Consider the following 56391-nt stretch of genomic DNA (forward strand, 5'->3'; position numbering starts at 1 on the left):
GACATCCCCTGGGAGAGGGTGCGACCCCAGGTGTAGCAGCCGTCGGCGTGTGCCGCGCTGGCGGTGAGGGTGACCCCGGTCACCGTGGTGGCGGCGGCCAGCGCGAGCGCCGCGATGACCCTGCCGAGCCGTCGGATCATGAAGCTCTCCATTCATTGATTCAAGTGCCTGAATGCATGGAAGTTTCATGTCTGGGTGTTAATCCGTCAACAACTTGCAGCAAGGAGTTTCCCGGTGACGGGTGTCGCGGCCCGCCCGCACGGCTCCGTAGGATCGGCTCGTGACAGGGGCGGAGCGGCACACGGACAGCGACGGCATGGCGGACGGCCTGGAACGGCTCTGGACGCCGCACCGGATGACCTACATCTCCGGCGAGGACCGCCCGGCCGAGGGCTACGAGAAACCGACCGGCTGCCCGTTCTGTCTGGCCCCCGGGCTCCCGCCGGAGGAGAGCCTGGTGGTGGCCCGCGGCGAGCACGTCTTCGTGGTGCTCAACCTCTACCCGTACAACCCGGGGCACCTGCTGGTCTGTCCGTACCGGCACGTCGCCGACTACACCGACCTCGACGAGCCGGAGACCGCCGAGCTCGCCTCGTACACCCAGGCGGCGATGCGGGTGGTCCGCACGGTGAGCAACGCGCACGGCTTCAACCTGGGCATGAACCAGGGCGGGGTGGCCGGCGCCGGCATCGCCGCCCACCTGCACCAGCACGTGGTGCCGCGCTGGGGTGGCGACGCGAACTTCATGCCGGTGATCGGCCGCACCAAGGTGCTGCCGCAACTGCTCGGCGACACCCGCGACCTGCTCGCCCGCGCCTGGCCGTCCTGACCCGCCGGGCCTGACCCCGCCGGCGCGAGGACCGCGCCGGTCCGGCTAGTCGGCGCGCAGCAGGTCGGCCAGCTCCGACCAGCTCTCCACGCGGTGTACGAGCGGCAGCAGCGCGGCGTGCGCGGCGACCTCCGCCGGGCGGGGCCGGAACAGGTAGCGGTGCGGCACCGAGTCGAGGTAGCCGAGCACCTCCAGCCTGTCGTCCACGAAGTGGGTCAGGCCGAGCCGCTGGGCGATCGGCGCCTTGGCCGGCCGCGTCCGGCAGAAGTGCACCCGGTCGACGGGGATCCCGGTGCGGACGGTGAAATCGTGGTGGGCCAGCCACTCCCGGGTCCGCCGCTCGGTGGACTCGCCGCACTTGGAGACGAGGTGGACCTCGTCGAACGCCGGCCCGAGCGCCGCGAGCGCGTCGAACGCCCCGTCGACCATGGGGGTGCGCAGGTAGTGCGCGCCGAAGAACGACGTGTCGGCGTCGTCGTCGGCCGGTTCGATGAGCACACCGCCGATGTCCACGCCCAGCCGTCGCATGGCGTCGATCATGCCGTACGGCGTCGGGGCGCGCGTACCGCGAATCCGCGTCCGGAGTTGCTACGCCCCGGCCCGGGGAAGGTGGCACGATCGGCCGATGGCAGTGACGACACGGGTGTTGGGGCGCAGCGGCATCGAGGTCAGCGCCCTCGGCATGGGGTGCTGGGCGATCGCCGGCCCCTGGGCGGAGGGCAGTCAGCCGCTGGGCTGGGGCGCGGTCGACGACGACGAGTCGGTTCGCGCGGTACGCCGGGCGCTGGAGGAGGGCATCACCCTCTTCGACACCGCCGACACGTACGGCGCGGGGCACGGCGAGCGGGTGCTGGGGCGGGCGCTCGTCGGCCGCCGGGACGAGGCCGTGATCGCCACCAAGTGGGGTTACACGTTCGACGAGGCGACCCGGCAGGCGACCGGGGAGGACGCGTCACCGGCGTACCTGCGGCGGGCCGTGACGGCGTCGCTGCGCCGGCTGGGCACCGACCGGATCGACCTCTATCAGCTGCACCTGGCCGACCTGCCGGTGCCCCGCGCGGAGGCGCTTGTCGGCGTCTGCGAGGACCTGGTCGCCGAGGGCCTGATCCGGGCGTACGGGTGGAGCACCGACCGCCCGGACCGGGCCGCCGTCTTCGGGCACGCCGCCTCCGGCGCCACCGCCGTGCAGCACGCCCTGTCGGTGCTGCGCGACGCCCCCGAGGTGCTCGCCGTCTGCGACAAGTACGACCTGGCCAGCGTCAACCAGGGGCCGCTCGGGATGGGCCTGCTCACCGGCAAGTACACGGCCGCCTCGACGTTGCCCCGCGACGACGTACGCGGGTTGGCGCCGGGCTGGCTGGAGTGGTTCCGCGGAGGCCGTCCCGCGCCGGAGTGGCTGCGCCGGGTCGCTGCGGTCCGCGCCGCGCTGACCGCCGACGGCCGTACCCTCGCCCAGGGCGCGCTGGGCTGGATCTGGGCGCGCAGCGGGCGCACCATCCCGATCCCCGGCTGCCGTACGGTCGCCCAGGTCGAGGAGAACGCCGCCGCGCTGCGTTGGGGCCCGCTGGCGCCGGACCAGTTCGTCGAGGTGGAACGCCAGCTCGCCGCCCTGCGCACCGCCGCGCTACGCGACGCCGACCGCCCACACTGGCCGCGTCCCACCCACCCCACCACCCACCCCTGACGACCGCCCTCCATGATCGGCCCGTCTGGGCCGATCATGGAGGTGTGGTGCCCTCAGTCGGGCTCAGGTGACAGAGAGCGCGAGATCGCCGGGGCGGGGGTCGTCGATCAGGCACGCTGGGGACTCGGGACCGGCCGGGGCAGTTGTGCGTCCTTTGCTCTCCTTCAACGGGCGCACCAAGTCCGTGCCGTTTTCGTTGCGTCGGTTGAAGCAGAGCAAAGGGCGTGCACCAGGTGCCGGCCGGGAACTGCGCGCAGGCACGGCGCGCGGGGACGGCGCGCCGGCCCGGCGTGGAGTCAGGGGGTGTGTTCCTTGCGAGCCTGGTCGGCCAGGTGGGCGGGCATGGGGTCGTGGCGGACGAAGTGGCGGCGGAAGGTGCCGATGCCAGCCGTCATCGAGCGCAGCTCGACGGCGTAGCGCAGCAACTCGGTCGCCGGCACCTCGGCGCGCACCAGGGTGCGGCCCTCGGTGTCCTCGTCGGGTTCGGTGCCGAGCACCCGGCCGCGCCGGCTGGACAGGTCGCCCATCACCGCGCCCACCGAGCCGTCCGGCACCCGGACGGTCACCTCGTCGATCGGTTCCAGCAGCGCCGGCTGGCCGCGCTCGGCGGCGTCGCGCAGCGCCAGCGCGCCGGCGGTCTGGAAGGCCGCGTCGGAGGAGTCGACGCTGTGCGCCTTGCCGTCGACGAGGGTGACCCGCAGGTCCACCACCGGGTGACCGGCGACGAGGCCGCGTTCCAGCTGGGCGCGGACGCCCTTCTCCACGGACGGGATGTAGTTGTGCGGCACCGCGCCGCCGACGATCCGGTCGACGAACTCGAAACCGGCGCCGCGGGGCAGCGGCTCCACCTCGATGTCGCAGACCGCGTACTGACCGTGGCCGCCGGACTGCTTGACGTGCCGGCCGTGCCCGGATGCCGGCACGGTGAGCGTCTCGCGCAGCGACACCTTGACCGGTTCGGTGTCCAGCTCGACGCCTCCGGCGCGCAGCCGGTCCAGCACGACGTCGGCGTGCGCCTCGCCCATGCACCAGAGCACCAGCTGGTGGGTCTCCGGGTTGCGCTCCAACCGCAGGGTGGGGTCGCCGGCGACGAGTCGGGCGAGGTTGCGGGCCAGCGCGTCCTCGTCGGCGCGGCTGCGGGCGACGATCGCCACCGGCAGCAGCGGCTCCGGCATCTCCCACGGCGCGATCAGCAGCGGGTCGTCCTTGGCCGAGACGGTGTCGCCGGTCTCCGCGCTGCCCGACTTGGTGATCGCGCAGATGTCGCCGGCCACGCACTGCGACACCTCGCGCAGGGTGGCGCCCAGCGGGGTGTAGATGTGCCCGACCCGCTCGTCGGCGTCATGGTCGGGATGCCCGCGCTCGGCCATGCCGTGTCCGCAGATGTGCACGGTCTGGTCCGGGCGCAGCGTGCCGGAGAAGACCCGGACCAGCGAGACCCGACCGACGTGGCGGTCGACGGTGGTCTTGACGACCTCGGCCACCAGCGGGCCGTCCGGGTCGCAGGTAAGCGGCGGGCGGGGCGAGCCGTCCACGCCGGTGACGGCCGGGAGATCGTGCTCCAGCGGAGACGGGAACGCGGCGGTCAGCACCTCCAGCAGCACGTCCAGCCCGACGCCGGTCTCGGCGCAGACCGGCACGACGGGGTAGAAGTGGCCCCGGGCGACGGCCTTCTCCAGGTCGTCGATGAGCACCTCGTCGCTGATCTCCTCGCCGTCGAGGTAGCGGTCCATGAGGGTCTCGTCCTCGCTCTCGGCGATGATCCCCTCGATCAGCTCGTCGCGGGACTCGTCGATGGCCCGCTGGTGCTCCGGGTCCGGGTCGCGGACGTCGGCGGGGAGCCCGGCGGAGTAGTCGAAGACCCGTCGGGTGATCAGCCCGAGCAGGCCCTCGGTGGAGACACCGTCGTCGCCGAGCATCGGTAGGTACAGGGGCATCACGTTGTCGCCGAAGAGGCGCTGGCAGAGCGCCACCGTCTCGTCGACGTCGGCGCGGGGCTGGTCCAGTCGGGCCACCGCGACGGCACGGGGCAGGTCGACCGCCGCGCACTCCTCCCACAGCGCCACCGTGGCGGCGTCCATCCCGCCGGCCGCCGAGACGACGAACAGCGCGGCGTCGGCGGCCCGCAGACCGGCCCGCAGCTCGCCGACGAAGTCGGCGTACCCGGGGGTGTCCAGCAGATTGACCTTGATGCCGTTGTGCAGCAGCGGCGCGCAGGACAGGCTGACCGAGCGCTGCTGGCGTACGGCCGCGGGGTCGTGGTCGCCGACTGTGGTGCCGTCGGTGACGTTGCCGGCCCGGCCGATCGTGCCGGTGGCCGCGAGCAGGGCCTCGACAAGTGTCGTCTTGCCCGCTCCGGAGTGCCCGACGAGCACCACGTTGCGAATCCGCGCGGGTTCGGTCACCACAGGGGTGCCGCCGGTGGAACCCTTCTCCTGACTTTTCTGCGCCATGGGGCGCACCTCCCTCAGCCGGTGGTGGGTGGCGACTGCCGCGCGACGGGAAGCGGCCCGGGGCGAGTGCGCGGCAGTATCCTCCGGTGGTCTGCTGCACAACGGGAACGGGACGGGCGGGCGGGTGAGCTGGCTCACCCTCCGGCTCGATCTCACACCCGTTGTCGGGTAGGCACAAGCCTCTCCCGGGCGGGTCGGAGGGGCGGCCGTATCGGCGGACCTGGGCGGACCGTTATCGTGGGGACCGCCATGGCGAAGATCTTCCAAGTGTCGGCCCGCGCGGGGATGACCCGCGTCGTCGAGCCGATTGCCCGTGCCCTCCTGCGCGCGGGCGTCACTCCCAATGCCGTCACCGTCGCGGGCACCGTTGGTGTGCTCGTCGGCGCGCTCGGCTTCGGTGCGCGCGGCCACCTGGTCGCGGGCGCGTTGATCGTGACCTTTTTCGCGCTCACCGACCTGCTCGACGGGACGATGGCCCGGATGAGCGGCGGCTCCACCAGGTTCGGCGCGTTCCTCGACTCGAGCATGGATCGGGTCGCCGACAGCGCCGTCTTCGGCGCGGTCGCGTACTGGCTGGCCACCCGGGGTGATCACTCCGGGGTGGCGGCCGCGCTCGTCTGCCTGGCCGCCGGCAGCCTGGTCTCCTACGTGAAGGCGCGCGCCGAGGGGCTCGGCATGACCTGCAACGTGGGCATCGCCGAGCGCACCGAGCGGCTGCTGATCGTCGGGGTCGGCGGGATCCTCACGGGCGTCGGCGTGCGGCCGGCGCTGGAGATTGCGCTCTGGCTGCTCGCCGCCATCTCGATCTTCACGGTGGGGCAGCGGATGGCGCACGTCTACCGCCAGGCCCAGCAGCTCCAGCCGGACGGTCAGGCGTGACTGGCGCGTCGCCGGCCGGGTGCCGGACGACCGGCGGCCGGGCCGCGTGAACCTCACCGAGCTTGGCTACGTCGCCGGCTGGCGGGTGGTCCGTGCGCTACCCCGGCCGCTGGTGGCCGCGGCTTTCCAGGCGGGCGCGGACCGCGCCCACCGACGCCCCGGCGGGAGTACGGCCCGACTGCGCGCGAACCTGCGCCGGGTGGTCGGCCCGGAGCTGCCCGAGGCCGAGCTGGACGATCTCGTCAAGCGCGGCCTGCGCTCGTACGCCCGGTACTGGATGGAGGCGTTCCGGCTGCCCGCGTTGAGCCGGACGCAGGTCCTGGCCGGCTTCCGACTCGACGGCGCCGAGCTGCTCGCCGCCGACGTCGCCGCCGGTAGGGGCGCCGTGGTGGCGCTGCCGCACGCCGGCAACTGGGACGCTGCGGGCGCCTGGGTGGCGGCCAACGGCTGGCCGATCACCACTGTCGCCGAGCGGCTCGCCTCAGAGGGCCTGTACAAGCGTTTCATGGCCTTCCGGGAGGCCCTGGGGATGGAGATCCTGCCGACCCGTGGCGGGCCGCGTCCGGCGTTCGACGTGCTGCTGGACCGGCTGCGTGCCGGTGCGGTGGTGCCGTTGCTTGCCGACCGGGACCTCTCCGCCCGGGGGGTGGAGGTCGACTTCTTCGGCGGGAAGACCCGCATGCCCGCCGGGCCGGCGCTGCTCGCGCTGCACACCGGAGCGCCGCTGTACGTGGCCTCGATGTGGTACGAGAAGGACACGGCGTGCGCCTCGCTCACCGGCCCGCTTCCGGTGCCGGGGCCCGAGACGGGACCTCTGGACCAGCGGGCCCGGTCGCTGACCCAGCTGATCGCCGACGGTCTGGCGGCGGGTATCGCCCGACATCCGGAAGACTGGCACATGTTGCAGCGGATGTGGCTGGACCAGCGTGGCGCGGGGGGCGCGGAGTTGTCGGCACCGGCCCCGGGCCGGTCCTGAAGGGGGTGGCTGACGCGTGCGGATCGGCATCGTCTGCCCGTACTCCTTCGACGTCCCCGGCGGGGTGCAGAACCACGTCATGGACCTCGCGGAGGCGCTGATCACCCTCGGGCACGAGGTGAGCGTGCTCGCGCCGGCCGACGAGGACTCTCCGCTGCCGGCGTACGTGGTGTCCGCCGGCCGGGCGGTGCCGCTGCCGTACAACGGGTCGGTGGCCCGGATCGCGTTCGGTCCGGTCTCCACGGCCCGGGTCCGGCGCTGGCTCACCAACGGTGACTTCGACGTGCTGCACGTGCACGAGCCGCTGACGTTGAGCCTGTCGCTGCTGGCGGTGCTCTCCGCGCGCGGGCCGGTGGTGGCCACGTTCCACACGGCGATGACCCGTTCGCGGGTGCTGGCCGCCGCGCAGGGCGTGCTGCAGATCGTGCTGGAGCGGATCACCGCCCGCATCGCGGTGAGCGCGCTGGCCCGCAAGGTGCAGGTCGAGCACATGGACGGCGGCGCGGTGGAGATCCCCAACGGGGTGGCCGTGGCGAAGTTCGCCGACGCCGAGCCGTTGCCGGACTGGCCGGGGGAGTGCGGGCCGGGCACCGGCGGCACGCTGGGCTTCCTGGGGCGCTTCACGGAGGCGCGCAAGGGCTTCCCGGTGCTGCGGGACGCCTTCGTGGCGCTGGCGGCGACCCGCCCGGGGTTGCGGCTGCTGGTCGCCGGCCCGGGCGACCCGGACGACCTGTACGACCAGTTCCCGGCCGCGCTGCGGGAGCGGGTGACGTTCCTCGGGCTGGTCACCGAGGCGGACAAGGCCCGGATGCTGCGCAGCGTGCACCTGTACGTGGCGCCGAACACCGGCGGCGAGTCGTTCGGGATGATCCTCACCGAGGCGCTGGCCGCCGGAACCACTGTCGTGGCGAGTGACCTGGACGCGTTCCGCCGGGTGCTCGACGGGGGGCGGGCGGGGCGGCTGTTCCCGACCGGGGACCCGGTGGGTCTGCGCGACGCCCTGTCCGAGCTGCTCGACGATCCGGCCGGGCGGGCCACGCTGAGCGCCTGCGGCGATCAGGTGGTGGCGAATTTCGACTGGCCGGTGGTTGCGCGGCGTGTACTGGAGGTATACGCAGCGGCGATCGAGGCGACCGACGGGCGGGTCATCGACCAGGAGTGGGTGGGGCTGGGCTGAGCCGGGGGACTGATGGTGCGGCTGGTGACGCCGGTGACCGGCGCGGGCGCGCGCAACGGAGGAGAAACGGAGCAGCACTACGATGCCGCACATGTGGTGGGTGGTGGCCGCGAGTGTGCTCGTGGGGGTGCTTGCGGCGTACCTCATCTGGACCGCCGGCCGGGTCGAGCGGCTGCAGGGCCGCGCGGAGCTGGCGGCGCGGGCCCTCGACGCCCACCTGCTGCGCCGGGCGGCGGCCGCCGCGGTCCTGGCGGAGCGGTGTTTCGGGGTCGAGCTGTACGCGGCGGCGAGGATCGCGCTGGACGCTCCGCCGCAGGAGCGGGAGGCGGCCGAGAACGACCTGACCCGGCAGTTGCGCTCGGTACGGCTGGACCCGGCCGATCCGGACTGCACGGCGGTCATCGCGGCGAGCCGCCGTCTCGCGTTGTCCCGGCAGGTGCACACCGACCTGGTTCGCGACGCCCGCTCGGCGCGTAGTCGTCCGCTGGTGCGGTTGTTGCGGATGGGGCGGGGCCGGGAGTGGCCGCGCTACTTCGACATCGACGACCCGACGCTCGTCGTGCCGGCGGACGTTCCGGCCGGCTGACGTGACCGGCGCGGGCTGACCGGCGTGGGCTGAGCGGCGTGGGCTGACCCCGGGCGTAGCCGGAGTGGGCCTGGCGGGCCGGCGCGGCGGTGAGCAGGGCCACAGTGCAGGCCACCGGGGGTCTGATTGGCTGTCGGCGCGGCGTTGAGAGGTGCGTAGCATTTTCGCTGCCACCCCCACCGCACGTCCAAGGAGCGATGACCCGTGTCCGAAAACACCGCCTCGACCACCGGCACCGCCCCCGTCGTCGGCACGGCCCGCGTGAAGCGGGGCATGGCCGAGATGCTCAAGGGCGGCGTGATCATGGACGTCGTCAACGCCGAACAGGCCAAGATCGCCGAGGACGCCGGCGCGGTCGCGGTGATGGCCCTGGAGCGGGTGCCCGCCGACATCCGCGCGCAGGGCGGGGTGTCCCGGATGAGCGATCCCGACATGATCGACGGGATCATCGAGGCGGTGTCCATCCCGGTGATGGCCAAGGCCCGTATCGGGCACTTCGTGGAGGCGCGGATCCTCCAGTCGCTGGGCGTGGACTACGTCGACGAGTCCGAGGTGCTGACCCCGGCCGACTACGCGAACCACATCGACAAGTGGGCCTTCACGGTGCCGTTCGTCTGTGGCGCGACGAACCTGGGTGAGGCGCTGCGCCGGATCACCGAGGGCGCGGCCATGATCCGCTCCAAGGGTGAAGCGGGCACCGGCGACGTCTCCAACGCCACCACCCACATGCGCAAGATCCGTCAGGAGATCGCCCGGCTGTCCTCGTTGCCTGCCGACGAGCTGTACGTCGCGGCCAAGGAGTTGCAGGCCCCGTACGACCTGGTCAAGGAGGTCGCCGAGAGTGGCAAGCTGCCGGTGGTGCTGTTCACCGCCGGCGGGATCGCCACTCCGGCCGACGCGGCGATGATGATGCAGCTCGGCGCGGAGGGCGTCTTCGTCGGCTCCGGCATCTTCAAGGCCGGCAACCCGGCTCAGCGGGCCGCCGCGATCGTCAAGGCCACCACCTTCCACGACGACCCGGACGTGCTGGCGAAGGTCTCCCGGGGTCTGGGTGAGGCGATGGTCGGCATCAACGTCGACGAGATCCCGCAGCCGCACCGCCTGGCCGAGCGCGGTTGGTGAGCCTTGATCGACTCAGGCGTGGTGGTGACGCGGTGACGGCACCTGTGATCGGTGTGCTCGCGCTCCAGGGCGACGTCCGGGAGCATGTGGCGGCGCTGGCCGCGGCGGGCGCGGACGCCCGCCCGGTCCGCCGCCCGAGCGAGCTGGACGCGGTCGACGGGCTGGTGATCCCGGGGGGCGAGTCCACCACCATCAGCAAGCTCGCCGACATCTTCGAGATGCGCGAGCCGATCGACAAGCGGATCGCCGACGGCATGCCGGTCTACGGCTCCTGCGCCGGCATGATCATGCTGGCCACCGAGGTGCTGGACGGCCGGCCCGACCAGCGCGGCTTCGCGGGCATCGAGATGACGGTACGGCGTAACGCCTTCGGCCGGCAGGTCGACTCGTTCGAGGCGCCGGTGGAGATCGCCGGTGTGCCGGGGGAGCCGTTCCACGCGGTGTTCATCCGCGCGCCGTGGGTCGAGCGCGTCGGCGCGGCCGTCCAGGTGATCGGAAAGGTGACCGGCGGTCCGGCCGCCGAACGGATCGTGGCGGTGCGGCAGGGCAACCTGCTGGCCACCTCGTTCCACCCCGAGCTGACGGGTGACCTGCGCGTACACGCGTACTTCGTGGAGCTGGTGCGGGCCGCCTGATCGGCGGACGCGGGCGGACGGGCATGGATCCCGGCCTCCGATCGTTGGTCCGGGGCGGGCTCTGCGCCGATTCGGCACCCCGGGCAGGTCCCGGGTGTGACATGGCGCGGTGTGACCTCGGTAAGATTGCCGCGGTTCGGCAGGGCCGTCGCCCGGCGCGGCACTTCCCGCGGGGCTGACCGGCCGCCGGATCGCCGGATGCGGCGCGGTATCGGTGCGGCAGTCGACGCAGGCGTGCAATGACAGACGGAGGTAGAAGATGTCCGGCCACTCAAAGTGGGCGACGACCAAGCACAAGAAGGCCGTCATCGACGCCAAGCGCGGCAAGATGTTCGCCAAGCTGATCAAGAACGTCGAGGTGGCCGCGCGCACCGGCGGCGGCGATCCGTCCGGTAACCCGACGCTTTTCGACGCCATCCAGAAGGCGAAGAAGAGCTCGGTTCCCAACGACAACATCGACCGCGCGGTCAAGCGGGGCTCCGGCCTGGAGGCCGGCGGCGCCGACTGGCAGACCATCATGTACGAGGGTTACGGCCCCAACGGCGTGGCGATGCTTATCGAGTGCCTCACCGACAACCGCAACCGGGCCGCGACCGAGGTGCGCACCGCGCTCACCCGCAACGGCGGCTCGCTGGCCGACGCCGGCTCGGTGTCGTACATGTTCTCCCGCAAGGGCGTGGTGATCGTGCCCAAGGAGGGCACCAGCGAGGACGACGTCATGATGGCGGTCCTCGACGCCGGCGCCGAGGAGGTCAACGACCTCGGTGAGGCGTACGAGGTGGTCTCCGAGCCGACCGACCTGATTCCGGTGCGGACCGCGCTGCAGGACGCCGGCATCGAGTACGAGTCGGCCGAGTCCTCCCTCGTGCCCAGCATGAACGTGCCGCTGGACGAAGAGGGCGCCCGCAAGATCTTCAAGCTGATCGACGTCCTGGAGGACTGCGACGACGTGCAGAACGTCTACGCGAACTTCGACGTCAGCGACGACGTGATGGCAGCCGTCGACGCCTGAGAGCCCGTGACCCGTCCGGCCCGCCAGGCGCGTGCCCTTGATCGACTCGATTTCGTGGAAGTCGGGGTGTCCGACGCGTGCGGACACCCCGCTTTCCGTGAAACGGAGTCGATCACGCGCGCCGTCGCCGAGGCGGTCGTGACCGGGCCGTACGCTTCCTCGGGGCGAACGAGGAGGTTCCGGAAAAATGGTGGAGCGCCGATTCGCGTCGGGTGACGTGGTCGTCCGGCGGGAGATCCTGCGGGGCGAGGTCTGGTTCGGCTGCCCGACGATCTGCGTCGAGGACTCGCCCGACCTGCTCGCCCTCTACCTCCCGCCGGGGGCGGAGTTCGGCTTCCCGACCGACGGCGAGTTCCCCTGTGGGCGGCACCCGTGGGAGACGGCCGGGCACCGGGCCTGGTCGGGGCACGGCAAGCTGATGCTGCACCGGCCGGGCGAGGCCCACTCGGTGGACGTGTTCTGGACGGGCCCGCAGCGTGACTTCGCCGGCTGGTACTTCAACCTGCAGGACCCGCTGCGGCGTACCCCTGTCGGGGTGGACACGCTCGACCACGAGCTGGACCTGTGGTGGGGCGCGGACGACGACCGGTACGTCTGGAAGGACGTCGAGATGTTCGCGCAGCGCCTCGTCGAGGGGCGCTACCCGGGCATGGCGGACGCGATCCGCGGCGAGGGTGACCGGATCGCCGCCCTGCTCGACGCGGGGCAGCGCTGGTGGGACCCGGCGTGGGCGCGGTGGCAACCCGATCCGGCCTGGCCGACGCCTCGACTGCCGGCCGGCTGGGCCGCGGTGCCCACCCGCTGACGACGAGCGGCGACCGTGCAGGCCGCGCCGGGCGGCCAGCGGGCGGTGGCATGCCGTGCCGGGCGGTGCGGGCCGTGCCGCGCGGGCAGCGGCGCGCGGGCCGTGGCGGTGCGGGCCGTGGCGGTGCGGGCCGTGGCGTGCGGGCCGTGGCGTGCGGCGGCGTCAGCCTTCCGGCACCGGATCGACGAGGAACTCCTGATCCGGTTGACCGGTGCACGGCTCGGCCGCCGCCTCGGCGGGCACCTCGCCGGCGTCGTCCCGGATGCCCACGCACAGGTCGCTGTCCGCCGGGCGGAGGCGGTACGCGTTCGGAACCGCACCAGTCGGTTCGAAGCGGAACAGTTGGGCCCCGGAGTCGGTGCTGCACTTGTCCCACGGCTCGATCAGGTAGCGACCGGGATCCTCCCGCCGGACGGTGAGGCAGCCCACCCCGTTGACCGGATGGTCCCACTTGACGAAGTAGAGGTCGTCGGTGACCGGCACCAGGTAGGTCTCCGGTGGGGTGGCGCCGGCGCAGGGCCGCTGCACCGCCACGGGATCGTCGTAGCCGCCGCTGCGGTCGCGCCCCTCGCTGATGCAGAGCTGCGGTGCGCGGGCGGGACGGATCCGGCTTCGGCCACTGGCCGGCGGCGTGCCGTTGCCGCCGGCCGAGGCGCTGGCACCCGGCGTGGCCGTCGAGGTGGCGGCCGGCTTCTCCGCCGTCCGTTGCTCATCGTCGTCGGGCCACAGGAACCAGGCGCCGAACGCGGCCAACACGGCGACGGCGAGTAGCGTCGCCAGCGGCGCGGGTCGTGCGAACCACCGGGACCGCGCCTCGTCGGGCCCGCCGGTCAACACGTCGCCCGCGCTCGCGCCCGACGGCGTCGGTGCGGTCGCCGGCGCAGCGGGCGCGGCGTACGCGCCGGCGGCGAGCCGGTCCCGTGCCCGCAGCCACTCGTCGACCTGGTCACCCGCCCCGCAGGCGCGCACGAACGCCGCCAGCACCTCGGGTCGTGGCAGGGTGGACCGGCGCAGGACGTCGGCGGCGGTGCTGCGGGCCAGCACGTCGCCGGCCGCGACGGCGTGCTGTTCCAGTTGCCGGAACGTCAGCCGGGACCGGTCCTTGAGGTGGCGCAGTAGGTCGACGAACTCGGCCGGGTCGGCCGCCTCGTCCGGTCGTAGGTCCCCCGTGGTCATCACCTGATTCTCCTGACCCCATGCGCCCCGGGGCAAGGCGCCGTGCGGCGTCTGTCCGAGATGGTCGGACAAGACCCGGACAGAAGGCCCTGAGCTGCTCGGACACCGCGAGCGCCGGACCAGGGCATTGTCTCCGGCGACCCGGTTATCTAGCGTTTTTCCCGATGGCCGTGCCGCTGACCGGCGTACCGGCCGAGGGGCTCCGGTCCGAGCCTGACCAGATCAACGACGCGGGGGGATCCGATGATTGACGCTGCCCGGGACCGGGTGCCGCAGGCGGCCACGGCGGGGGAGTTCGTGGTGGCACTTCGGGACGTACGGCGACGCTCCGGCCTGACGTACCGGGAGATCTCGCGCCGGGCCTCGGCGGCCGGGCACTGGCTGCCCCCGAGCACCCTCGCCACCATGCTGGGGCGCAACACCCTGCCCCGTGAGCGGACCGTCGTGGCGTTGCTCGCCGCCTGCGGCACTCCGGCAGCGGACATCGAGCGGTGGGTCGGTCTGCGCCGCGAGATCGATGCCCGGCTCAGCGAGCCGGCGCGCTGGGAGGACGAGCAGACACCACCCGCCTCGACGTCTGCCGAGCCGGACAGCACACATCGGACACCCGGTGACCCGCATCCGGTGAGCCGACCGGCACGTCGGCGGCTGCGGATGGGAGCGCTCGCCCTGGTGGGCGCGCTGACCGTCGGGGCGCTGCTGCCGCGTGGTGAGGCCGCGACGTCCGCGTCGGCCACCGCCTGCCCGCTCGTCCTCCGGCAGGGCATGTACGGCCCCTGTGTGCTGGATCTGCAGGAGCGTCTGGCCGCCAGCGGGTTGCGCGTACCCGTGGACGGCTGGTTCGGCCCGGACACCACCAGCCGGGTGATCGCCTTCCAGGCGATGGTCGGCCTGTCGGTGAGCGGCACGGTGGACCAGCCGGTCCTCGACGCCCTGTCGCGTGACCCGGTGCTGCCTGTCATGTGGCCGGAGAACCGCGTCAGCATCTCCCTGCGGGAGACCTTCGCCCAGGACCCGGCCGAGGCGGTGCGGGTTGCGCGGTGCCTGTCCGGGCTGGACCCGCTGCGGGTGGAGGTGATGACCGACGGGTCGCGCCGCTGGGGCCTGTTCCAGTTCAGCGACATGGAGTTGTCGCGGCGCGGCGTCGACAGTCGGACCGCCCTGGACGCGGGCTGGAACATCGCCGCGGCGCGGGACGTCTGGTCGCGTACCGGCGACTTCGGTCACTGGCACTGCCCGCCCGCACCCTGATCGGACGCCACTCCCCGCCCGGTCGGTAGACCGGGCGGGGAGCCCCCCTCAGGCCGGCGGACGACTCACGGTCGCAGCCGGGTGGCGAAGACGTACGCGCCGACGGAGTTGCCGGTGGCCATCCCGGCCTCCGCGTCGAAGCGGTAGTGCACGCCCAGGTAGATCCGGCTGAGCGCGTTCTCCCAGGCGGCCTCGTCGAAGCCGGTCATGCGTCGGACGACCCCCCGGGCGTGCGGGTCGTCGGTGGTGGCGTCGAAGGCGATGGCGTTGGTGCCGAAGAACGCCTTCATCACCGCCGCCCAGGCGCCGGCGAAGGTGGCGTGCCCGGAGATGTACGCGGGGAAGGCAGGTGAGAACGAGACGCCGGCCTCATCCTGCGACAGCGGCTGCCACCCGTTGCCGATGGCGGTCTCCGGCCGCCACAGGTCGATCTTCGTCAGGTACTTGGCGTCCCAGGCGGCGATCGCGGCGTCGGCGAGGGCCAGGGCGACGAGCCCGAACAGGCGAGCGTTGGCCAGGATGCCGAGTTTCCGCTGCTCCGACACGATCCGGGTGTGCGCGAAGAGTTGGCCCGGTGGCCGGTAGGTCACGGGCAGGTCGTTGGCCCAGAAGAACGCGATCTGCGTCTGTTCCGTGGTGCGCACCGACGACGTCCTGCCGCCCAGGGTGCGGACCTCCTCGACCTGCTCGCGGTACTCGTCGGTGGCGAGCAGGTCCGCGTAGTCGGACGCGCCGGCCGGCAGACCGGGTCGGAACTGGTCACCCGCCGTCAGCGCGAACGGGGTGACGCGCCCCCAGTTCGGGCTCACCGCGGGCTTTCCGTCGGTCGGCCGCCAGGAGCCGTCGACCCCGTCCAACGCGTACCCCCCGGGGGTGCTGGAGCCGTCGTTGGCGCGGGCCTGGAGGTTCGCGGCGGCGGCCGCGGCGCCGACCGTCTCGCCGCGCGCGACCTCAGCGCTGTTCACGCCGGACGGCCGCCGCGTGACGGCGGTGCCGTAGGCGCCCGCGAAAACCCCGCTCCGGCTCGGGTACAGGGTGGTCAGGACGTCGTACGCCGCCTTGTCGATGGCCGCGTGCAGCGACGGGGCCACGACGTCGTCCATGGTCCCCGGATAGCTGACCGGCACCCGCACCCGGTAGGGGTTGCCGACGCCGGTGACCGAGACGGCGGCGTCCTGCATCGCCGCGTGCAGGATGGCCGCGTGGCGGGAGAGCTCGGTCGGTGGTAGGTCCATCCCCTTGAACGCGCCCAGCAGGATGCCGTTCCAGTACAGGATCGGGTCGGTGGCCGGGTCGATGGCCAGCGGGGTGAGCGAGATGTTGTCCAACCGGATCGTCGACGCGGCGTGGTCGCCGAAGTGGAACAGCAGCACCGCCTTCGGGTCGCCGAACGGAGACGTGAAGTCGAAGGTGAAGCGGCGCATCGCGGAGGTGAGCGCGACGGACTGGTCGAAGGCCGAGGTGAAGGGCGTGTCCACCCGGGAGACCGAGACGCGTACGTCGCGACCGACGTCGGCGGAGGCGTCGAACACCAGGCGGTACGGCTGGCCGGCCGTCACCCCGAACTCGAAGTGACCGACCAGGTCCTCCCAGACGGGCTTGCCGACGGTCGAGCTGGTGCGGATGCGCAGTTGCCCGGAGTTGACCGTGGTGCTGGTGGAGGCGAGGCGGGTCCACCAGGGCGCGGTGCTGCCGTTGTCGAACGTGCCGTTGAGGATCAGGTTGCCCGCCGCGGCGTGGGCCGGCGCGGAGCGGACGAGGGTGGTGAGCGTGCTGGTGAGCACTACCGCCAGCACCACGCTGAGCAAGCGCCGGAGGTGCCGTGCGGTGCCGGAGCGCCGCGGGTCGATCGGTGGGGTCATGGAGAGCCTTTCCGGTCCGGAGCAGGCGACGACCAGGTCGTTGCCGTGAGGATCGGCTCACCGTAGGAGCGTTCGCCCTGTTCACCGCCACCGAACGAGTGATCGGTCCGGTGCCGTACGGGCCGGGGACGGCGACGGGCGCCAGCGTCCGGTCAGGACACCGACGCCCGTCGTGGGCCGTCGTCGGTCAGCCGATGCTCTCCCGCTCCCGCCAGGCGGCGCGCAGCGAGGTCCGGCCGTTGGTTCGCAGCAGCGAACCCTCGTAGACCCGGGCGCCGGCGGCCAGGAAGGCGCCCGCGGCGGCCAGCAGGATGGCCAGCGACACGATCGGCTCCCAGCCGGCCGCGTCGCCGGTGAACAGCCGCAGCGGCATCGCCGTGGGCGACGAGAACGGCAGGTACGACAGCACCCGCATCGCTGTCGCGTTGTCGTTCAGGAAGATCACCGCGAAGAACGGCAGCATGACGGCGAGCTGCACCGGCGTCGACACACCGGCGATGTCCTCCTGGCGGTTGACCAGGGCGCCGGCCGCCGCCCACATGGCGGCCAGCAGCACGAAGCCGAGCAGGAAGAACGGCACGAACCAGCCGATCGCCGGGGCGAGCAGGGTGAGCAGGTCCCCGCTGTCGCCGATCCGCATGCCGACGACGGCCACGAGACCGATCAGCACGATCTGCCCGAGCGCCAGGATGCCCCCGGCGATCACCTTGCCGGCCAGCAGCGCCCGTACCGGCACGGCCGCGACCAGGATCTCCACGATCCGGGTCTGCTTCTCCTCGGTGACGCTCTGCGCGATCTGCAGGCCGAAGGTCTGCGAGGTGATGAAGAAGACGAACGCGAACACGAACGGCACCAGGAACGCCACCACCGGGTCGACCGCGTCGGGATCGAGCAGGCGCACCGGCGGCGCGGTGCTCAACGCCCGGACCACCTCGTCGGGGGCCTCGTCCATGGCGAGCACCGCCGGGCCGCTGACGACCGCGGCGTCCACGTCGCCGTCGCGAACGGCCTGCTCGGCGGCTCGGTCGTCGGCCACCACCCGGACGTCGAGCCCGGCGGCGCGCAGCGGGCCGGCCGCGTCCTGGGTGACGGCCACGCTCTTCGGGCCGCCGGAGAGCAGCGGCGGCAGGATGGTGCCGGCGGCGGCGATCACCAGGAAGAAGAGCGTGCCGAACAGGAAGGTACGGTCGCGGAGCTTGACCCGGATCTCGCGTTCGGCGACCAGCCGGGTGGCCTGGGTGACGTTCACTGGGTGACCTCTCGGAAGATCTCGGTGAGCGAGGGGCTGACCGGGCGGAAGGCGCGAACCGGGCCGCGGGCGAGGGCCGCGTGCAGGAGGGGCTGCTCGTCGGCGCCGACCGGCAGGTCGAAGACCGCCCGCGCGCCGTCCAGCTCGACCAGGGTGACCCCGGGCTGGTCGCGGACCCAGCCGGCGTCGGTCGCCACCACCAGCTCGAACCGCGGCGAGGTGTACGAGTCGCGCAGTTGCTGACGGCTGCCGGCGGCCCGGATCACCCCGTCGTTGATGATCACCAGGTCGTCGCAGAGGCGCTCCACCACGTCGAGCTGGTGGCTGGAGAACAGCACCGGCACTCCGGCGGCGGCACGTTCCCGCAGCACCGCGACGACCGTGTCGACGGCGAGGGGGTCGAGGCCGGAGAACGGCTCGTCGAGCACCAGCACCTCGGGGTCGTGCACCAGCGCGGCGGCGATCTGGGCCCGCTGCTGGTTGCCCAGCGACAGCGTCTCCAGCAGGTCGTCGCCGCGTTCGCCGAGCCCGACCCGCTCCAGCAACGCGTCCGTGGCGCGCCGGGCGGCGGGGGAGTCCAGGCCGTGCAACCGACCCAGGTAGGTCACCTGCTCCCGCGTGGTCATCTTGGGATACAGGCCCCGCTCCTCCGGCATGTAGCCGAAGCGGCGGCGGTCCTGCCGGGTGAGCGTCGCGCCGCCCCAGGTCACCTCGCCGGCGTCGGGGGCGAGCACACCCAGGATGATCCGCATGGTGGTGGTCTTGCCGGCGCCGTTGGCGCCGACGAAGCCGGTCATCCGGCCGGCTGCCACCTCGAAGGACACGTTCTTGAGCACCTGCCGGTCGCCGAAGCTGCGGTCGACGCCGTCCAGGCGAAGCGTTCTGGTCACGCGTCCACGCTAGATCGAGCGCGGCGCCCCGCCCTCCGCCCGACGGGTGAGCCGACGGGTCCGTCGCGCGGTGGACACCGGTCATCCACCGGGACGGACCACCCCGTTCTCGTAGGCGAACACCACCGCCTGGACCCGGTCGCGCAGGCCGAGTTTCGCCAGCACCCGACTCACGTGCGTCTTCACCGTCGCCTCGCCCAGCACCATCGCCGTGGCGATCTCCGCGTTGCTCGACCCGGCGGCGAGCAGCACCAGCACCTCGCGTTCCCGTGGGGTCAGCTCGCCCAGCGCGGCCTCGGCGTCGGCGCCCCGGTGTGCGGTGCCCGCCGGATCGCCGGGACGGACGAACGTGGAGATCACCCGGCGGGTGATCTCCGGGGCGAGCAGACCGTCGCCACGGGCCAGCACCCGGATCGCCTCGATCAGCTCCTCGGGTGTGCCGTTCTTGAGCAGGAAACCACTGGCCCCGGCTCGCAGCGCGGTGAAGAGGTAGTCGTCGCGGTCGAAGGTGGTGAGGATCAGCACCGCCGGCGCGTCCGGCCCGTCGTCGGTGATCCGCCGGGTGGCCTCCAGCCCGTCCATGCCGGGCATCTCCACGTCCATCAGCACCACGTCCGGGCGGGTGGCGCGGGCCATGGTGACGGCCCGCGCGCCGTCGGCGGCCTCGCCGACCACGGTGATGTCGTCCTCCACCTCCAGGATGATCCGGAAGCCGGTGCGCACGAGATGCTGGTCGTCGGCGAGCAGCACCCGGATCGGGGTGGCCGGTGCGGCGCTCAAGACGACCGCCCCGCCCCGGCCGTCAACGACTGTCCGTCGCCGGTGTCCCGTTGGCGGCCGATCGCCGGGTCCGCGAGCGGGAAACGGGCTCGGACCCGCCAACCGCCGCCGGCCCGGGGGCCGGCCTCCAGCTCGCCGTCGTGCGCGGTGACCCGCTCGCGCATCCCGATCAGGCCGAGCCCGGGGGTGTCGGCCCGGCGGACGGTCCGTCCGTCGTCGGTCACGTCGACCTCCACCTCCCGGGCCAGATAGCGGACCCGTACGTCCAGCAGGTCCGCCCCGGCGTGCTTCAGGGTGTTGGTCACCGCTTCCTGCGTCACCCGGTAGGCCGCCTGCGAGACCGACTCGGGCAGTGCGACGGGCTCGCCGTACACGCCGAGGGTGGCGCGCAGGCCCGCGGCCCGCGCCCGCTCGACCAGCTCACCGATCCGCGCGACGTCGCCCGGCGCGGACCGCGCGACGTCGCTGTCGCCGGAGGCGCGCAGCACGCCGAGCATCCGGCGCAGCTCGTCGACGGCGGTGCGGGCGCTCTGCTCGATGGCGGCGAGCGCCGTGCGGGCCAAGTCCTGGTCGCGGTCGAACACCCGGCGGCAGGCGGACGCCTGCACCCCCATCACCGACACGTGGTGGGCGACGACGTCGTGCAACTCCCGGGCGATCCGGACCCGCTCGCCGAGCACCGCCCGTTCCCGGCCCTCGGCCTGGGAGCGGCGCAGCTCCGTGGCCTGTTCGCGCAGCTCGTGCTCACGCCGCGCGGCCACCCAGGCGGTCTCGCCGAAGAAGTACGCGAACCCGAAGACCAGGACGTTGACCAGGACGCCGTTGACCATCGCGGCGAGCACCGGCGGCACCGGGCCGACCGCGTCGTCGAAGGCGCCGGGCGGGATGTGGTCGATCGTCACCGCGTAGTAGACGCCCAGCCAGGCCAACATCGTGGCGATCACGCCGATGCGCAGCCGGCGGGCCACCTGATGGTCACGTCCCCAGGCGCCCATCGTGTAGAGGGCGCAGAACAGGGCCCAGGAGGAGAACTGGGACTCCGGCGCCGACCGGGCCTGCGCGGCGATGAACGCCACCGCGACGACCAGCAGGGTGGCGGCCGGCCAGCGCCGCCGCCCGACCAGCGGCAGCGTCACCGCGACGGTCCAGAACAACTGCTCCGGCCCGGACGGCGGTGGTCCCAGCAGGAACGCCCCGGTGCTGCGGGCCAGGGTGAGGCTGACCAGCGCCAGCCCGGTCACCGCGAGCCCGATCCACAGGTCGATCCGCCGCTGCTCCGCCGTCGGGCCCGGACGGCGCCACTCGTCGCGCTGTGCCTCGGTCATCCGGGAACGATGCCACGTCCGGCATGGCGTCCGCTATCCGGACGGACCTGCGGTGACAGCGCGCCGACGTGCGGCGGCCCGACGCGGGTGTCCGCGCCGGGCCGCCGTCTGACGCTGTCGCTCAGGTCGTCCTGCGGCGGGTCTTGAGAGCCGTGTCGATCAGGTCCCACACCAGCACCACGGCGGCCCCCAGCGCGATGAGGGCGTTGACGAGGCCGCGGTTGTCCGCGTCCGCCAGCCAGCTCAGCCGCTCACCGAGGGCCGGGTTGAGCAGCGCGTCGGAGAGCGCCAGCCCGGCCAGCACCAGAGTGAACGCCAGGTTGAGCAGCGCCTTGACCGCGAACAGCGGCCAGCTCCAGCGCCCGATCCGGTACTTGACGATCTCGAACACCGCGATGGCGAGCAGGATGACGATCAGCGCCGGCAGCCAGAACGACCAGAGCGCGGGGTCGAGGACGGGGATGTTGTCGCCGTCGCTGGCACGCACCCACGACTGGTAGTGCTGCAGGGGCAGGTAACCGATGGTCAGCACCAGCATGGCCACCGACGCGATGGTGTCGACGAGCGAGACGTCGCGGTGCGCGGGCACGTCGGGCAGCTCGTCGACGGACCAGTCGGGCAGCTCGACGGTGGGCTGGGACCGCTCGATGAGGACGAAGGTCAGGGTGAGCCAGAAGCTGATGTGCACTGCCACGTGCAGGGCGACGACGAGGCCCGGCCCGATGGCGCCGAAGCCCCTGCCGTCGACGACCGCGACGACCGTGACCACCGTGCCGGCCAGCGCCGGGATGAAGCTGAGCAGCAGCTTCAGCAGCCGCAGCCAGACCAGGTAGTACGTCGGGCCGATGAGCTGGAGCCGGCGGTCGGCGTAGCGGGCGGCCAGCCGGTCGGGGTTGCCCAGCTCGGTGAGCACCTCCCGCTCGGCGGCCGCCGCGTCCTCGCCGCCCCCGGCCCGGTCCTCGATCATGTCCTCGATCGAGGCGCGCAGCTCGGTGGCGATCTCGTCGCGACGCTGTGCGGGCACCGAGCGCAGGGTGGCGGCCAGGTAGCGGTCGGTCAGGGTGTTCATCGGTCCACTCCTTGGATCAGCCCGGTGATGGAGGTCTGTACGGCGGCGAGGTCGTCGAGGAGCCGGTTCAGCATCGACTCGCCCTCGTCGCTGGTCCGGTAGAACTTGCGCGGCCGGCTCTCCTCGGTGTTCCACTCGCTGGTCAGCAGGCCCTGGTCCTCCAGGCGGCGCAGCAGCGGGTAGAGCGTGTTGGCGTCGACCGGAAAGCCGTGGTCGGTGAGCCGTTGCAGCAGTGCGTAGCCGTAGTCCGGTCGGCGGAGCGCGACCAGGCTGGCCACCACGACGGTGCCTCGACGCAGCTCCTGCAGGTGCGTCCGTAGAACATCCTCGCTAACCATGTGTCACACCATACTGTGTGGCACACACTGTTGTACACTACGACATCATCGTGTCCGCCCCACCTCTGTTTCGGCGGGTACGCGCCGCGGGGCGCCCGGCAGACGCCGGACGCCCCGCGACCTGGCCGGATCAGCAGGCCGCGCCCTGCCGGAAGTTCCGCTCGACGAAGGTGGCCGGCCCGACCTGGAAGTAGCCCACGCCCGGTCGGATCGGGTGCCCGGTGAACAACTCCACCCGCGACCCGACGCGCACCAGGTACGCCTCGGCGTTCCCCGCGTCGTTGCGGATCAGCGACCCGCGCGCGCCGTAGATCGCCTCCAACTCGGCGAAGGACATGCCGACCTGGGCCCCGGCGGGCGACTGCGGCGGTGCGGTGGCCGTACCGACCTCCACGAGTCGCCCGTCGCGGAAGGCGAGCAGGAGGACACCGGCCCAGGAACCGGTCACCCCGGCGTGCACCACCGTGCCGCAACCCGGCGCGGTCCAGTCGATGCGGCCGGCCGCGGTGAGCGCGGCCAGGCTGGCGCCGATCCGGTAGACGCCGGCGCCGCCGACGCTGAGGACCTGCGGGTGGCTGTGCCCGACGGCGGTGGCGAGCGGACCGCGCGCCGAGGCAGGTGCGCCACCCAGGGGCGTCGCCGCTGCCGGTCCCGCGGCGGTGACCGCGACGAGCGTGCTGAGCGCCAGCGCGGCGGTGGTGAGGAGGATCGAGGGACGGTTCATGGTGTGCTCCTTCGGTGATGGGTCTCCTGCCCTGTTAGTCACCGCGCCGGGGTCAGCGGTTCGTCGGGTTTCCGACCCGGTCCGGTCTACTGTGCAGAGACCGTCCTGGCCGGGGGTGACACGGTGACGGCTCCGCAGCGGATCGGGCCCTACGCCATCGAGCGACTGCTGGGCGTCGGCTCGTTCGCGACGGTCTGGTTGGGCTACGACCCGGTGCTCGACGCCCGTGTGGCGATCAAGGTGCTGGCCGAGAACTGGAGCCACGACCTGCGCGTGCGGGAACGCTTCCTCGACGAGGCCCGGCTGTTGCGCCGCCTGGAGCACGAGCGGCTGATCCGGGTGCACACCGTCGGTGACCTGCCCGACGGCCGGCCGTACGCGGTCCTGGCCTGGGCGGACGGCGGCAGCCTGCGGGACCGCCTCGCCACCGGCGACCTTCCCGCGCCGACCGCGCTGCGGCTGCTGGGCGAGATCTGCGCCGGAGTAGCCGTGCTGCACCGCCACGGCGTCGTGCACCGTGACCTCACCCCGGGCAACGTCCTGTTCCGCTCCGCCGGCCCGGACGACCCCGACGCCGAACAGGTGCTGATCGCCGACCTCGGCCTCGCCAAGGCGCTCGCCGCCGCCTCGGGACTGACCGCGCGGGCCGGCACCCCCGGTTACATGGCCCCTGAGCAGGACGACCCGGGCGCGGTGGTCGACACCCGCGCCGACGTGTACGGGCTCGGCCGGCTCGGCATCCGGCTGCTGGCCGCCGGTCCGCCGGACACGCACCCGCCCCGACCCGGCCCGTCACCGGACCTCCGACTCCGCGCGCACGTGCCAGCGGCGGTGGCGGCGGTGCTCGCTCGGGCGACCGCGTACCACCCGGCCGACCGCTATCCCGACGCCGCGGCCCTGCGCGCCGCGCTGATCCGCGTGAGCGACCCGGCGGGACCGTTGACACCACCCACGGCACCAGGAGCACGGTCGCCGTCACCTCGGCCGGGGGTCCGCCGCTCCTACCGGTTACGGCTGGCCGGGGCCGTTGTCGTGGCCGCCGTCGCGGTGGCCGGGGTGGACGCCGAACCAGGTGGCACGCGGTCGGGCCGAACCGTCGACGGCACGTACACGACCGGGCCGTTGACCGTGGCGTTGCCGCCCGGCTGGTCCGCCACGGGAGCCACCTGGGCCGGTCAGTACGACGCCGACGGCGAACCGGAACCGGCGTTGGTGATGTCCCCGCAACCCCGGCGCTGGGCCGCCGATCCCCACCTGCCCGGCGCGTTCGTCGGCCTCTCCGCCACCACGGCGGCACGCACCACCCCGGCCGGGTTCCTGGCCGAACGCACGCACGGGGACTGCGCGCCCGCCCCGGCCCGCACCACCCGGCAGGCGGGCATCGAGTGGACGGTGGTGACGTACCGCTGCGACCGGGACCGGCCGAGCATCGTCGAGTCGGCGGGCCTGCATCCCGCGAGACGCGCCCTGGTGTACGTGCAGATCGCCCCGCCTGCGGACAGTCGGCCCGACTTCGTGGACACCCTGCTCGCCGGAGTGCGGGTCACCGGACCACCACGGTGATGGTGTGCTCCCGACCCTCCTTGGGGATCGTCACGGCGACCGTGCCGGTGCGGACGAAGCGGATGTCCACCACGCCCGCCTCGTACTGCTGGGACACCAGCTCCGGGCGGTCCACGGTGACGAGCCCGGGTCCGATGCCCTGGATACGCAGCACCGCGCCGGTGGCGAAACAGAGCGATGTCAGCAGCTCGACCTCGGTCTCGGCGAGCGGCAGGTCGTAGCGGACCGCGCCCTGGCAGGCCGGCGTCGCGGCGGTCGGCGGGGGAGTCGTGCGGGGCGTACCCCTTGTTCTGGTGGGTGTGGGGGGTGCCGCGACCGGCCGCCCGCTGGTCGGCGGCGGCGGTGGTCGGGACGGCGACCCGGTGGGCGCGGGCGTCGCCGGGGTCGTGGAGATCGCCGAGGGTGCCGGCGTGGAACGGGTCGCGCCGGGCGGTTGGACGGGCAGTGGCGCGACGGCGTCGGCGCCGCAGGCGGCGACAGCCACGGTGGCCGCGAGGACGACGACGAGCCGGCGGAACGACCCCCGGCTCATTCCGCGCCGAGCCGCTGCCGGACCTGCCGCCGGGCCAGGTGCAACCGGGACTTCACAGTGCCCACCGGGACGTCGAGCAGGGCGGCGATCTCGGGGTAGCTCAGCCCGAGGACGTCGCGCAGGGCCACCACCTCGGCGTGGTCGGGGTGGACCGAGTCGAACGCGTCGAGCAGATCGAGGCGGGTGCCCGCGACCACGCTTGTCCGTCGCGGATCGGCCTGGTCGGGCAGCGCCACGCCACCGGCCTCCAGCCGGCAGCGGCGGCGCAGGGTGCGATAGGTCGAGCGGGCCCGGTTCGCGGTCAGCCGGTGCAGCCAGGTGCGGAACGAGGAGCGTCCCTCGAACCGGGTGATGCCGCCGGCCAGGGCAAGGAGCGTGTCCTGGCAGGCTTCCTCGGCGTCCTCCCGGTTGGGCAGGAACCGGGCGCACAGCCGCAGCACCTCCGGGCGCACCCCGACCAGCAGGGCGTCCAACGCCGCGGTGTCACCCTGCGCGGCGCGGCGGGCCAGGGCGTCGAGGTCGTCCGGAGCAGGCATGCCGGGTGTCCAATGCTCGCCGGTGCCGATCCTCAAGCGTACGGCCGTCGGCGCTGCCCGACCCTCCTCCGGTCCGCCACCCGACCCGCGCTACTCGAACCGGGACACGTCCCCCGCGCCGCGGCGCAGGATCTCCGGCTCGGGCCCGGACAGGTCGATCACCGTCGTCGGCTCCTTGCCGCACTCGCCGGCGTCGAGCACCGCGTCGAGCTGGTGGTCGAGCCGTTCCTTGATCTCCCAGCCCTGGGTCATCGGCTCGTCCTCGCCGGGCAGAGCCAGGGTGCTCGACACCAGCGGCTCGCCCAACTCGGCCAGCAGCGCCTGGGTCACCGTGTGCCGGGGTACGCGCACACCGACCGTGCGCTTCTTCGGGTGCAGCATCCGGCGTGGCACCTCCTTGGTGGCCGGCAGGATGAACGTGTAGCTGCCCGGCGTGGACGCCTTCACCAGCCGGAAGACCGCGTTGTTGATCTGCACGAACTGACCGAGCTGCGCGAAGTCCCGGCAGACCAGGGTGAAGTGGTGCCTGTCGTCGAGGCGGCGGATCTGGCGGATCCGGTCCAGGCCGTCCTGGTTGCCCAACTGGATGCCGAGCGCGTAGCAGGAGTCCGTCGGGTACGCGACCAGCCCACCACCGCGGATCAGGTCGGCGACCTGGCCGATGATCCGGGGCTGCGGGTTCTCCGGGTGTACGTCGTAGTACCTCGCCATGCGCACGAGCCTATGCCTGTCGGGATGCGATCAGGAGACGGACGCCACCCTCGGCGCGGACGGTGGAGCCGCCGAGATCACCTCGGTAGGGTAGGTCCCGGTCGGCTCCGACCAACAAGATCCACACCGCCGGGGGGCGCCAGGCATGGCCGATTCGTTCGCGCATCTGCACGTGCACACGGAATACTCGATGCTCGACGGAGCGGCCCGGCTGAAGGACCTGTTCGCCGAGGCCAACCGGCTGGGCATGCCGGCGGTGGCGATCACCGACCACGGCAACATGCATGGCGCGAACGACTTCTACAACCAGGCGATGGCCGCCGGGATCACCCCGATCCTGGGCGTCGAGGCGTACGTGGCGCCGGAGTCGCGCTATCACAAGGCGCGGGTCAAGTGGGGGCGGCCGGAGCAGAAGAGCGACGACGTCTCCGGTAACGGCGCGATCACCCACAAGACCATGTGGGCGAAGAACGCGCAGGGCCTGAAGAACCTGTTCACCCTCAACTCGCGCGCGTCCATGGAGGGGCACTACGTCAAGTGGCCCCGGATGGACATGGAGCTGATCGCCGAGCACGCCGAGGGGATCATGGCGACCACCGGTTGCCCGTCGGGCGCGGTGCAGACCCGGCTGCGGCTGGGCCAGTTCGACGAGGCGCTCAAGGTCGCCGCGAGCTACCAGGACATCTTCGGCAAGGACAACTACTTCCTGGAGATCATGGATCACGGCCTCTCCATCGAGAGCCGGGTCCGTGAGGGGCTCACCGAGATCGCCCGCAAGCTGGACATTCCGCCGGTGGTCACCAACGACTCCCACTACACGCACGAGGCGCAGGCCACCGCGCACGACGTGCTGCTGTGCGTGCAGACCGGCAGCAACATCGACGACCCGAACCGGTTCCGCTTCGAGGGCGGCGGCTACTTCGTCAAGAGCGCCGACCAGATGCGCGCCGTCGACTCGTCGGAGCTGTGGCAGCAGGGTTGCCGCAACACCCTGCTGGTGGCCGAGAAGGTCGACCCGAAGGGCATGTTCGAGTTCCACAACCTGATGCCGCGCTTCCCGGTGCCCGACGGGGAGACCGAGGAGTCCTGGTTCCGCAAGGAGACCTTCGCCGGGCTGGCCCGCCGCTACCCGAACGGCATCCCGGAGGGGCACGTCGTCCAGGCCGAGTACGAGCTGGGCGTCATCAACCAGATGGGCTTCCCGTCGTACTTCCTCGTGGTCGCCGACTTCATCCAGTGGGCGAAGAACCAGGGCATCGCGGTGGGTCCGGGCCGTGGTTCGGCCGCCGGCTCGCTCGTCGCGTACGCGTTGGGCATCACCGACCTGGACCCGATCCTGCACGGTCTGATCTTCGAGCGGTTCCTCAACCCCGAGCGTGTCTCGATGCCTGATGTCGACATCGACTTCGACGAGCGTCGGCGCGGTGAGGTGATCAAGTACGTCACCGACAAGTGGGGTGAGGACAAGGTCGCCCAGATCGCTACCTTCGGCACGATCAAGGCGAAGGCCGCGATCAAGGACTCGGCCCGGGTGCTGGGCTTCCCGTACGCGGTGGGCGACCGGATCACCAAGGCGATGCCGCCGGCCGTGATGGGCAAGGACATCCCGCTCACCGGGATCTTCGACCCGAAGCACCCCCGCTATGCCGAGGCCGGCGAGATCCGTGGCCTGTACGACTCCGATCCGGACGTCCGCAAGGTGATCGACACGGCCAAGGGCATCGAGGGGCTGATCCGGCAGACAGGTGTGCACGCCGCGGGCGTCATCATGTCCGCCGAGCCGATCATCGAGCACATCCCGTTGATGCGCCGTGACGCCGACGGGGCGATCATCACGCAGTTCGACTACCCGACCTGCGAGTCGCTCGGGCTGCTGAAGATGGACTTCCTCGGCCTGCGCAACCTGACGATCATCGACGACGCGGTCAAGAACATCGAGCTGAACCACGGCCTCAAGCTCGACCTGCTGGGCCTGCCGCTTGACGACAAGGCCGCGTACGAGCTGCTGGCCCGCGGTGACACCCTGGGCGTGTTCCAGCTCGACGGCGGGCCGATGCGGTCGCTGCTGCGGTTGATGAAGCCGGACAACTTCGAGGACATCTCCGCCGTCCTGGCCCTGTACCGGCCGGGCCCGATGGGCGTCGACTCGCACACCAACTACGCGCTGCGCAAGAACGGCCTCCAGGAGATCACGCCGATCCACCCGGAGCTGGAGGAGCCGCTGCGGGAGATCCTGGCGCCCACCCACGGCCTGATCGTCTACCAGGAGCAGGTGCAGCGCGCCGCGCAGATCCTCGCCGGCTACACGCTGGGTCAGGCGGACCTGCTGCGCCGGGCGATGGGTAAGAAGAAGAAGGAGATCCTCGACAAGGAGTTCATCCCGTTCCGGGACGGCTGCCGCGAGCGCGGCTACTCCGACGAGGCGATCCAGGCCGTGTGGGACGTCCTGGTGCCGTTCGCCGGGTACGCCTTCAACAAGGCGCACTCTGCCGCGTACGGCCTGGTCTCCTACTGGACCGCGTACCTGAAGGCGCACTACCCGGCCGAGTACATGGCCGGGCTGCTCACGTCCGTCGGTGACGACAAGGACAAGATGGCGCTGTACCTGTCCGAGTGTCGCCGGATGCGCATCCAGGTGCTGCCGCCGGACGTCAACACGTCGGCGGGGCCGTTCACCCCGGTCGGCAAGGACATCCGCTTCGGCCTGGCGGCCGTGCGCAACGTCGGCGCGAACGTGGTCGCCTCGATCATGCGGTGCCGGCAGGAGAAGGGCGACTACGCCGACTTCTACGACTTCCTGTCCAAGGTGGACGCGGTGGTCTGCAACAAGAAGACGATCGAATCGCTGATCAAGGCCGGTGCGTTCGACTCGTTGAAGCACCCCCGCAAGGGCCTGCTCGCGGTGCACGCCGACGCCATCGACGCGTACGCCGATGTCAAGCGCAAGGAGGCCGTCGGCCAGTACGACCTCTTCGGCGCCGGCTTCGGCGACGCCGACACGGGCAGTACGACGGTGATGCCGGTCATCAGCGAGAGTGAGTGGGACAAGCGCGACAAGCTGGCCTTCGAGCGCGAGATGCTCGGCCTGTACGTCTCCGACCACCCGCTGTTCGGCCTGGAGCACATCCTCGGCGCGGCGGCCGACACCACGATCGCCTCCCTGGCCGAGGAGGGCGCGGTTCCCGACGGGGCGGTCGTCACCCTCGCCGGCATCCTCTCCGGCGTGCAGCGGCGGGTCACCAAGCAGGGCCGGGCTTGGGCCTCGGCCACCCTGGAGGACCTGGCCGGTGGGGTGGAGACGCTGTTCTTCCCCAACACCTACGAGGTGATCGGCCAGTACATCGCCGAGGACGCCATCGTGGTGGTCAAGGGCCGGGTGGACCGCCGCGACGACACCCCACGGATCATGGCGATGGACATGTCCATGCCGGACGTCAGCACCAGCGCCACCAACAAGCCGGTGACCCTGACCATCCCGGTGCACAGGTGCACGCCGCCGCTCGTGGAACGGCTCAAGGAGACCCTGGTGCTGCACCCCGGCGACACCGAGGTGCACGTCAAGCTGCTCAACGGCGGGCGTACCACCACCCTGCGGCTGGGGCCGTTCCGGGTGGCGGCGACGACCGCGCTGATGGGTGACCTCAAGAGCGTCCTCGGCCCGGCCAACGTGAGCTGACCGGTCCGCGGCCCGGCCGGCGTGCGTCGGCCGGGCCGCGACGCCGGCTCAGCCCCGGTCGGGGGCCGTGATCTCGCGGAGCTGGCCGTCGGCCAGCCGCAACCAGCGCTGCACGCCGATCTCGGCGAGGAACCGCTCGTCGTGGCTGACCACGACAAACGCCCCCTGGTACGCGGACAGCGCGCTCTCCAGTTGGGCGACGCTCACCAGGTCCAGGTTGTTCGTCGGCTCGTCGAGCAGCAGCAGTTGCGGCGCCGGTTCGGCGCAGAGCACACAGGCGAGGGTGGCGCGCAGCCGCTCGCCGCCGGAGAGCACCCCGACGGGCAGGTTCACCCGCGAGCCCCGGAACAGGAACCGGGCCAGCAGGTTCATCCGCCTGGCGTCCGGCAGGCTCGGCGCGTACGCGGCGAAGTTCTCCGCGACCGTGCGGTCGAGGTCCAGCAGGTCCAGCCGCTGCGACAGGTACGCGATCCGCCCGTCGGCCCGTCTGATCTCGCCACCGGCCGGTGCGAGATCGCCGTCGACGAGACGCAGCAGGGTCGACTTGCCGACGCCGTTCGCCCCGGTGAGGGCGATCCGCTCCGGCCCCCGGATCACCAGGTCGGCGCCGTCGCCGCCGAACAGTTCCCGATCGTCGAAGCGGGCCCGCATCCCCTGGCCGGAGAACACCGTGCGCCCAGCGGGGACTGTCGTGTCCGGCAGGTCGACGGTGATCGTGTCCTCGTCGCGTACCGCCCGGCCGGCCTCGTCGAGACGGGCCTTGGCCTCGCCGAGCCGGGCCGAGTGTGTCCCCTGCGCCTTGCCCGCCGACTCCTGCGCGCTGCGCTTCAGCCCGCCGGCGACGATCCGGGCCAGGCCGGCGTTCTTCAGGTTCTTGGAGGCGTTGCTGGCCCTCCGGTCGGCCCGCTCCCGGGCCTGCTGCATCTCCCGCTTCTCCCGCTTGACCTCCTGCTCGGCGTTGCGCAGGTTGCTCTCGGCCACCTCCCGCGCCGCCTGCACCGCCTCGGTGTACGCGGTGAAGTTGCCCCCGTACCAGTTGATCTCGCCTCGTTCCAGCTCGGCGATGCGGTCCATCCGGTCCAGCAGCTCCCGGTCGTGGCTGACCAGCAGCAGGCACCCGGACCAGTCGGACAGCACGTCGTAGAGCTTGTGCCGAGCCTCCACGTCCAGGTTGTTCGTCGGCTCGTCGAGCAGCAGCACGTCCGGCCGGCGCAGCAGTTGCGCCGCCAGGCCGAGGGAGATCACCTGGCCGCCGCTGAGGGTGTGCAACCGCCGGTCGAGGGCCAGGTCACCCAGGCCGAGGCGGTCCAGTTCGGCGCGGGTGCGCTCCTCGATGTCCCAGTCGTCGCCGATCGTGGCGAAGTGTTCCTCGCCGGCGTCGCCGGCCTCGATGGCGTGCAGCGCCGCGATCCGCTCGGCGACGCCGAGGACCTGGGCCACGGCCAGGTCGCCGACCAGCGGCAGCGTCTGCGGGAGGTAGCCGAGCAGGCCGTCGACGGTGACGCTGCCGCCGGTGGGCGTCAGCTCCCCGGCGATCAGCCGCAGCAGGGTGCTCTTGCCGGCGCCGTTGGGCGCGACCAGACCGGTGCGACCGCCCGGGACGGTGAAGGACAGCTCGGAGAAGACCGGGGTGTCGTCCGGCCAGGAGAAGGACAGGTTCGAGCAGACGATGAACGCATCAGACATGCGAGTGACCTCAAAGGGTGGGGTGGGCGCGCACGAGCCGCCCGACGACTAACGGGGACCGGTGGAACGACGACATGGCCACGGCGGCTGCGCCTACGCGCGCCGAGCCGTTGGCCGAACATGTCCGGTCTCACCCGGAGATGTCGTCGTCACCCGCCATGTCTGGTCTCCCTGGTCGTACCGCTAACCCAACTCCGCAGAGTCTAACAACGGATCTTCCGTCCGCCACCGGAAGAAGCGCACCCGCCCCGTGTATAGCCCGGGCTATAGTTGCCCCATGTCTCATGAGCCGCCACGTCGCTGGGCGATCAGGACGACAACGGATGTCCGCGACTGGTTGCGATCCCTGCGTCAGGCCGACCCCGCTACGTACCGCTCGGTCAACGTGGCGATCGACATGCTCGCGGAGACCGGTCCGGGCCTGGGGCGTCCGCTGGTTGACACCCTCAGGAGTTCGACCATCAGCAATCTCAAGGAACTGCGACCGAGATCTGGAAGGGACGTCGCCGTTCGCGTGCTGTTCGTCTTCGATCCATGGTCCCAGGCCGTGCTGCTGGTGGCCGGCAACAAGGCGGGAGATTGGAATCGATGGTACGAGAAAGCGATCCCGGTCGCTGAGATCGCGTACGAGGGTTGGCTGGCCTTCGAGAGGAAACGGAGGGAGGGCTGATGAGCGACTTCCATGACTGGGACGACGTTCGGGCGGAGCTGCACGATGGAGACGATGAAGCGCTCGATGCGGAGCGAGCCCGCACCGAGGCGTGGATCAGCGCATTCCATCTTGCTGAAGAGCGGAAGCGGCTGGGTCTGACCCAGCGGCAGGTGGCCGAGCTGATGGGCGTCACGCCCGGTCGAGTCAGCCAGATCGAGAACGGCGACCTGGAGGCCAACGAGGTCGCGACGCTGAGCCGATACGCACGGGCGCTCGGGGCCCGCATGCGGATCATCTTCGACTACGGCGACGACCTCCGCCAGATCGCTTGATCCGGGGCCCGGGACAATGACCTCAAGAAGGGGAGCCGTCCCGGATCGGGGCGCCGGCCATCTGGCCAGCGACAGACGTCCGTCGGCGAGTTCTGATGACGGCCTCGATCACGGCCAGGTTGATGATCCAGGCCAGGGTCTGGCCGACCGGAATCATCGCGGGCGCCTGTGCGCCGATCTCACCCGCGGTGACCCTGCCGAACGGGATCTGCGCCAGCAGAAGCAGGGGTACGAGGATGCGAGCCGTGACAGCGAGGAAGGTCAGCGCGTAGCTGCGCATCATCCAGTTGCGGTGGGCGGCGAAGTTCCCCTGTCGGGCGGCCCGGTACCCGAGGCCGCCGGTGATCAGCCACAGAACGGCCGCGGTGGTGAGACTGATCTGGGTCAGGAGGCGACCGGACCACAACGCGACAGGGATCGCGGTGAGGGCGGACGGCAGGACTCCGACGGCGAGGTAGCAGCGGCCGATGGTCCGGTGGATCCGTCGGCGGGCGCGCACCTTCGGGATGAACTGGAGAGGGCCGAGGATCAGCGCGACAGTGGCGGTGAAGATGTGCGCGACGAGCACGCCGTAGCGCAGGGCGCCACCGACGTCGATGCGGCTCTTGTGGATGTCCAGGGCCAGGTACGGGTACGCGAGCACCAGGCCGACGACGACGGCGATGGCGAGCAGCAGCCAGGGCGTTCGTTTCTGCATCGCCTCAGCGTGGCCGGCCCAGCCGTTTCCCGCGTCCGCCCTACGACGGCCGACGCGTACGTCACGGAGCGTACGGCCAGGGGGTTGGCCCTGCCGGCGTCAGCGCTCAGCGATGAGGCCGGCGCGGATGCCGAAGACGACGAGTTGGGCCCGGGTACGGGCGTTCAGTTTCACCATCGCCCGACTGGCGTGGGTCCGTACGGTTGCCGGACTCAGCGACAGTTCTCGGGCGATCTGCTCGTTGGTGTGACCGGTGGCCACCCAGGCAACGACCTGCCGCTCCCGGTCGGTGAGGGTGTCGATGCGGGTGACGCCGCCGCCTGGCTGGCTGAACAGCGACACCACCCGCCGGGTCACCGACGGCGACAGCAGCGCCTCGCCGGCCGCCGCCACCCGGACCGCTCGAACCAGGTCCGCCGGGTCGGTGTCCTTCAGCACGAAACCAGCCGCCCCGGCCTGCAGCGCCTCGAAGATGTACCTGTCGATCTCGAAGGTGGTCAGCACGATCACCCGGGTGCCCGCTAGGTCGGGCTCGGCCGCGATCGCCCGCAGCGTCGCCAGGCCGTCCAGGCCGGGCATCCGGACGTCGAGCAGCAGGACGTCCGGCCGCACCCGGCGTACCACCCGCAGCGCGTCGTGCCCGGAGGCTGCCTCACCCACCACGGCCAGGTCGTCCTCCCGGTCGATGAGCACCCGCAGGCCCCACCGCACCAGTTCCTCGTCGTCGGCCAGGGCCACCCGAATCACCCGGCGCTCCCCACCGGTAGCCACGCCGTGACCTGGAAACCGCCGCCGGTCCGTGGGCCGGCGGTGAACCGACCGCCGACGGCCTCGACTCTGCGGCGCAGCCCCGACAACCCTCGTCCCCCCGTCGCGGCACCGTCGGCGGCGCCCCGCCCACGGTCACCCACCTGCACCAACACGTCATCGTCGGCCGGCATCACCTGAACATCCGCCGTGGTCGGTCCGGCATGCCGCAGCACGTTCGTCAACGATTCCTGCACCACCCGGTACGCCACCGCGTCGACCTCATCGGCAAGTGCCACCTCGGTCATCGTCACCTCCACCGGCAGACCTGCCGCGCGGATCTCGTCGACGAGGGCACCGACACCGGCCAACCCCGCCTCCCCGTCACGCGGATGGAACGCGTCGAGCATGCCGCGCAGGCCGGCCAACGACACGCCGCTGGTGGCCTTGATCGCCTCCAATGAGGCGCGCGCCTGGTCGGGGCGCTCGTCGAGCACCAGCAACGCGATCCCGGCGTGCATCGCGATCAGCGCGAAGCCGTGTCCGGCGACGTCGTGCACCTCGCCGGCCAGCCGTACCCGCTCGGCCGCGGCTGCCCGGGCCACGAGATCACGCCTGGCCCGCTCCCGGGCCACGGTCGTGAGGTGCACAAGCGCGCCCAGCGACCACGGCAGCACCACCCAGCCGGTCCATCCCATGGCGAGCACGACCGGCTGGTGCAGGTGCGGCATCGAGCGCAGCAGCACAGTTGCCGAAGCGGTGAGCGCCGCGATCCCGCACGCAGCGGCTGACAGCCGCAGCGGCCGGCGTCTGGCCACCTCGAACATGGCGACCACCATGCACAACTGCACCGGCCCGTACGGATAGCCGGCCAGCAGGTAGGCACTGACGCTGACCATGGCTCCGGCAAGTGCCCAGACCGGCGCCCGGCGCAGTCCCACAGTCGCCAGTGCCGCCGCCGAGACCAGCGAGATCCCCCAGAGGTCCAGGGCCGCATCCGCGGTGCCCTGCCCACGGGCCGCACCGATCGTGCCGGCGACGAGCACCGCCGCCGCCACGACAGTCCACATCAGGTCCGTCAGCCAACGGAACCGCCGGGGCCCGGGTCGCCCGTCGTGTTCGTCACCTCCCACGAGCCCGCCACGCCCCGAGCATCGCCATGATTCCCGTGACCGCGGCGAACGCCAGCCCGAGTGACATCACCACGTTGCCCGCGACGGTCCCCGCATTGTCCGACCGGAAATTCGGCGTCAGCTGGCCGGCCGCCCACCCGCCGAGGACGATCCACAGCGAGATCAACACCGAGAACACCGGTGCCCACCAGCGCCCGACGGTGAACACCACCAGGGCGCCGCACACCACGATGAAGACGATCCCCGGTGGGAACAGTGGGAACTTGCCGGGGTCGGCGATCCACTGGATGAGCAGTCCCAGGATGCCCACCACCAGCCCCCACAGCGACAACCTCGTGCTTCTCGATGCCGCCGCCACTCTCGCCACGATCGCGCTCACCGTCGAGGTCCTTCCGTCTCAGTGTCCTGTCGTCTGTCTGGATCAGCCGTTCGGGCCGGCACGGATCTGTGCCGCCGGACGGCGGCGATCCCGAACGCGGCAGCCGCGGCGAATCCGGCCATCTGGAGCCATCCCGCGAAGAACTGGACGGTTTCCGTCGGGGTGCCGAGCCGATCCACGAAGGAGGCGTCGGAGAACCCGCCGACGAGAAACAGGACGCCCGTCACCACCGCCGACAACGGCATGAAGCGCCACCTGACGGCCGCCACCACGGCGGCCACCCCCAGGTAGATCAGCGGCCCCGGCCCGTCGTAACCGGCGACCAGGCTGCGAGACTCGACAATCTCCGGACCGGCGTCGCCGATCGCCGCCACGACCAGCGCTCCGCAGGTCGCGACGGCCCAGCGGCGCCGATCCGCCTTCGCCATGGATTGATCCGTCACGGCTCGACTATCCGCCGCCCAACGGGGATCGGCGTCAGCCCACGGAAGGCTCGGCTCTACGCAAATCTGCGTAGCCGGGGCCTGCTCACCGGGGCCGGTACTCGACCTCGGGGCGGCCGGGGGTGCCGTAGCGGGGGCTGCGGACCGCGCGGTCGATGGTCACCAGGTATTCCAGGTAGCGGCGGGCGGTCACCCGGGAGATCCCGGTCGCCGCGCTCACCTCGGTCGCCGACAGTCCCGCCTGCGGGCCGGTCCCGTCGGCCAGCGCCCCGCGTACCCGATTGAGGGTCTGCGCGTCGAGGCCCTTGGGCAGGCTGTGCCCGGTGGTGCCGCGCAGGGTGGCGAACATCCGGTCCACGTCGTGCTGCGCCGCCACCTCGCCGTCGGCGAGCGCCTGCGCGCGGTAGTCGGCGTAGCGCTCCAGCTTGTCGCGGAACGCGGCGAACGTGAACGGTTTCAGCAGATAGTGGGTCACCCCGAGGGACACCGCCGTCCGCACCACGGCGAGGTCCCGCGCGGAGGTCACCGCGAGCACGTCGACGCTGCTGCCGGCCGCGCGCAGCGCCCGGCAGACGTCCAGGCCGTGCAGGTCGGGCAGCCGAAAATCCAGGAGTACGAGGTCCACGTCGCCACCGCCGCCCGCGCGCAGGGCCGCCATGGCCGCCCGCGCGGTGTGCGCCACCCCGACCACCACGAAACCGGGGACCCGCTCGGTGTACGCGGCGTGCGCCTCGGCCAGCAGCGGCTCGTCCTCGACGACAAGCACCCGGATGTCGGTCATCGCGGGGCACCCCCGACCGGCAGGCGGACAGTGAACAGGCTGCCGCCGTCGTCCGAGCGGCCCACGTCGTAGCTGCCACCGTGGCGGCGGACCACCTGCCCGATCAGCGCCAGGCCGAGCCCTCGCCCGGTGCTCTTGGTGGACCAGCCGCGCCGGAACGCGTCCGCCACCCGGTCCGCGGCCAGCCCGGGCCCGCTGTCGGCGACCCGGACCACCAGCTCGTCGTCGACGGCGCCGACGAAGACCCGTACCGTGCGCGGCGGTGGCGTGCCGGCGACCGCCTCCAGGGCGTTGTCGATCAGGTTACCGACGACGGTGAGCAGGTCGTTCGTCGGCAGAGGGCTGTCGTCCAGGCGGCAGTCCGGCTCGACGACCAGGTCCACGCCCCGCTCGCCGGCCTGGGCGGACTTGCCGAGCAGCAGCGCGGCCAGGGCCGGTTCGGTGACCGCGTCGACCACCCGGTCGGTCAGCTGCTGCGCGAGGGCCAGGTCCCGGGTGCCGAGCCGGACCGCCTCGTCGGCCCGGCCCAGCTCCACGAGCGTCAAAACGGTGTGCAGCCGATTGGCCGACTCGTGGGTCTGCGCCTGCAACGCCTCGGTCAGCGCGCGGACCGAGTCCAGCTCGCTGGCCAGGGTGCGCAGCTCGGTCTGGTCGCGCAGGGTCAGCACGGTGCCGAGCGGGGCCCCCTCGAAGCGGGCGGTCCGCTGGTTGGCCACCAGCACCCGGTCACCGGCCAGCATGGGCTCGTCGAGGGCGTCGCGGCCGGAGCCGAGCAGCTCGGCCACGGCGGGCGGCAGGTCGATGCCGGCCACCGGCTGATCGGTGACCGGCTCGTCGGCGTCCAGGCCCAGCAACCGTCGGCCCTCGTCGTTGACAAGCGCCACCCGCCGGTCGGTGGTCAGCACCACGAGACCCTCGCGCACCGAGTGCAGGACGGCGTCGTAGTACTCGTACATCCGGGTCATCTGCGCCGGCCCCAGACCGTGGGTCTGGCGGCGCAGTCGGCGGCTGAGCAGCCACGAACCCGTCGCGGCGAGCGCGAGCGCCGGCGCCGCGACGCCGAGCAGCACGGGTAGCTGGCGCAGCAGCTTGCGGTTGATGGCCCGGGTGGTGATGCCCACCGACACCAGGCCGACGATGCGCCGCTCTTCGTCGTACACCGGCACGACCGCACGCACCGACTCGCCGAGCGTTCCGACGTTCGTGGTGGTGAACGGTCGGCCCGCCAGGGCGGGCCCGATGTCGCCGACGAACGGCTCGCCGATGAGCTTCGGGGTCGGGTGCGAGTAGCGGGTGCGGTCGGGGGCCATCACGACCACGAAGTCGGTGTCCGTGGCCCGCCAGGTCGCTTCGGCGTACGGCTGGAGGATGCTGGCCGGGTCGGCGGTCGCGAGCGCCGCGCGGACGTCGGGGGAGCCGGCCACGGTCTGCGCGACCGCGAGCACCTTCTCCTGCGCGGCCTGGCGGGAGTCGACGCGGGCCAGCCAGACGGCGCCCGCCGCGCCGCCCAGCACGAGCAGCGTCACCACCACCGCCTGGAGGGCGAACAGTTGTCCCGCGATGCTCCACTGCCGTCGGGCCACCTCCAGTACCTCCTCGAGGTTTTTCGCGGTGAACAGAATGACCGCAAGGATGTCAACGGGTGAGACGCGCTTCACATTGTCGACATGGACACCACCGCATCCACCACCACGGCGGAGCCGTCGGCCCGCCGGGACCGTACCCGTTACCTGTACCTGGCCGTCATCGTGGCCGTGCTCGCCGGCATCGTGGTCGGCCTGGTCGCCCCCGATTTCGGCAAGGAACTCAAGCCGATCGGCACGGGCTTCGTCAACCTGATCAAGATGATGATCAGCCCGGTCATCTTCTGCACGATCGTGCTGGGCGTCGGCTCGGTCCGGCAGGCCGCGAAGGTCGGCAAGGTCGGCGGCCTGGCGCTGGGCTACTTCCTGACCATGTCGACTGTCGCGCTCGCCATCGGCCTGGTCGTCGGCAACCTCATCCACCCCGGCTCCGGCCTGGACCTCGGCCAGGACCTCGCGGGCGCGGGCAAGGCCGCCGCCGGAGACGAGGCCGGCGGTACGTCGGAGTTCCTCCTCGGGATCATCCCGACCACGCTCTTCTCCGCGCTGACCGAGGGGGAGGTGCTCCAGACGCTGCTGGTGGCGCTGCTCGTCGGCTTCGCCGTGCAGGCGATGGGCCGGCGCGGTGAGCCCGTGCTCGGCGCGATCGCCGTCATCCAGCGAGTCGTCTTCAAGGTCCTCGCCATGATCATGTGGCTGGCGCCGGTCGGCGCGTTCGGTGCGATGGCCGCCGTCGTCGGCGCGACAGGCGTGGACGCCCTCAAGAGCCTCGCCCAGATCATGCTCGGCTTCTACGCCACCTGCCTGATCTTCGTGCTGGTCGTCCTGGGCGCGCTGCTGTGGTTCGTGGCCCGGATCTCGATCTTCTCGCTGCTGCGCTACCTCGGCCGGGAGTTCCTGCTGATCCTGTCGACCTCCTCGTCGGAGTCGGCGCTGCCCCGGCTGATCGCCAAGATGGAACACTTCGGCGTGAGCAAGCCGGTCGTGGGCATCACGGTGCCGACCGGGTACTCGTTCAACCTCGACGGCACGGCGATCTACCTGACAATGGCGTCGCTGTTCATCGCCGACGCGCTCGGTAACCCGCTCTCCATCGGCGAGCAGATCTCGCTGCTGCTGTTCATGATCATCGCGTCGAAGGGTGCGGCGGGCGTCACCGGCGCCGGCATCGCGACCCTGGCCGGCGGGCTCCAGTCGCACCGGCCCGACCTGGTGGACGGTGTCGGCCTGATCGTGGGCATCGACCGGTTCATGTCGGAGGCCCGCGCGCTCACCAACTTCGCCGGCAACGCCGTGGCGACCGTCCTGGTCGGCACCTGGACCGGCGAGTTCGACCGGGACCGGGCGGCCGGCGTGCTGCGCGGCGACGACCCGTTCGACGAGGCCACGATGCTGGACGACCACGACGAGGACGAGTCGGCGGCCCGCCCCGACGAGGCGTCCGCACGGACCGGCGTCCCGGCCTGACCCGGCTGCGGCCTTGATCGACACGAGTTCGCCGAAATCGGGGTATCCGAACGCGTCGGACCCCCCGACTTCGCTGAACTCGTGTCGATCACCACCGAGAGGCGCCGGCCGACGCGTGTGAGGGTTACCGGGCGGCGGGTCGGTCGGTAGCGTGGGGCGTGGCGGCGGATGAGCCGGTACGGCGTCCCGCGCCACGAGGAGGTTCGGGATGGATTCCCTGCCGGATTTGACCTTCGGTCAGCGGCTGAAGGTCTACCGCGAGCGTTCGGGCAAGACTCGTGCCGTGCTCGGTGGCCTGGTCGGGCGTAGCGCCGAGTGGGTCAAGGCGGTGGAGACCGACCGCATTCTGCCACCACGCGTGCACATGCTGGACCGCATCGCGCGTGCCCTCAAGGTCGAGATGTCGGCCCTGGTCGGGGAGTTGAGCGACCGCTCCGCCATCGTGAACGGGCCGGAACATCCGGCGCTCGCCTCGGTCCGGGACGCCGTGAACCGCTGCACGATCTCCGGCGACACCACACCCGAGCCGCTGAGTCGCCTCAACGACCGTCTCGCTGCCGCCTGGCGGGCACGCCACCAGGCGTCCGACCATCGCACCGTGCTGGGCGCCCTCCTGCCGGACCTGCTCCGAGACGCCCAACGCTCGGCGTTGACGTACGAGGGTGCCGAGCGGCGACGTGCCCAGGCGCTCCTGGCCGAGGCGCTCGGGCTCGCGCAGATGTTCCTCGCCTACCAGCCAGCCGCCGAGATCCTGTGGCGCGTCGCCGACCGCGCGATGGTGGCCGCGCAGGAGTCCGGGGACCCGGAGGCGCTGGCCTGCGCGGGCTGGTTCCTGTGCCAGGTGCACCGGGACGCCGGTGACTGGGACACCGCCATGGCGGTGACCCTCGACGTCCTCTCCACGTTGGAGGCACGCGCGGCCGATGCGAACACCAACCTCCTGGCCCTCTTCGGCGCGCTCCACTTCGAAGCCGCATACACCGCCGCCCGAGCCGGTGAGGAGGGTCGCGCCTGGCGGTACTGGGACCACGCTGATCGGATCGCGCAGCGCCTGCCGCAGGGCTTCTACCAACCGCAGACGTCGTTCTCCCGCGTCATCATGGGCGCCCACGCCGTGACCGTGGGCGTCGAGTTGCAGAAGTCCGGCGAAGCGGTGCGGCAGGCACGTCGCCATGACGCCGCCGACATCCCCTCGCGGCCGCGCCGCGCACGACACCTCATCGAGGTTGCTCGCGCGCACTGCGGCAAGGACGACAGGGAAACCGCCATGGCGAACCTTCGCCGGGCGTACGAATCAGCCCCGGAGACGGTCCGCTTCAACGGCTACGCCCGGCAGATCACTCTGGACCTGCTCAGTGGGCCGCCGTCCACCCGCAGTGACGCTCGAGATCTCGCACTGAAGGTCGGCCTCGTCTCTTGATCTAGGGGTACGAACCCTACCCATGTCGCCCCAAGACCGTCCGTAACGTCCCCGTCACGGGATGCGGCGGGCGGTGCGAACTCGCCTGGCCGCCGCGTCCCCCTCAACCTCAGGGGCGGCTGGCCGTCCTCGTGACGACGGGGAGGACGCGTGCGACGCGTCTCGTACGACGAATACCTCTCAGCGGTCGCCCTGACCCTGGCCCGACGGCACCGGCCAGTCTGGTCCTGGCGGCACTGGCGACGCATCTGTCGTTGCGGAGTCGACCTGCCGTGCCGCAGCCGTCATTGCGTCCCGATCAACCGCGACCACTGGCCCAGTCAGGGCACGTCATGACGACCGCCCACCAGCCGACCGCACCACTGTGGAACTGCGGTTGGTGCGGCGCCGACTGGCCCTGCGAGCCGGGGCGGCGCGAGTTGCTGGCCGAGTACGACGGATGCCGCCTGTCCCTCACTGTCTATCTGGCCGCACAACTCGTCGTTGCCACGCCACGCCACACCTGGCCGATGTCCCCGCCGGACGCCTGCACCACCGATTCGTCGGCTGGGTGCGGTGAGCATCCCTCTGACTGGGGCGAGAAGGTCCACCGCAGCGCGCCTCGTGCGACGCGTCAAACCGCGTCAGATCGTTGCCCCCAGGGCCGCCGTGCAGAACTCGGCTGGTGGCAGGTATTCGTGGGCGGCGACGTAGTGGAGCAGGAGTTGCGGCGCGGCGTACACGACGCCATCGCCCCGGACCTCGAATTCGGCGCTCTCGCGGGCGATCACGCCCTGCCGAACGGCATCCATGGCATCCTCGCCCATGTCCCGGACGCAGATCTCGCAGTAGTGGTACCCGCGTGTCTGGCGGACCCGCACCGTGGCCAGCGCGGTCAGAGCTGCCATCAACCCGTCCGGGGGAGCGCCGGTCGGGAACGGGTGCGCGGCGTCCAGCCAGCCGACGTTGAGCGGCGGCTCGTCGGATACCCCATGCCCGTACTCGTCGTGCCGTTCCAGGTACGTGTACGGCGTCAGGTCCGCGAAGTAGGTCACGAGCCATACGTACCACCCTCAGCGATGCGCCGCTTGCCCCTCCTGGAGCGGTCCTGGACGAGAAATTCCCAACCGTGGCTGGGGCGGTGACCGTCGGTCACCTCCGTGGGGGCGGATGTGGTCGTGAGGGGTATACCTCAGAGTCATATTCATACCTCTGAGGTATATCGCTCAACAGCACATCGACATGGCGGGCAGCCAGAGCGGATGGCGAGCGCCCTTCGCTGCGACCCTGGCAGTGGGCAGCTCTTCGCCGCCTGGCGCTTGACAGGCGACGTGTGAGCGCTAACATCGACAGCCACAACTGTCTGTCGGGAGGTCCGATGACGCTCGTCCTCGCGCGTTCCACCGCACGGCGCATGGCCGGGCTCACGGCCCTGGTCGTGCTGCTCGCCGTCGGCCTCACCGTCATCTCCGGAAAGCCGGCCGCGGCGTGGGACAACGGCACGGCGGACACCCCGCCGATGGGGTGGAACAGCTACGACTCGTTCAACTGGCGCGTCACGGAGTCCGACGTGCGGGCCAACGCCGACTACATGCGCGACAACCTGCGCCAGCACGGCTGGGAGTACATCGTCATCGACTGGGCCTGGTACTACCCGGGCCAGCACAACAACAGCCCCAACCAGGACGCCAACCTCAATCCCCGGCTGCGGATGGACGCCAACGGGCGGCTGCTGCCGGACACCACGCGGTTCCCCTCGGCGGCGGGCACCAACGGGTTCAAGCCTCTCGCCGACTACGTGCACGACCAGGGGCTGAAGTTCGGCGTCCACCTGATGCGCGGCATCCCCCGGCAGGCGGTCGCGGACAATGTGCCGATCCTCGGCACCAACTGCCGCGCCAACCAGATCAACAACAGCACCACCGCGGCCTGGCTCAACCTGATGTGGGGCCTGAACATGTCCAACGCCTGCGCGCAGGCGTACCTGGACTCGGTCTTCCAGCTCCTGGCCAGCTGGGGTGTCGACTTCGTGAAGGTGGACGACATCGCGGCCCCGACGTACCGGCAGGCCGAGGTCGAGGGTTACCGGACCGCGATCCAGCACAGCGGTCGACCGATGGTGCTGAGCCTCTCGCCCGGCGCGACACCCCTGTCCAGTGGCGCGCACGTGCGGGACAACGCGCACATGTGGCGGATCGTCAACGACCTGTGGGACAACTGGTCGTCGCTCGACGCGCTGTTCGACCAGTTGCGCAACTGGACGCCGTACCGGACGACTGGCGCCTGGCCCGACCCGGACATGATCCCGATCGGGCGGCTGTCGAAGTACGGGCCGGTCGGCTCACCCCGCTACTCCGGGCTCACCGCCGACGAGCAGCGCACCCTCATGAGCCTGTGGGCGATCAACCGGGCGCCGCTGATGTGGGGTGGCAACCTGGTCGAGAACCGCGCCGCCGAGCTGGCGTTGATGACAAACGCGGCGGTGCTCGCCGTCGACCAGAACAGCGCCAACAACCGGCAGCTCGTCGGCGGCACCCGGCAGGTGTGGACCGCCGACGTCCCGGGCAGCGACCACCGGTACGTGGCGCTGTTAAACCGCGAGAGCGCGACCGCAAACGTCTCGGTGAACCTGGCCGACCTGGGCATCGGCTCGGCCACCGTCACCGACCTGTGGTCCGGTGCGAGTCTCGGCACCGTCACCGGCACGCTCACCCGCTCCCTCCCCGCCCACGGGAGCGGCCTGTACCGGGTGGCGCCGCTGACCACCGCCCCCACGCCTACCACCTACACGGTGGCCGCGCGGCACAGCGGCAAGCTCCTCGACGTCTCCAACGCGTCCACCGCCGACGGCGCGAACGTCGTGCAGTGGGGCGCGAACGGGCAGGCCAACCAGCGGTGGCGGTTCTCCGACGCCGGTGGCGGCTACTCCACGGTGACAAGTGTCAGCAGCGGCAAGTGTCTCGACGTGTTCGGCGGCACGGGTGCCACCGCCGACGGCGTCCGGGTGATCCAGTGGGCCTGCAACGGCGGCACCAACCAGCAGTGGCGCGTGGAGGACCTCGGGACCGGCTACGTCCGGCTCGTCGCCCGCCACAGCGGGAAGTGCCTCGACGTGCAGAACGCCGCCACGGCGGACGGCGCCCAGGCCGTGCAGTGGACCTGCGGCACCGGCACCAGCCAACAGTGGCGACGCACCACCGTGTAGCGCGCCGTCGGCCCCCTCGGCGGTGATTCGGTCGCGAAACACGCCGCCCCCGCCCGGCCCGGAGAACAATGGTGGGTCGGGAAGGGGTGCCGCGACGAACCGGGGGAGCAGGCGTGCTCGCAACCAGCCTCCTCGGCCGGCTGCGCCGCCGCGACCCGGGGGACGCCGTCCTGCGGCGTGCGGTGCGCCTGACGCTCGTCGCGTCCGTCGTCTTCTACGCCTGCCGGTACGGAGCGGGCAGTCAGGTGCTCGCCACGTACGGGCTGTTCGGCACGATCGCCGCCGGGTCGTTCGCGCAGTTGCCCGGTCCGGCGCCACAGCGGGCGCGGATCCTCGTCACGGCGCTGCCGGCCGTCTGGGCGCTGATCGCCGCCGGCACGCTGCTGGCGTGGAGCACGTGGGCGGCGGCCGGCGGAATGCTCGTCATCGGGTTCGTCGTGTCGTTCGCGGGGGTCGGCAACCCGCGCCTGGTGGGCCTGGCCAGCGCCTTTCAGCTCTTCTACATCCTGGCGTCCTTTCCGCCGTACCAACCGGACACCCTGCCGCAGCGCCTCGGCGGGGTCACGCTCGCGGTCGTGCTGCTCGCCGCGGCCGAGGTGCTGCTCTGGCCCGACCCGGTGCCGGTCACCTTCCGGCAGCTGCTCACCCGGGCGGCGGACGCCGTCGGGGGGTTCCTCGACGACGCCGCCGACGCGCTTACCGACCCGCGCGCCGGTCACGGTGGTCGGGACAGCCGGCGCGCGCAGGCGTACGACCTGGTGGCCCCGCTCGGTCTCGGCCGCAATCCGCCGGAGCGGGCGCCGACCGCGGCCGGCGCCCAGGACCGGGCGCTGCGGATCTCCGCGGCGGCGCTGCGGGAGGTGCTCGCCGAGGCGGACCGGCTCGCGGGTGACGCCCCGCCGGAGCCGATCCCGGACCTGGCGGCGGCGCGGCTGCTGCGCGCCTGCGCGGACACGACCAGGGCCGCCGGCCGGAGCCTGTCACCGGGCGTGCCGCCGGTCGACCTCGGGAGCCTGGACGCCGCGATCCGCACGGCCGAGGCCGCGTACCCGGCGGGGCGGGGCGGCGCCGACGCGCCGGACGTACCCCGGATGTGCCGGGACGCGACCGCGCTGGCCCTCGCCGACCAGGTGCGGGTCTTCGCCGTCGGCGCCCGGGTCGCCGCCGGGGCGCGGCCCGCCGGGGGCGCGGCCTACCCCAGACTCTTCGGGTACGCGCGGCACAGCCCGTGGACGCTGTACTGGTGGCAGTTCCGCTCCCACCTGGCGCCCCGCTCCGCCCACCTGCACAGCGCGCTGCGACTGGCCGTGGCGCTGTCGGTCGCCCGGGTGGCCGCCGGGGTGTTGCAGCTCAACCACGGCTTCTGGGTGCTCCTGGCGACGCTCACCGTCCTGCGGACCTCGGCCGCCGACACGCGCACCGCGTTGCGGCCCGCCGTGCTGGGCACGATCGCGGGTGTCGTCGTCAGTGGCCTGCTGGTGCTCCTCATCCAGGAGCCCATCGTGTACGCCGTCGTCCTGCCGGTCACGCTGCTGCTGGCGTTCGGTGTCGGCCGGCTGCTGGGGCCGGTGTGGCAGCAGGCGCTGTTCACCCTGCTGCTGACTGTCGTCTTCAGCCAGCTCAGCCCCGAGGGTTGGCGGCTCGCCGAGGCGCGTCTCGTCGACGTCGGACTCGGCGCGGTGATCGGTGTGCTCGCCGGCGTCGCGATGTGGCCGCGCGGCGCGAGCCACGACCTGCGCCACAACGCCGCGCGTTACCTCACGGCCAGCGGGGACGCGGTCGCACAGACCGTGGAAGCGGTGCTCGGCGACGCGCCGCCGCCCGAGGACGACCTCGACCGGGTCCGCCGACGGATGGTCCTTGTCGACTCGTCGTACTGCCAGTACCACTCCGAGCGCCACGACCCGCGACGCCGACGCGTCGACTGGGACGCGGCCCTGGGCGCCGGGCAGCACGTGGTGCCCGGCGCCGAGTCGCTGCTGCGCCGCAACCCGCCCGGCTGCCTCGCCGGCTGGCCGGCGGCGGCGGTCCTGCTGCGCGACGCGGCCGGGCAACTGCGGTCGGCGTACGACGACCTGGCCGGCGAGGTGGCACACGGCCGGGCCTCGGGACCGGTGCCCGCCCCGGCCGACTGTGTCGACGAGGTGGACCGGGTCCGGCCGCTGCTCGGCACGGTCGACACCGCGGCGGTGCGGCACCTGGTGGAGGTCGACAGGTGGCTCGCCGGCCTCGCCGACAGCCTCAACCGGATCCACCCGCGGGCTGGCTCCGAACGGCGATCGTGAGCCAGGCCGGGTCAGGGAATGACGGGTAGGCCGCCGTGGTACAGGTGCTCGAACTGACGGTGGACCCACAGGATGCGGCCGTCGGGGCGTACGACCTTGCGGAGGTCGGCGATGGTGACGTCCTGGGCGCGCAACGCGGCGTGCAGCGTCCGGAGGGTGGCGCCCTCGGCGATGATCGGAGACGTCGGTCCGCCTCGGGCCCGTTCCGCCAGGCCGGCGCTGTGGTCGCCGGCGCTGAGATGGTTCGCGGCCTCCGCCGCGGCGTTCAGTGTCTCGTTCGCCATCGAGACCTGCTCTTCGACTGCTTTCCACTGCTCCTCGTTGAACTCGAGTTTCAGATCAGCCACACCCACGCCGAGGAGAGGCTTGAGAAGCATGGTGGTGGTCTTCAGGAGGGGGACGGCCCTGACCCACCACTCTCGGGAAACGTCTATGGAGTAGACGCCGGCGTCGCGTCGATCGGGCTCGAGGACGTGGACAGGCTGGAGCGAGTGCTCGCAGTACAACGTGAGCCGCATCCGCTTGGTAGTCCACTGCGGGTTGCGCAGGGACGCCCCGACGGGAGTGAGGGTGAACAGGCGCGGTCCGTCGGCGGCCTCGTCGTTGAGTTGCCACATCAACGCGGTCAGCTGTGCGTTCACGCCCGCGAGGTTGGCCTTGACGGTGTCGCTGAGCTCGGCGACCCGCTGACTCAGCCCGCGGACACGACTGTCCACTAGCGCCATGCCGTCCTGCAGCACGGCCAGCGCGTCGTCGCTCGCGCGCGAACCGCCCAACAGCGAGTCGATGGTGGGGAAGGCATCGCAGCCGGAGATGGGGCACTGCGCGACGCTCTGGCCGAGCGCGTCGCGCAACTTGATGAGCTTGTCGACGTCGAACAGGCCTGCCCCCCGCGTCGGCAGGCCGCACTCGTCACGGCAGGCGACGAGGGCGACGGTGGTCAGACCGGGCCAGAACCGCTCGATGCAGTAGCGGATCTCGTCCGTGATCTGTCGGAGGTAGGTGACGGCGTCCGGGCCGCGGACCTGGACCTGGACACCGACCCCCGTACGCACCGTGAGGAGAGCACGCGCGCCGTACCGGCTCTGCAGGACCATGCCCTGCTGCCAGTGCACGCCCTGCATGGATTCGGGCTCCGTGTAGCGCTGGTGGTGCAGTCTAACGATGAGCCGGTACATCAGGGAGTCGGGAATGATCACGTGGCCGGCGGGGCCCTCCGAGATCCGGCACACCTCCAGGTACTCGCGGTCACCGGGACGGAAGTTGACCCACGCGCTGCGCAGGAGCGGCTGCGCGGCCGGGACGAGTTGCGCAATGAGACTCACCGGCTCGGGCGAGGCATCGGGTGAGACCTGGTACGTCAGCTCGAAACGCCCCATAAGGGCCAGGAACAGTCGCTGCTGTTCCCTCGTATAAGACGTGCCGTCGGGTGCCTGGGCGGCACTCCACAGGCTGCCGAGCATGCGGTGCGGGACGAGACCGAGGGCGTCGACGGCGTCTCGGCTGTCGAGCAGGGCGGCGATCGCGACGTTGAGCCAGTCCGGTTGGAGGATCACGAACGCGGCCAGCGCGTCGTCGTCCGCGTAGTAGATCCACTTCCCCAGGTGGTGGGCATTGCTGGCCAGCGTGCGTGCCTGGAATGCGGTCAGTCCCTGCGCTGCGGCTACCGCTTCATAGCCGCGGTAGTCGATCACCTGCTGACCCTCGGCGGTGACGGCCTCGATCGTCTGCTGCCAGCTCGCCGGGTAGTTGCGGTGCACGTGCGGGAGCGTGCCGGCGGCTACGGCGATCGCTTCCCGCAGTGCCTCCAGCCGGTCGTCCGGGATGGCGCTGTCGACCTCGTGGAAACCGACGATCAGATCGCCGAAGCGCTGCTTCAGGTGCTGCTCGTCGATGGCGTCCGCCCGCGAGGATGGCCCGCCGTGGGACGCGACCACGAGGACCCGGGCGTCCGGGGCCCGGTGAGCGATCATGGCGATCCAGGATTCCACCATGCCGGCCGCGACACCCGGACGTGGTTTCCAGACAACGACGTAGACGGCTGGGGCACTGAAGAACACCTGGTGTGCCGGCTGATATGCCTGTTGGCCGCCGAAATCCCATCCGTTCAGGGTGATCTCGCGGCCGGCGTGGGTCACCACCAGCGGTTTAATGTCCATGCCCTGCGTCTGGTGACGATCTCGCCAGGGCTCGCCTCGTAGTGCACCGAGCAGGGAACTCTTACCCGCCTCGCCGGCGCCCACGAACAGGAGCTTCGCTTCCGAGATTGATCTCCCGTCGGTGGCGACATCCCTGAGAAAGGCCAGCAGCGCTTCCGTCCCCTCCGTCTCGGCGGCGAGAACCTCGGGCGGAAGTGGGTTGCCGTCGACGACGAGCATCCGGAGCTTTGCGAGCCGACCGATGGCGCCGGGGAGGGCGGTGAGATCGTTGCCCTCCATGAAGAGGTCGGTGAGGGCGTTCCAGCCGCCGACGGCGTCGGGTAGCGCGGTGAGCCGATTGCTTTCCAGGTACAGGTCGGTGAGGTCGGTCCAAGCTGCGACGGCGTCGGGTAGGACGGTGAGCTGGTTGTCGTACAGGTCCAACAAGGTGAGGGCGGTCCAGGCGGCGACGGCGTCGGGTAGCGCGGTGAGCCGATTGCTTCGCAGGTGCAGGCCGCTGAGCTCGGTCCAAGCGGCGACGGCTTCGGGTAGGACAGTGAGCTGGTTGTCGTCCAGGTGTAGCTCGTTGAGGGCGGTCCAGGCGGCGACGGCGTCGGGTAGCGCGGTGAGCTGGTTGCTGTCCAGGTGTAGCTCGTTGAGGGCGGTCCAGGCGGCGACGGCGTCGGGTAGCGCGGTGAGTTCGTTGTCGTCCAGGTAGAGGACATCGAGGCGAGTCCAGGCGGCGACGGCGTCTGGCAGTGCTCTGACCTGGTTGTAGTCCATATCGAGCCGTTCCAGGGCGGTCCAGGCGGCGACGGCGTCCGGTAGCTCGCCGAGTTTGTTGCGGTCCACATTGAGCTGCGTCAGGGCGGTCCAGCCCGCGACGGCGTGGGGTAGCTCGCCGAGTCTGTTGCGGTCCATAACGAGCCGTTTCAGGGCGGTCCAGGCGGCGACGGCGTCGGGTAGCGCGGTGAGCCGGTTGCCGCTCAGGACGAGCCGTTCCAGGGCGGTCCACGCGGCGACGGTATCTGGCAGCGCGGTGAGCCCGTTGCTACTCAGGTCCAACACGATGAGGGACGTCCAGGCGGCGGCGACGGCGTCTGGCAGGGTGCCCAGGTTGTTGTTGGCCAGATCAAGACTGACGACGTCAGCGAAAGCCGGGGTGTCACGCAGCAGCTCGGTGAGGTCTTCGGGGGTGAGGCCGAGACCGCCCAGATTGACATGCCCGGTGGTGGCGGCATCAATGCGCTGCCTGGCCTCGACAATCCTGCCGTCGTCCATACCCAAGCAGCGTAGTCCCCTGTTCACAGTCGGTTTGGCCGGCTCGGTCGCCCCGGTGCGTTCGGGTCGCGAGCAGGGATGCCCTTCGGCAGACCGCCGATCGCCGATTGGCCGTGCCCGGCGGCGGCCAGCCCGCCTAGCGTCGACGGCATGGAGATCGAGCAGGCACAGCAGTTGTGGAAGCCGGAGCCCGGCTGGTTGAACACGGCCTCCTACGGGTTGCCGCCCGAGCCGGCCTGGACGGCGTTGCAGGAGGCCCTGGCCGACTGGCGGGTCGGGAGCACGTCGTGGGAGGGCTGGGGTGACTCGGTGAATCGGGCCCGTACCGCCTTCGCCGGCCTGATCGGCGTGCCGGCCTCTGACGTGGCCGTCGGCGCGACCGTCTCGCAGATGCTGGCGCCGGTGGCGGCGGGGCTGCCGGCGGGTGCCACCGTGGTGGTTCCGGAGATCGAGTTCACCTCGAACCTGTTCCCCTGGCTGGTTCAGGAGGAGCGGGGCGTCACGGTCCGCACGGTGCCGGCGGACCGGTTGGCCGACGCGATCGACGCCGACACCGACCTCGTCGCGTTCAGCCTGGTGCAGTCGTCCGACGGCTCGGTCGCCGCGTACGACGAGATCGTGGCCGCGGCCCGTGCGCACGACGCGCTGGTGGTGGTGGACGCCACCCAGGCGTGCGGATGGCTGCCCTTCGACGGGAGCCGCGCCGACGTGGTGACAGTCGGTGGCTACAAGTGGCTGATGAACCCGCGCGGCACCGCGTACACCTATCTGGCTCCGGCGCTGCGCGACCGGCTGCGTCCGGACGCGGCCGGGTGGTACGCGGGCCGCGACCCGCACGCCTCCTACTACGGCCCGCCGTTGCGGCTGGCCGACGACGCCCGCCGGTTCGACATCTCGCCGGCGTGGTTCAGCTGGGTCGGCGCGGCGCCGGCGATGGAGTTGGTCGCCGAGATCGGTGTGGCGGCGATCCGGGAGCACGACGTGGCGCTTGCCAACCGGTTCCTGGCCGGCCTGGGGCGACCGGCGGGGGACAGCGCCATCGTCAGCGTCGACGTGCCCGGCGCGGAGCAGCGTCTCGCGGCGGCCGGCATCCGGGCGGCGGTGCGCGCCGGGCGGGTCCGCGCCTCGTTCCACCTCTACTCCACCGAGGCCGACGTGGACGCGGCTCTGAACGCGCTCCTCGGGTGAGGCCGGCCGCGCCCGTGGAGGGGCGCGGCCGACCGGTGGTCAGGAGCAGACGCTGAAGCTCGCGTACGTGTACGCGAGGGGCTTCCACTCCAGGTCGGGCCCGAGGCTCATGTCCCACTTGCCGTCCGCGAGGCGCCCGAAATAGATGAAGTTGCTGCCGAGCCCGTCGTAGTAGAACCAACCTTCGCCCTCGTACGTGGTGAGGCGGGTCGCCGCCCTGGCGAAGGTCCGGGGGCCGACGACGCCGTCGCCCACGAGGCCCCGGTCGGTCTGCCACCGCTTGGTGGCGGCCGTCGTCGCCGACCCGAACCGGCAGTCGACGCCGGAGGCGGCGAGGTAGCCGTCGGCCACCAGGATCTTCTGCCACATGGCGACGACGTTGTTGTACGAGCGGGTCGACGCGGAGATCGGGCCCTCGTCGCCCCAATCGTCCGTCCAGGTGCCCGAACCCGCGACGTACCCCTGACTGACGGACGCCGACGCCGGTGCGGCCGAGATGGCGATCGTGCCGACCATGGCGACGGCCGTCGCTATCGCAATGGCCCTGATTCGTGGGGACATGCATCCTCCTCTGACTGTCGGGCAGGGTGTGCCGAATACACACGCGGCAACGCTCATCGGTTGCATCCCAGTCAGGAGGCGGACAGTTCGGCTCAGGCCAGGTGGCCGCCGATCTTCGTGTACCCGCGCAGCAGGTCCCGGGAGATGATCAGCCGCTGCATCTCGTCGGTGCCCTCGAAGATGCGGTAGAGCCGGACCTGCCGGTACCAGCGTTCGATGGGCAGCTCCCGGGTGTAGCCCATGCCGCCGTGGATCTGGAGCACCCGGTCGACCACGCGGTTGACCATCCCGGCGCCGTAGAGCTTGCCCATCGACGAGGCGTGCCGGGGGTCCAGGCCCTGATCGACGGTCCACGCCGAGCGCAGCACCAGCCAGCGGGCCGCCTCCAGTTCGGTCTCCGAGTCGGCGATCATCCACTGGATGGCCTGGTTGGTGCCGATCTTCGCGCCGAACGTCTCGCGGGTGTTGGCGTAGTCGATGGCCATCTGCAGGACCCGCTCGGCGATGCCGATGGCGTGCGACGGGATGGTGTAGCGGCCCTTGCCGATCCACTCCATGCCCAGCGTGAAGCCCTGCCCGATCTCGCCGAGGATGTTGCGGTGCGGCACGCGGACGCCGTCGAAGATCAGCGACGCGGGCCCGCCCTCGCCCATGGTCTGGATGAACTCCGAGCGCCAGCCCATCGAACGGTCCACCAGGAACGCGGTCGCGCCGCCGTTGCGGGCGCCCTTCTCCCGGTCGGTCACCGCGACGACGATGGCGAAGTCGGCGTCGTGGCCGCCGGTGATGAACGTCTTCTCGCCGTCGAGGATCCAGTCGTCGCCGTCGCGGCGCGCGGACAGCCGGATGTTCGCGGCGTCGGAGCCGGCGCCCGGCTCGGTGATCGCGAAGCAGGACCGCCGCTCGCCCTCGATCGTCGGGATGAGGAACTCCTGCTTCTGCTCCTCGGTGGCGTGGAACAGGATGTTGTCCGCCTCGCCACCGAAGCGGAACGGCACGAACGTGTGGCCCAGCTCCGTCCAGATCAACGACTGGAGCACCGCCGGCAGGTTCATCCCGCCGTACTCCTCGGGAGTCGCCAGGCCCCAGAAGCCGAACTTGCGGGCCTTGAGTTGCAGCTCGCGCACCTCGGAGTGGTCCAGGCCCGGCTGGTGCGCGCGCTCCCGGCGCAGCACCTCCGCCTCCAGGGGCATCACCTCGCGGCGGATGAACGACCGGACGGTGTCCCGCACCGCCCGCTCCTCGTCGGTGAGCGAAAAGTCCACGGTGGTCCTCCTGGCGTCGGCGCGGCCGGTCACCCCTAAACTAGCGGTGTAAGTTTTGATGCGTCCAGACCCATGGCCCAGACCCGACGAGGAGCGCAGTGCCCCGACCCCGCCAGCCCCGGCTCACCCGGCAGCTGATCGTCGACGCCGCCACGGCGCTCATCGACGCCGAGGGTCTGCCCGCGCTCTCCACCCGTCGACTCGCCGCCGCGCTTGGCGTGCAGGGCCCGTCGCTCTACAACCACTTCGCCACCAAGGACGAGATCCTCGACGCGGTCGCCGACACGGTCACCGGCGCCGTCGACACCAGCGGCTTCACCGGCCGGGACTGGGCCGGCGCGCTGCGCGACTGGGCCTGGTCGTACCGGCGGGCGCTCACCGCGCACCCGAACATCGTGCCGTACCTGGCCCAGGGTCCCGGCCGCCGGCCGGCCGCGCTCGCCATGGCCGACGCGGTCTACGGCGGCCTCGTCCGCGCCGGGTGGCCGCCGGCGCGCGCCACCCACATCGGCGCGGCGCTGCGCTACTTCGTGGCCGGCTCGGCGCTCGGCTCGTTCGCCCGCGGCTTCGTCGAGGACCCCGAGCTGTACGCCGCGCACTACCCCCACCTGCGCCAGGCGCACCGGCTCGCCGAGCACCAGCAGAGCGTGGACGAGGGCGCCTTCGCCCTCGGACTGGACGCGCTGCTGCACGGCCTGGCGGCCGAGTACGCCCGCACCGTCGGGCCGGTGGAGTCCGGCCGGCCCAGCGGGTAGCGTCCAAACTCCCGGCGCTAGTTTCCCCGCCCGCCGCGACCCCGTCGCCCATGCCCGCTGCCATCGCCCGTCGCCCACCCCGGAAGGGACGCCATGGACCTCGCCGCCCCGCCGTCGCTGCTGCCCGATGCCCTGCGCCTCCGTCGCCACCTGCACATCGGCGGCGAGTGGACGTCTCCCGCCGGCACCGACGTGATCGACGTGGAGAACCCGAGCACCGGTGAGCTGATCGGTCAGGTGCCCGCCGGCACGGCGGCCGACGTGGACGCCGCCGTCGCCGCCGCCCGCGCCGCCTTTCCCGGCTGGGCGGCCGCCGCGCCCGCCGAGCGGTCCGCGCACCTCGACCGGCTGCACACCGCGCTCGCGACGCGCGCCGACGACCTCGCCCGCACCATCGCTGTCGAGCTGGGTGCCCCGCTCAAGCTCGCCACCCGTGTGCAGGTCGCGCTGCCGCTGATCGTGCTGCGCGACCACGTGGCGCTCGCCGCCCGGCCGCCGGTCGAGGAGACCATCGGCAACTCCCTCGTGGTCCGCGAGCCGATCGGTGTGGTCGGCGCGATCACCCCGTGGAACTACCCCCTGCACCAGGTGATGGCGAAGGTCGCGCCCGCGCTCGCCGCCGGCTGCACGGTAGTCCTCAAGCCCAGCGAGTTGACCCCGCTCACCGCGTACCTGCTCTTCGACGCGGTCACCGAAGCCGGTCTGCCGCCGGGTGTGCTCAACCTGGTCCCCGGCACCGGTGCGGCCGTCGGCGAGGCGCTCGCCGGGCACCCCGACGTCGACCTGGTCTCGTTCACCGGCTCCACCGCCACCGGCACCCGCATCATGCGACTCGCCGCCGACCGGATCGCCCGGGTCGCGCTGGAGCTGGGTGGCAAGTCCGCCAACGTGATCCTCCCCGACGCCGACCTGCCCACCGCGGTCAAGGTCGGCGTCGGCAACGCCCTGATGAACTCCGGCCAGACCTGCACGGCGTGGACCCGGATGCTTGTGCACCGCGACCGGTACGCCGAGGCGCTCGACCTGGTCGCGACGGCGGTGGCCGGCTACCGCGTCGGCGACCCGTTCGACTCGGCCACCCGCCTCGGCCCCCTGGTCTCCGCCGCCCAGGCGACGCGGGTACGCGGCCATGTCGAGCGGGCTCTCGCCGACGGCGCGCGCCTCGTCGCCGGTGGCCCGGGCGCGCCGGTACCGGCGCGGGGGCACTTCGTCGCCCCGACCGTCTTCGCCGACGTGCACCCGGACAGCGCGCTCGCCCAGGAGGAGGTCTTCGGCCCCGTGCTCGCCGTACTCCCGTTCGACGACACCGACGAGGCCGTCGCCATCGCCAACAACTCGCGCTACGGCCTGGCCGGCGCGGTCTGGTCCACCGACACCGAGGCGGCGCTCGCGGTGGCGCGGCGACTGCGCACCGGGGCGGTCGACATCAACGGCGCCTCGTTCAACCCCCTCGCGCCCTTCGGCGGCTACAAGCAGTCCGGCCTGGGCCGGGAGTTGGGCGTGCACGGCCTCGCCGAGTTCTGCGAGCTGAAGGCGATCCAGCGATGAGCGGCCCCGAGCCTGCGGGCGCGCCTGTGGCGGACAACCCCGAGCCGGCGGGCGTGCCGGTCATTGTCCGCGCGCTTGTCGCGCGCGGGCCCGGCGCCGAGCTGCGGGTCGAGCGGGTACGCCTGCCCGCGCCCGGCCCCGGCGAGGTGCGGGTGACGATCCGGGCGGCGGGCGTGTGCCACTCCGACCTGTCCATGGTAAACGGCACTTTGGCCGCGACGTTCCCGCTGGTGCTCGGGCACGAGGCGACCGGCGTGGTGGCCGAGGCAGGCGCGGGCACGCGACTGCCGGTCGGCACGCCTGTGGTGCTCAACTGGGCGCCCGCCTGCCGGGCCTGCTGGTGGTGCCGGCACGACGAGCCGTGGCTCTGCGCCGCCAACACCGCCCCGACGGTGGCGCGCGGCGAGACCGAGGACGGCGTACCGCTGCACCTCACGCTCGGCCTCGGCGCGCTCGCCGAGGCCGTGGTGGTGCCGGAGAGCGCGGTCGTGCCGATCCCGGCGGGGCTGCCCGCCGAGCAGGCCGCGCTGCTCGGCTGCGCGGTGCTCACCGGCGTCGGCGCGGTCGGCAACACCGCCCGGGTCGCGCCCGGCGAGTCGGTCGCCGTCATCGGGCTCGGCGGGGTCGGGCTCACCGTTCTCGCCGCCGCCCGCCGGGCGGGCGCCACGACGATCCTCGCCGTCGACGTGGCCGAGGCGAAGCGCGACCTGGCCCTCGCCGCCGGGGCCACCGACTTCCTGCTCTCCGACGACCGGCTCTCCAAGGAGGTACGGGCACGCACCGAGGGCCGGGGCGTCGACCACGCCTTCGAGTGCGTGGGGCGGGCCGCCACGATCCGGGCCGCCTGGAGGCTCACCCGGCGCGGGGGAGCGGTCACCGTGGTCGGCATGGGCGCCAAGGACGACATGGTCAGCCTCGGCGCGTTGGACATCTTCCACTCCGCGCGGACCCTGCGCTCCTCGGTGTACGGCTCGTCCGACCCGGACCGGGAGGTGCCGGTGCTGGCCGCCGAACTCGCCGACGGCG

The 56391-nt window shown here is 71.9% G+C and carries 50 protein-coding genes (2 of these 50 only partly in view); 23 read left to right on the forward strand and 27 right to left on the reverse strand.

Features of this window, described 5'->3' with window-relative positions; genetic code table 11:
- On the reverse strand, positions 1 to 140 hold the start of the coding sequence (locus MILUP08_RS12610; protein WP_007458147.1) for a D-Ala-D-Ala carboxypeptidase family metallohydrolase. Its footprint begins 589 nt before the window's first position; 140 of the gene's 729 nt are visible here — the first part of the coding sequence; the start codon lies at positions 138 to 140; its stop codon lies off the left edge, out of view.
- A gap of 176 nt (positions 141 to 316) precedes the next feature.
- Here MILUP08_RS12610 and MILUP08_RS12615 point away from each other — a divergent pair, with 176 nt between their 5' ends.
- The gene (locus MILUP08_RS12615; protein ID WP_193376620.1) at positions 317 to 829 is read left to right on the forward strand and encodes an HIT family protein; all 513 of its coding nucleotides are present in this window, start codon (positions 317 to 319) and stop codon (positions 827 to 829) included.
- Between the two features lie 45 nt (positions 830 to 874).
- On the opposite strand, the gene MILUP08_RS12620 is transcribed toward MILUP08_RS12615, so the two are convergent.
- Positions 875 to 1357, reverse strand: coding sequence for a hypothetical protein (locus MILUP08_RS12620; protein WP_202805212.1), 483 nt, complete (start codon positions 1355 to 1357; stop codon positions 875 to 877).
- 97 nt (positions 1358 to 1454) lie between these two features.
- Between MILUP08_RS12620 and MILUP08_RS12625 the strand changes: the two genes are divergently transcribed.
- A complete protein-coding gene (locus tag MILUP08_RS12625) occupies positions 1455 to 2513 on the forward strand; it encodes an aldo/keto reductase (RefSeq protein ID WP_007458155.1) in 1059 nt (352 codons plus the stop codon).
- A gap of 296 nt (positions 2514 to 2809) precedes the next feature.
- On the opposite strand, the gene MILUP08_RS12630 is transcribed toward MILUP08_RS12625, so the two are convergent.
- Positions 2810 to 4966 (reverse strand): elongation factor G-like protein EF-G2, encoded by a 2157-nt coding sequence (locus tag MILUP08_RS12630; RefSeq protein ID WP_007458157.1) that lies wholly within the window; start codon positions 4964 to 4966, stop codon positions 2810 to 2812.
- A gap of 249 nt (positions 4967 to 5215) precedes the next feature.
- Here MILUP08_RS12630 and pgsA point away from each other — a divergent pair, with 249 nt between their 5' ends.
- From pgsA to MILUP08_RS12670, 8 genes are all read left to right on the forward strand, one after another.
- The gene (gene pgsA / locus MILUP08_RS12635; protein WP_007458161.1) at positions 5216 to 5845 is read left to right on the forward strand and encodes a phosphatidylinositol phosphate synthase; all 630 of its coding nucleotides are present in this window, start codon (positions 5216 to 5218) and stop codon (positions 5843 to 5845) included.
- A gap of 46 nt (positions 5846 to 5891) precedes the next feature.
- On the forward strand, positions 5892 to 6821 hold the full coding sequence (locus tag MILUP08_RS12640; protein WP_039907859.1) for a phosphatidylinositol mannoside acyltransferase: 930 nt from the start codon (positions 5892 to 5894) through the stop codon (positions 6819 to 6821).
- Positions 6822 to 6837: 16 nt separating this feature from the next.
- Positions 6838 to 7998, forward strand: coding sequence for a glycosyltransferase family 4 protein (locus MILUP08_RS12645; protein ID WP_007458165.1), 1161 nt, complete (start codon positions 6838 to 6840; stop codon positions 7996 to 7998).
- An 82-nt stretch (positions 7999 to 8080) separates the two neighbouring features.
- Positions 8081 to 8584, forward strand: a complete 504-nt coding sequence (locus MILUP08_RS12650; RefSeq protein WP_007458168.1) for a hypothetical protein — start codon at positions 8081 to 8083, stop codon at positions 8582 to 8584.
- 204 nt (positions 8585 to 8788) lie between these two features.
- A complete protein-coding gene (gene pdxS, locus MILUP08_RS12655; protein WP_007458171.1) occupies positions 8789 to 9706 on the forward strand; it encodes a pyridoxal 5'-phosphate synthase lyase subunit PdxS in 918 nt (305 codons plus the stop codon).
- Between the two features lie 32 nt (positions 9707 to 9738).
- Positions 9739 to 10341, forward strand: coding sequence for a pyridoxal 5'-phosphate synthase glutaminase subunit PdxT (gene pdxT, locus MILUP08_RS12660; RefSeq protein ID WP_007458173.1), 603 nt, complete (start codon positions 9739 to 9741; stop codon positions 10339 to 10341).
- Between the two features lie 259 nt (positions 10342 to 10600).
- On the forward strand, positions 10601 to 11353 hold the full coding sequence (locus MILUP08_RS12665) for a YebC/PmpR family DNA-binding transcriptional regulator (RefSeq protein ID WP_007458175.1): 753 nt from the start codon (positions 10601 to 10603) through the stop codon (positions 11351 to 11353).
- A gap of 187 nt (positions 11354 to 11540) precedes the next feature.
- Positions 11541 to 12158 (forward strand): ribonuclease FAU-1 family protein, encoded by a 618-nt coding sequence (locus MILUP08_RS12670; RefSeq protein WP_007458177.1) that lies wholly within the window; start codon positions 11541 to 11543, stop codon positions 12156 to 12158.
- A 162-nt stretch (positions 12159 to 12320) separates the two neighbouring features.
- Here MILUP08_RS12670 and MILUP08_RS12675 read toward each other — a convergent pair whose 3' ends face one another.
- Positions 12321 to 13334 carry an RICIN domain-containing protein gene (locus MILUP08_RS12675; RefSeq protein ID WP_039905893.1) on the reverse strand — a complete coding sequence of 338 codons (1014 nt, stop codon included), beginning with the start codon at positions 13332 to 13334 and terminating at the stop codon, positions 12321 to 12323.
- Between the two features lie 243 nt (positions 13335 to 13577).
- Between MILUP08_RS12675 and MILUP08_RS33755 the strand changes: the two genes are divergently transcribed.
- On the forward strand, positions 13578 to 14585 hold the full coding sequence (locus MILUP08_RS33755; RefSeq protein WP_007458180.1) for a peptidoglycan-binding protein: 1008 nt from the start codon (positions 13578 to 13580) through the stop codon (positions 14583 to 14585).
- Between the two features lie 65 nt (positions 14586 to 14650).
- Here MILUP08_RS33755 and MILUP08_RS12690 read toward each other — a convergent pair whose 3' ends face one another.
- The 8 genes from MILUP08_RS12690 to MILUP08_RS12725 form a co-directional block, all read right to left on the reverse strand.
- Complete coding sequence (locus MILUP08_RS12690; RefSeq protein WP_007458182.1) at positions 14651 to 16447, reverse strand: carbohydrate binding domain-containing protein; 1797 nt, start codon at positions 16445 to 16447, stop codon at positions 14651 to 14653.
- A 187-nt stretch (positions 16448 to 16634) separates the two neighbouring features.
- Complete coding sequence (locus tag MILUP08_RS12695; protein WP_007458183.1) at positions 16635 to 17696, reverse strand: ABC transporter permease; 1062 nt, start codon at positions 17694 to 17696, stop codon at positions 16635 to 16637.
- Positions 17693 to 18586, reverse strand: coding sequence for an ABC transporter ATP-binding protein (locus MILUP08_RS12700; RefSeq protein WP_007458184.1), 894 nt, complete (start codon positions 18584 to 18586; stop codon positions 17693 to 17695). Before MILUP08_RS12700 ends, MILUP08_RS12695 begins: the two co-directional genes overlap by 4 nt.
- A gap of 81 nt (positions 18587 to 18667) precedes the next feature.
- Complete coding sequence (locus MILUP08_RS12705) at positions 18668 to 19366, reverse strand: response regulator (protein ID WP_007458185.1); 699 nt, start codon at positions 19364 to 19366, stop codon at positions 18668 to 18670.
- A complete protein-coding gene (locus tag MILUP08_RS12710; RefSeq protein WP_007458186.1) occupies positions 19363 to 20691 on the reverse strand; it encodes a sensor histidine kinase in 1329 nt (442 codons plus the stop codon). The genes MILUP08_RS12705 and MILUP08_RS12710 overlap by 4 nt, the downstream gene beginning before the upstream one ends.
- 121 nt (positions 20692 to 20812) lie before the next feature.
- Complete coding sequence (locus MILUP08_RS12715; RefSeq protein ID WP_007458188.1) at positions 20813 to 21760, reverse strand: permease prefix domain 1-containing protein; 948 nt, start codon at positions 21758 to 21760, stop codon at positions 20813 to 20815.
- Complete coding sequence (locus MILUP08_RS12720) at positions 21757 to 22098, reverse strand: PadR family transcriptional regulator (RefSeq protein ID WP_007458189.1); 342 nt, start codon at positions 22096 to 22098, stop codon at positions 21757 to 21759. The genes MILUP08_RS12715 and MILUP08_RS12720 overlap by 4 nt, the downstream gene beginning before the upstream one ends.
- Before the next feature lie 130 nt (positions 22099 to 22228).
- The gene (locus tag MILUP08_RS12725; protein ID WP_007458190.1) at positions 22229 to 22822 is read right to left on the reverse strand and encodes a hypothetical protein; all 594 of its coding nucleotides are present in this window, start codon (positions 22820 to 22822) and stop codon (positions 22229 to 22231) included.
- A 123-nt stretch (positions 22823 to 22945) separates the two neighbouring features.
- On the opposite strand from MILUP08_RS12725, the gene MILUP08_RS12730 reads away from it, so the two are divergent.
- A complete protein-coding gene (locus MILUP08_RS12730) occupies positions 22946 to 24385 on the forward strand; it encodes a protein kinase domain-containing protein (protein ID WP_007458191.1) in 1440 nt (479 codons plus the stop codon).
- Here the strand turns inward: MILUP08_RS12730 and MILUP08_RS35855 are convergent.
- The 3 genes from MILUP08_RS35855 to MILUP08_RS12745 all read right to left on the reverse strand — a co-directional run bounded on the left by MILUP08_RS35855 (position 24366) and on the right by MILUP08_RS12745 (position 26164).
- Positions 24366 to 24917, reverse strand: a complete 552-nt coding sequence (locus tag MILUP08_RS35855; RefSeq protein WP_007458193.1) for a hypothetical protein — start codon at positions 24915 to 24917, stop codon at positions 24366 to 24368. The genes MILUP08_RS12730 and MILUP08_RS35855 overlap by 20 nt on opposite strands.
- Positions 24914 to 25453, reverse strand: coding sequence for an RNA polymerase sigma factor (locus tag MILUP08_RS12740; RefSeq protein WP_007458195.1), 540 nt, complete (start codon positions 25451 to 25453; stop codon positions 24914 to 24916). The genes MILUP08_RS35855 and MILUP08_RS12740 overlap by 4 nt, the downstream gene beginning before the upstream one ends.
- Positions 25454 to 25543: 90 nt before the next feature.
- The gene (locus tag MILUP08_RS12745) at positions 25544 to 26164 is read right to left on the reverse strand and encodes an L-threonylcarbamoyladenylate synthase (protein WP_007458197.1); all 621 of its coding nucleotides are present in this window, start codon (positions 26162 to 26164) and stop codon (positions 25544 to 25546) included.
- 145 nt (positions 26165 to 26309) lie between these two features.
- Here MILUP08_RS12745 and dnaE point away from each other — a divergent pair, with 145 nt between their 5' ends.
- Positions 26310 to 29840 (forward strand): DNA polymerase III subunit alpha, encoded by a 3531-nt coding sequence (dnaE, locus tag MILUP08_RS12750; protein ID WP_007458199.1) that lies wholly within the window; start codon positions 26310 to 26312, stop codon positions 29838 to 29840.
- Positions 29841 to 29888: 48 nt separating this feature from the next.
- Here the strand turns inward: dnaE and abc-f are convergent, their stop codons facing one another.
- Positions 29889 to 31526, reverse strand: a complete 1638-nt coding sequence (gene abc-f / locus MILUP08_RS12755) for a ribosomal protection-like ABC-F family protein (protein WP_007458200.1) — start codon at positions 31524 to 31526, stop codon at positions 29889 to 29891.
- Positions 31527 to 31803: 277 nt separating this feature from the next.
- Between abc-f and MILUP08_RS12760 the strand changes: the two genes are divergently transcribed.
- Together MILUP08_RS12760 and MILUP08_RS12765 are read left to right on the forward strand one after the other, a co-directional pair.
- Positions 31804 to 32196, forward strand: a complete 393-nt coding sequence (locus MILUP08_RS12760; protein ID WP_007458202.1) for a type II toxin-antitoxin system RelE/ParE family toxin — start codon at positions 31804 to 31806, stop codon at positions 32194 to 32196.
- Positions 32196 to 32510 (forward strand): transcriptional regulator, encoded by a 315-nt coding sequence (locus MILUP08_RS12765; RefSeq protein ID WP_007458205.1) that lies wholly within the window; start codon positions 32196 to 32198, stop codon positions 32508 to 32510. The genes MILUP08_RS12760 and MILUP08_RS12765 overlap by 1 nt, the downstream gene beginning before the upstream one ends.
- Positions 32511 to 32532: 22 nt before the next feature.
- Here MILUP08_RS12765 and MILUP08_RS12770 read toward each other — a convergent pair whose 3' ends face one another.
- The 7 genes from MILUP08_RS12770 to MILUP08_RS12800 all read right to left on the reverse strand — a co-directional run bounded on the left by MILUP08_RS12770 (position 32533) and on the right by MILUP08_RS12800 (position 38273).
- On the reverse strand, positions 32533 to 33207 hold the full coding sequence (locus MILUP08_RS12770) for a DUF2306 domain-containing protein (RefSeq protein ID WP_007458207.1): 675 nt from the start codon (positions 33205 to 33207) through the stop codon (positions 32533 to 32535).
- A gap of 99 nt (positions 33208 to 33306) precedes the next feature.
- Positions 33307 to 33954 (reverse strand): response regulator, encoded by a 648-nt coding sequence (locus MILUP08_RS12775; RefSeq protein ID WP_007458209.1) that lies wholly within the window; start codon positions 33952 to 33954, stop codon positions 33307 to 33309.
- Positions 33951 to 35024: a sensor histidine kinase gene (locus MILUP08_RS12780; protein WP_144056910.1), complete on the reverse strand. Its 1074-nt coding sequence runs from the start codon at positions 35022 to 35024 to the stop codon at positions 33951 to 33953. The genes MILUP08_RS12775 and MILUP08_RS12780 overlap by 4 nt, the downstream gene beginning before the upstream one ends.
- A 52-nt stretch (positions 35025 to 35076) precedes the next feature.
- A complete protein-coding gene (locus MILUP08_RS12785; protein ID WP_007458213.1) occupies positions 35077 to 35466 on the reverse strand; it encodes a hypothetical protein in 390 nt (129 codons plus the stop codon).
- On the reverse strand, positions 35463 to 35894 hold the full coding sequence (locus MILUP08_RS12790) for a hypothetical protein (RefSeq protein ID WP_007458215.1): 432 nt from the start codon (positions 35892 to 35894) through the stop codon (positions 35463 to 35465). Before MILUP08_RS12790 ends, MILUP08_RS12785 begins: the two co-directional genes overlap by 4 nt.
- A gap of 100 nt (positions 35895 to 35994) precedes the next feature.
- Positions 35995 to 36690 carry a response regulator gene (locus tag MILUP08_RS12795; RefSeq protein WP_007458217.1) on the reverse strand — a complete coding sequence of 232 codons (696 nt, stop codon included), beginning with the start codon at positions 36688 to 36690 and terminating at the stop codon, positions 35995 to 35997.
- Entirely contained in the window at positions 36687 to 38273 is a 1587-nt protein-coding gene (locus MILUP08_RS12800; RefSeq protein WP_007458219.1) for an ATP-binding protein, read from the reverse strand. The genes MILUP08_RS12795 and MILUP08_RS12800 overlap by 4 nt, the downstream gene beginning before the upstream one ends.
- Before the next feature lie 84 nt (positions 38274 to 38357).
- Here MILUP08_RS12800 and MILUP08_RS12805 point away from each other — a divergent pair, with 84 nt between their 5' ends.
- Positions 38358 to 39740 carry a C4-dicarboxylate transporter DctA gene (locus tag MILUP08_RS12805; RefSeq protein ID WP_007458220.1) on the forward strand — a complete coding sequence of 461 codons (1383 nt, stop codon included), beginning with the start codon at positions 38358 to 38360 and terminating at the stop codon, positions 39738 to 39740.
- A gap of 208 nt (positions 39741 to 39948) precedes the next feature.
- Positions 39949 to 41160 (forward strand): helix-turn-helix domain-containing protein, encoded by a 1212-nt coding sequence (locus MILUP08_RS12810; protein WP_007458223.1) that lies wholly within the window; start codon positions 39949 to 39951, stop codon positions 41158 to 41160.
- A 623-nt stretch (positions 41161 to 41783) separates the two neighbouring features.
- On the opposite strand, the gene MILUP08_RS12815 is transcribed toward MILUP08_RS12810, so the two are convergent.
- The gene (locus MILUP08_RS12815; protein ID WP_007458225.1) at positions 41784 to 42194 is read right to left on the reverse strand and encodes a DUF7919 family protein; all 411 of its coding nucleotides are present in this window, start codon (positions 42192 to 42194) and stop codon (positions 41784 to 41786) included.
- Between the two features lie 323 nt (positions 42195 to 42517).
- Here MILUP08_RS12815 and MILUP08_RS12820 point away from each other — a divergent pair, with 323 nt between their 5' ends.
- A complete protein-coding gene (locus MILUP08_RS12820; RefSeq protein ID WP_007458227.1) occupies positions 42518 to 44344 on the forward strand; it encodes an alpha-galactosidase in 1827 nt (608 codons plus the stop codon).
- A 113-nt stretch (positions 44345 to 44457) separates the two neighbouring features.
- Entirely contained in the window at positions 44458 to 46629 is a 2172-nt protein-coding gene (locus tag MILUP08_RS12825; protein WP_007458229.1) for an FUSC family protein, read from the forward strand.
- Positions 46630 to 46640: 11 nt separating this feature from the next.
- On the opposite strand, the gene MILUP08_RS12830 is transcribed toward MILUP08_RS12825, so the two are convergent.
- Positions 46641 to 50048 carry a COR domain-containing protein gene (locus MILUP08_RS12830; RefSeq protein WP_007458231.1) on the reverse strand — a complete coding sequence of 1136 codons (3408 nt, stop codon included), beginning with the start codon at positions 50046 to 50048 and terminating at the stop codon, positions 46641 to 46643.
- Between the two features lie 150 nt (positions 50049 to 50198).
- On the opposite strand from MILUP08_RS12830, the gene MILUP08_RS12835 reads away from it, so the two are divergent.
- Positions 50199 to 51236: an aminotransferase class V-fold PLP-dependent enzyme gene (locus tag MILUP08_RS12835; protein WP_039905894.1), complete on the forward strand. Its 1038-nt coding sequence runs from the start codon at positions 50199 to 50201 to the stop codon at positions 51234 to 51236.
- A gap of 39 nt (positions 51237 to 51275) precedes the next feature.
- Here MILUP08_RS12835 and MILUP08_RS33760 read toward each other — a convergent pair whose 3' ends face one another.
- Together MILUP08_RS33760 and MILUP08_RS12845 are read right to left on the reverse strand one after the other, a co-directional pair.
- Complete coding sequence (locus tag MILUP08_RS33760; RefSeq protein ID WP_007458233.1) at positions 51276 to 51797, reverse strand: peptidoglycan-binding domain-containing protein; 522 nt, start codon at positions 51795 to 51797, stop codon at positions 51276 to 51278.
- Between the two features lie 92 nt (positions 51798 to 51889).
- Positions 51890 to 53062, reverse strand: a complete 1173-nt coding sequence (locus MILUP08_RS12845; protein WP_007458234.1) for an acyl-CoA dehydrogenase family protein — start codon at positions 53060 to 53062, stop codon at positions 51890 to 51892.
- 98 nt (positions 53063 to 53160) lie between these two features.
- Between MILUP08_RS12845 and MILUP08_RS12850 the strand changes: the two genes are divergently transcribed.
- The 3 genes from MILUP08_RS12850 to MILUP08_RS12860 all read left to right on the forward strand — a co-directional run.
- The gene (locus MILUP08_RS12850; RefSeq protein WP_007458235.1) at positions 53161 to 53817 is read left to right on the forward strand and encodes a TetR/AcrR family transcriptional regulator C-terminal domain-containing protein; all 657 of its coding nucleotides are present in this window, start codon (positions 53161 to 53163) and stop codon (positions 53815 to 53817) included.
- Between the two features lie 93 nt (positions 53818 to 53910).
- Positions 53911 to 55365 carry an aldehyde dehydrogenase family protein gene (locus MILUP08_RS12855; RefSeq protein ID WP_007458236.1) on the forward strand — a complete coding sequence of 485 codons (1455 nt, stop codon included), beginning with the start codon at positions 53911 to 53913 and terminating at the stop codon, positions 55363 to 55365.
- Positions 55362 to 56391, forward strand: the 5' portion of a protein-coding gene (locus MILUP08_RS12860; RefSeq protein ID WP_007458237.1) for an alcohol dehydrogenase catalytic domain-containing protein. 113 nt of this gene lie beyond the right edge of the window; only the first 1030 of its 1143 coding nucleotides appear in the window; its start codon is at positions 55362 to 55364; the stop codon falls past the right edge of the window. The genes MILUP08_RS12855 and MILUP08_RS12860 overlap by 4 nt, the downstream gene beginning before the upstream one ends.

The sequence above is a fragment of the Micromonospora lupini str. Lupac 08 genome, from assembly GCF_000297395.2.
Classification (GTDB): domain Bacteria; phylum Actinomycetota; class Actinomycetes; order Mycobacteriales; family Micromonosporaceae; genus Micromonospora; species Micromonospora lupini.

Bases quoted from the DNA above. Each gene is read 5' to 3' on its own strand.
- MILUP08_RS12820 (WP_007458227.1), top strand. From the start codon at position 42,518: ATGACGCTCGTCCTCGCGCGTTCCACCGCACGGCGCATGGCCGGGCTC.
- MILUP08_RS12690 (WP_007458182.1), bottom strand. From the start codon at position 16,447: ATGACCCCACCGATCGACCCGCGGCGCTCCGGCACCGCACGGCACCTC.
- MILUP08_RS12720 (WP_007458189.1), bottom strand. From the start codon at position 22,098: ATGGTTAGCGAGGATGTTCTACGGACGCACCTGCAGGAGCTGCGTCGA.
- MILUP08_RS12670 (WP_007458177.1), top strand. From the start codon at position 11,541: ATGGTGGAGCGCCGATTCGCGTCGGGTGACGTGGTCGTCCGGCGGGAG.
- MILUP08_RS12780 (WP_144056910.1), bottom strand. From the start codon at position 35,024: ATGTGGACTGTCGTGGCGGCGGCGGTGCTCGTCGCCGGCACGATCGGT.
- MILUP08_RS33760 (WP_007458233.1), bottom strand. From the start codon at position 51,797: ATGTCCCCACGAATCAGGGCCATTGCGATAGCGACGGCCGTCGCCATG.
- MILUP08_RS12675 (WP_039905893.1), bottom strand. From the start codon at position 13,334: ATGACCACGGGGGACCTACGACCGGACGAGGCGGCCGACCCGGCCGAG.
- MILUP08_RS12795 (WP_007458217.1), bottom strand. From the start codon at position 36,690: ATGACCGACATCCGGGTGCTTGTCGTCGAGGACGAGCCGCTGCTGGCC.
- MILUP08_RS12740 (WP_007458195.1), bottom strand. From the start codon at position 25,453: ATGCCTGCTCCGGACGACCTCGACGCCCTGGCCCGCCGCGCCGCGCAG.
- MILUP08_RS12805 (WP_007458220.1), top strand. From the start codon at position 38,358: ATGGACACCACCGCATCCACCACCACGGCGGAGCCGTCGGCCCGCCGG.
- MILUP08_RS12855 (WP_007458236.1), top strand. From the start codon at position 53,911: ATGGACCTCGCCGCCCCGCCGTCGCTGCTGCCCGATGCCCTGCGCCTC.
- MILUP08_RS12725 (WP_007458190.1), bottom strand. From the start codon at position 22,822: ATGAACCGTCCCTCGATCCTCCTCACCACCGCCGCGCTGGCGCTCAGC.
- MILUP08_RS12625 (WP_007458155.1), top strand. From the start codon at position 1,455: ATGGCAGTGACGACACGGGTGTTGGGGCGCAGCGGCATCGAGGTCAGC.
- MILUP08_RS35855 (WP_007458193.1), bottom strand. From the start codon at position 24,917: ATGAGCCGGGGGTCGTTCCGCCGGCTCGTCGTCGTCCTCGCGGCCACC.
- MILUP08_RS12710 (WP_007458186.1), bottom strand. From the start codon at position 20,691: ATGACCGAGGCACAGCGCGACGAGTGGCGCCGTCCGGGCCCGACGGCG.
- MILUP08_RS12770 (WP_007458207.1), bottom strand. From the start codon at position 33,207: ATGCAGAAACGAACGCCCTGGCTGCTGCTCGCCATCGCCGTCGTCGTC.
- MILUP08_RS12665 (WP_007458175.1), top strand. From the start codon at position 10,601: ATGTCCGGCCACTCAAAGTGGGCGACGACCAAGCACAAGAAGGCCGTC.
- abc-f (WP_007458200.1), bottom strand. From the start codon at position 31,526: ATGTCTGATGCGTTCATCGTCTGCTCGAACCTGTCCTTCTCCTGGCCG.
- pgsA (WP_007458161.1), top strand. From the start codon at position 5,216: ATGGCGAAGATCTTCCAAGTGTCGGCCCGCGCGGGGATGACCCGCGTC.
- MILUP08_RS12810 (WP_007458223.1), top strand. From the start codon at position 39,949: ATGGATTCCCTGCCGGATTTGACCTTCGGTCAGCGGCTGAAGGTCTAC.
- MILUP08_RS12630 (WP_007458157.1), bottom strand. From the start codon at position 4,966: ATGGCGCAGAAAAGTCAGGAGAAGGGTTCCACCGGCGGCACCCCTGTG.
- MILUP08_RS12760 (WP_007458202.1), top strand. From the start codon at position 31,804: ATGTCTCATGAGCCGCCACGTCGCTGGGCGATCAGGACGACAACGGAT.
- MILUP08_RS12835 (WP_039905894.1), top strand. From the start codon at position 50,199: ATGGAGATCGAGCAGGCACAGCAGTTGTGGAAGCCGGAGCCCGGCTGG.
- MILUP08_RS33755 (WP_007458180.1), top strand. From the start codon at position 13,578: ATGATTGACGCTGCCCGGGACCGGGTGCCGCAGGCGGCCACGGCGGGG.
- MILUP08_RS12790 (WP_007458215.1), bottom strand. From the start codon at position 35,894: ATGGCGAAGGCGGATCGGCGCCGCTGGGCCGTCGCGACCTGCGGAGCG.
- MILUP08_RS12615 (WP_193376620.1), top strand. From the start codon at position 317: ATGGCGGACGGCCTGGAACGGCTCTGGACGCCGCACCGGATGACCTAC.
- MILUP08_RS12765 (WP_007458205.1), top strand. From the start codon at position 32,196: ATGAGCGACTTCCATGACTGGGACGACGTTCGGGCGGAGCTGCACGAT.
- MILUP08_RS12620 (WP_202805212.1), bottom strand. From the start codon at position 1,357: ATGCGACGGCTGGGCGTGGACATCGGCGGTGTGCTCATCGAACCGGCC.
- MILUP08_RS12650 (WP_007458168.1), top strand. From the start codon at position 8,081: ATGCCGCACATGTGGTGGGTGGTGGCCGCGAGTGTGCTCGTGGGGGTG.
- MILUP08_RS12745 (WP_007458197.1), bottom strand. From the start codon at position 26,164: ATGGCGAGGTACTACGACGTACACCCGGAGAACCCGCAGCCCCGGATC.
- dnaE (WP_007458199.1), top strand. From the start codon at position 26,310: ATGGCCGATTCGTTCGCGCATCTGCACGTGCACACGGAATACTCGATG.
- MILUP08_RS12715 (WP_007458188.1), bottom strand. From the start codon at position 21,760: ATGAACACCCTGACCGACCGCTACCTGGCCGCCACCCTGCGCTCGGTG.
- MILUP08_RS12830 (WP_007458231.1), bottom strand. From the start codon at position 50,048: ATGGACGACGGCAGGATTGTCGAGGCCAGGCAGCGCATTGATGCCGCC.